Below are 55,733 nucleotides of genomic sequence, written 5' to 3'. Positions count from 1 at the left end.
GGTGAACGGCACGTTGGCTGCTTCGGATGCCTCGTCAACGAAGATGTTGACCATTTCGCCCATGCCGTAGCTGTAGCGTTGTGAACCGACAGCAGCTAGGTCAGCCATGATGAGCGCACCGATCGCGCCGCCCACCTGCGCGTCACTCATCGAGTTGAGGCCGACATAGAGCACGCCACGGCCTTCAATAATCTGGGTCAGGTTCACAATCGAACGCTCATCCTCGCTCTCGCCCGGTCGCGGAGAGAACAAGGGCCCGAGCTCACTCGAGGTCAGCATCGCCAATACCGGCAGCAGGCTCGCGATCATCTTCTGGAAGTGCTCGCGGTTGTGTTCCTGCATCGAGATCAGACCCTCGAGATCCTGATTCGGATGATCTGCACGGATCTGCTCGCGATAGAACTTCACCATTGCCTGCGCTTTCTTCTCGCTCGTGTTGGCCTTCTGCAAGAACGGCGCTGCTTTGGAAACCCACTCCGGTTTGACTTGGGTTGCCCAAGATCCCACCGCCTGGATCACAAGCTCGTCCGGGCCCTGCTCGAGTTGCTGACGGATGGACACCAGCGTGGGGCGCTGATCGATGAGCAACAGACCCTGAACGACGTTGTTCAAGGCCATGTGACCGAACGCAACGAACGGGTCGGCACCTGATTCGGTCGGAATGATCGAGGCGATGCGCCCCGCCAAGTCCGTACCGCGTGAGAAGTTGCGCAGCAGGTTAATCCGCACGGAGTCCTGGGGAAATGCCGGATGAAGGTATTTGAAGCTGCGCCCGTGATACGCACACGCCCGTCGCGTCTCGGCCAGCATGTCCGGGTCGCCTTTCGGGTCGATGATGATGACCGGCTCATTACGCCCGATGCACTGGCTTATCAGTAGGCGGAACATGACGCTCTTGCCCGCGCGCGTCGTGCCCGCGATCAGGGTGTGTCCCTTGAGCGTGTCCAGACTGATGCGCACCGGGGCCTTCTTGTGCTCCAGCCCGTGTAACCACTGAGCGCCGCCAGTCTCGAGCGACGCTTTGGGCAGATAACGTCGCGAATCCTGATTGAGAATTTCCTGGGCGCGCTGGATATGCGCATTGCCCCATTCGAAGCCTTCACCCAGCCAGACCTGATCTGGATTCTTGGTCACCTGCTTGCGAATGTCTTTATGCGTCACGAACTCGATCGCGCTTCCGCCCAGTCGCTTCTGGACTCGACGGTTACGCATCGCCACACGGCCGCGAGACATCGCCATTGCCAGCGCGATCGCAGCGATCACCCATAGAGGCGTCGGCGGCAGCTCAGTGAAACTGGCGAATACGAGCGCGGAGACGCCGCTCAGAAGCCACACGCTCGCTGCCCAGCTTTCGAAGTTGGGGCGAAGGAATGCCTGGTAGGCGTAGAGATCTTTAGCCATTGGGTGCTATCCGTACAGCAAGTTTCATGCTGCCAATCACGCGAACGTCGGGGTGCTTTAAGAGAGCGCTTCTCAGATCAGCCGATGAGACACGGCCTTCGCCGCTATCCGAGACAGCTTTGGCGATGGCGTACTGCGGCACGTAGATCCAGCCGTCTTCAGTCGCGCCCTTGCGGTTCAATACAGTGCCGGGTGTGCGCACCGCTTCGATGAAATCCGTCGCGCAGGCCTGCACAAGATCAGCTGGCTTTTCCTCGTGTGCCGTTTCTTGCGGTGCTTCTACGTCGGCCTTCGCATCATTCGCCGGGTGGCTGTTACCGCGCTTCTTGCGTTTGCGTCGCTTCCCGTTCTTGGTCCGGGTGGCCGAACCTTGCTCAGCCGACGAGGGCTGCTCAGGCGTAGCCCCCCTATCGGCCGTAACAGCTTCTACTTCTGGATCAGCAGGGGCTGACTCAATCGCCGGCGCGTCCTGAGCTTGCACGGCATCCCCTGGCGATGTCGCCTCAAGGAAAATAGCCGAACGACGCGCATCGAGCATGATGCCCTTGCGGCCATTGAAGATTCGCACGATGACCAGCGAACTCATGGGATCAGGCACCACGAGGCCTTCGTCTCCAAGAAGGCGCTGAACCTCGGCCGGCGTCGCAGCCAGCGCGGCGCCCTCCGGGTAGGCAATCACGACATGGCCGTTGTGCATGAACAGGTGATCGGTCCAGTTGGCCTGCGTGTAAATCACACGCAACAAGCCTTCGGCGTAGCCGGCATCGAAATGCACTGGCGTGGGTTTGGCCGGTGTTGGATCGGGCGCTGGTTCAGGCCCGCTTGTAGTCGTAGCCGAGGGCTGATTTTCGACGCCGGACAGATCGGGCTCGTTATCCTCGAGCGCATGATGTTGCGAGGCCCAGTCGTCGTACATCGCCAGAGACTCATCTACGTCGTCACTGGGTTGCGGTGTCGCCGTGGGGCTTTCGCTCTCGTTGACGCGCGGTGTCTCTACCGGCTCCAGCGCGGGCTGTGAATTACGTTTTTTCTCCGCCTTGGCCTTACCTTTCGAGGGTTCCGGCTTGTCCGTTTGACCGGGCTTGTCTGCCGCCTCGGCTTGCGGCGCTCCAGATTTTTTATCGGCTCGCGTGGGTACGATCTGCGCACTGATCGAGGGCGGTGGCGCATCAAGCAACAACTCAGGGCTGCTAAGACGCAACATCATCAGCCGGTGCGGATCGTTGTCACCGAACAGTTCGGGGCGCATCGGCCAGAATCGATAGGTGACCCTCTCGGTTTCGCGCGGGACGGCCAAGGCTCGGTCTATGAGCACGTCCGCCATCGAATCTGGATCACGCGGCACACCCGGAATGCGATCGTCCCGAAGGATGCCGCCTATTTCCTCGGCCGCGGCGTGCCAGACAACGTAAAGTTCGCCATCGAGGAGCCAAAGGCGCGCGCCCTTCTCATTGATGCGCCACTTCCCGCTCTTGACCAGGCGACGCATGGAGTCGACCAGATAGCGCTCGACAGGAACACCCAGCGATACGTCGATCGGATTCTGGAACCGGCGCAGGTCGCGCTCGACCGATGCGCTGTCCGCATGGCGAATCAGTCGCCCAATATGGCCATGATCGGTTTCCATGTGCAGAACCGCCCGCATCATGGCTTTGACGACTTCCGAACCCATGCTGCCCAGGTAGGTTCTGACCTCGGTAGTCAGCACGCGATCCAGCACGAGCGTACTCATCATTTCATGGTCGCCGTGACGATTCGGCTGCCAGTGCAGGAAGTACCTATCGATCTTTCTTTCTGTCGCCCACTCATCGATGGACTGCGAGAAGCAATCCCATTGATGTCCACCTGTGCTATCGGTTACCGACACGTCGCTAGCCGGCTTGCCAATGTCGTGAATTAGACCGGCCATACAGACCGCGAGGCGCCACCGCGGCTCTAACTCGAGGCGTCGCTGGGGCACTTCACGGGCGCCAAAAAGAACGTCCTCGGATGCCCGAGTCGCGAGAAAAGCGACCTCAAGGCCATGGTGTAGTAGCCCGCCCGCGCCGCGATGATGGTGGGCCTCGGAAGCCGGCAGTAGATGGACGAAAGCGGCATAACGCTCGACGACAGGCATCACCAGTTCATCGAACACGCTCTTCTTGAACATGACCGCTTCCTGGAGCTGTTCGAGCAACTCGCCATGCTTATCGAGCAGCTTTGACGCGCGCACAGCCGGTAAACCCTTCGCGAACGGCGGGTAGTGCGGGATCTCTTCTTCTGGGATCGCGGGCTTTCCCATGATCCAATCGAATGTGCGTTTCAGCATGCCGGTGATTGTGGCGACCGACCGAAACGATGTGCGCGGGATAAACGCCGATTTTCGACGTCTTGCGGCCGCGAGTGCGGCGACGCGAAAGCTATCTTTCCTTCGTGTTTTGTCACCTAGAGCGTTCTGCCATGACCCGGCTACTGCCCTCTCTCGCTTGCCTCGGCCTGATGGCCGGCTGCGCAACTGCACCCGAGCCGGCGCCGGCGCCGGTCGGATACGTCGCACCGCCACCGCTGAATTCGATGCGTGAGCCGATCCGACTCACAGCGACCGCGATCGGCGGCGATCTCGGCGGCGCTGCCTATCGCGTGCGTGCTATCGAGGACGTGCTGTGGCGCAACAGCGACCATCTGCTCGCAGCGGGGGACCTTGCGGCGAGTGACCCCCCTTATGATCGACTGGTCGCACAAGTCAACGAGCACAACACGATGCACCCGCGACAGCCGAAATCAGAGGAGGCGCCGATCGCTCAGGCATGGCGTCGCTACTGCGACGCAGGTGTGGGCATGACAGACGCTGACTGGGCGTTCGTTCGTAACAATGGCCTCGAACATGGGGTGCCGGATGCAATCGCCGGCGATTGCGTCTATCCGAAGTGAATAGCCACGCATGCACACTCTGATCTTCAACGGCATGTTGGGCTGCGGCCTGACATTAGCAATGGTCGTTTTAGGCACATCCATCGCGCCGGCGGCGGGTGCCGGCGCGGTCTTTACAGTGGCCAGTTCATATCGATTGATTTGGTGTCGCAAAAATCGCAGGCACAGTGCGTAGCTACTAATCGTGAATGCTAAAAGGCCCTATTTAAGCAGCCGGGCGGTGACCACAGCGCCATCGGTGTAGCTGTAGCCGTAGCCATATCCCCCAGCCAGCCCTGCCAAGACGGAAGAGACACCCCTTTCTCTCCAGCTATAAGCACCGCGGATGATCGGCATGATCGAAATCACTTCGTACCCAGCTTCAGCCATGGTGTTACAGGCGTCCTCGATCGTGCCAATAAAGACTCGATGATCGATGAACGTATCTGATATCTCACCCGTGGGCGTATATTCCATCTGATCCTCGAAGATTGGCTCCTCGACTTCCACTTCCTTCTTTTTGAAAACCCCTTCTGTTCGCGTGACTTTGTGAACGCCAACCTGCTTTTTGACTTTCTTGGATGAGTGTATTTCTCCCATTTGGGTGGAGACATAGAGCGTGCGATAGGTAAGGCGCGGGTCTTCGGTATTGCTCATCGTGATTGTCCTGTGGCGCGTGAGTGCATGTGACCAGGCCAGTTATCGGCCTTGTTCGAACCAAATTAAAAGCACCATAGAGTTCTGCAACTCTCTAAGCCGAAACGATTCAGCTTCGAAAGTAACGCAGTTGGTTCAGGAACGCCGCGCATAAAAAACCCCCAGACGCGTAAGCGCCCAGGGGTCAGGATCATGCAGCTCTTTCGCGGCGGCGCGGGAAACCCGACACGCCCTTACGGAGCAGTACATCATTCCAGTCGATCGATTTAGAACCTTCGGGAACCTCTCCCGGCGGTGACATGATGCAACACGTCTTACCCAACTCCCACATACGGAGTTTGAGCGAGGCAGCTGCCTTCTGTCCGGCGCCTGAGAGATCCTTGTCCGCCCATACGATGATCGTATGGACGTTCTCCGGCGGTTCGAATCGTTCGAGCATTGTTGCCGAGACGCACGACCAGGTGGGAATACCTGTAGCCAGCGTCACCGACAACGCGGTTTCGATGCCCTCTGCGAGTCCAAGCATCCCGTGATGCTCGTTGAGAGGAATCGCCCCGCCGCCAAGCGTTCCGGGCCCGTAGTGCGGCACCATCAGTTTCTTGGCCTTGGGGACATCGGCTTTCTGCCCGTCTTGGGTCAGATAGGTCCGATGAATCGATCCCGCCTCCCCCGTCCGGTCACGCACAAGCGAAACCATCGCGGGGAAATGACCGAGCAGCACATGGTCTTCGTCGTAGTAAGGCAGACCGGGATGAAACCGGATCACCTTGCTATTCGAAAGTGCCATCTGAAGCTGGCCACGAGATGACAGATAACGCCGCAAAGGCTCGGCGCTCGGGTCATGCAAGGACACGCTCGCTTCCCAGACCTGCCGCAGTTTGCGACGAGCCTGGGCCGCGTCATGGGTAGCCTCGTTTTCACGAAACCGCCGCCGACGCACGGGCGGAATATTACGAGAATCACTGCGTTCGATACCGACACAGGCCGCTACCGCTTCCAGCGTTTCTCGAAAACGCCATCCATTGAGGCTCTGAATCAAGGCGAATCCGTCAGCAAACGGCCCACACTGATTACAGATCCCGCCACCGGTCTTGTGGACATCTCGGAACAAACGAAAGCCATCCGTGCCACCGTGCAACGGGCAAGGCCCGTGACGGCCGGGACGCGCGATCGCATCTTCCAAATCAGGAGCCAGGACTTTGAAAATCTCGGCCCAGTTATTTTCAGCAACGCTCGCAACGTGACGAACATCCAGCTTCTGTTTCATAGAACACCTCCGAGTACAAACCCCAAAACCAGGGCCTGCCGAAACACCCGATTGGGCGCTTTGGAAGGCCCTGGAATCGGGCGGGTTTAACCCCGTCGAAAGGCGTCCACGCGCCACCCCGTCCGGGGCGATACGTGTCCGCCCGGAACAGGGTTGGCTTGATGCTGCTTTTGATGACTCGACCAGCTATCGAGACCGGGCTTTACACGCCGGTGACGTGTCATCCACAAAGGGATGAGAGAACACTGTCAGTCTGGCACGCGGCAATGGCTTGCCCTGACCGGAAAGACGCACTTTTCGGCTACTTTCACCCTCTTGTCCCAATGTCGGCGCCCGGCACTCGGAAAAGAGCCCCGGATTACTCCGGGGCGTGGTTTCAAGCCGACTGCGCCATCAGCGGTTGCTCAAGCAACCCGAACAGCGCGTTCGGCAACTCATCGACCGAAAGGATCTTGCGATGCCGCGAGAACAAATGTTCTTTGGCGTTGCTTCCAATCCCGATTCCGATCGTCTCGATGCCCGCCGCCTCCATGCGAGCGATCACGTCCACAGTCGCCGCACGATCGTCCGGGTCACCATCGGTGATCACGAGAGCGATCTTGCGGGGCTGCTTCTGCGCCACCAGCCGGTATGCGACATGCCACAGGGCCTGGGCCATCGGAGTGGATCCATTGGCACCCATCTCGTAGGCATCAATGCAGACCCGCTCACCGAATCGCGTGAGCGTTTTCACCCCGTCGTTTTTCACGGGAAACGCAGCGGTTTCCAGATGCACGCCTGAGATCCCCGCCAAAGCGTCTGCGGTGGCATATACCGCGGCACACGCCGTAGCGATCTCCTGGTTCATCGAACCGGATCGATCGAGCAGCACATGAACCGCCGTGTTGACGGCCTTGCGCTCACTCGAGGACTTGAACACCCGCATGTCTCCACAGCTCAGACGGGCCAGCGAGCGCGAATCCAACCGTCGCCCAGTGCGGCGAGGTGGGTTTCGCTGTTGCTTTGACGCCTGAATCAGACCATCCAGACGTGAGCGCAGCGCGTTGGTCGTCTTGCGGGCTTCCTTGGCGTTGATCACCCCGAACTGACGAATGTAGTCGTCCCTATCCTCGGCCACATTCACTGCCGCCTCGTAAGGGCAATCGCTCGCATGCTCCTCGAGCATGTCTGCGACCTGCTGAGCGACATCAGCCATGAGGTCTTGCTCGGTAGCCGACAGCGCACGCTCGACCGCTTCCTCGATGTCGTCCTGACCACCGTGTCCGCTGCCCTGCTCTGCGCTGTTCTGACTCGACGATGGGTTCTCGTCCGCTTGATCGTCGCCCGAATCATCGGCCGCCGACTGCTGCGTACTCGAACCTTGGTCGTCTTCGTCACCGTCACCCGAGGCATCGCTCTGATCCGAACCCGAAGTATCGGATTGCGAATCGTCGCTTTGCCCAGACTGCTGGCTGTCATCCTGCTGGCCTTGAGAGGAATCCGACGCCTGTTGCGGGGCATCTTGCGAATTGCCGGTGTCCGGCTCTTCTTCCTCCTCGGGTTCCTGCATGGATTCGAGAATACGACTCACGAGCGTCTTGATCTCGTGTGTCGATGCCGCGTTTTCTGCGTGCCAGGCGATCGCCGAGATCCGTGTGGCCTTTCCCTTGGAAAAGACTTTGTGGAACAACGATTCGCTATGGTCAGCCAGATTCTTGAGCGCACTCTGTTCGAGCACGTCATGGCGCATCCGATGCAGTAGATACATCTGCAAGACAGCACCCGGATGGGCATCGTCTGGCAGACGTTCGAACATGCCATCAGCCACCAGCGTCGATACCAAGCGGTCCAGATTGCCGACGCAGCCTGGGAAACGCTTGCCTATCCGACGCTCGATACGAATATCCTCGAGGATATTCTGCAAAGCGCGTTCGAGAGGTGAACCCTCAAGCCCGCCTTCAGTGAAGCGCACGTGCGCCGCTTCATGGTCGATATAACCACGAACCAGCACCGCGGCCTTTTCATCGTCGGCCGGCAGCGCCGGCAGATAGATCGTCTGACCATCGGTACACGCCTGACTTCCGCCAATCGCGACACGAACGCCGTACTTGTCACCCAGAATTTTCGCCACGATCGGCAGCGACTTCGTGAGATTGCTCATCTACATACCCTCCAAAGACACGCCCCCCGCACGGGGGCGTGTTCACTTGCATGAACACAGCCCGCGTGCGGCGGGAGATAAGGCTTAGAAGAACCAGCCGGCAACGGCCGCGGTCTGGGGTTCGTCTTCGGTCTCCTCGGCGGAGTCCTCGGCTTCCCTTTCCACGAACGGAACCACGTTGGTGCTTTCGGCCTGGGGGGTATCCGGCGCCGACGCGTTCGCATCGGGTTCGGACGGCTGAGTCTCAGGCTCGACCTGGGACTCATCCTCATCGGTGGACGCGACCTCAGCCTGCTGGGCATCGGCGTCGTCGTCTTCTGAAGCCACGCTCGTTACCGTGTCGGTAACGGACTCGGCTTCATCGCCTTCCTCATCGTCATCCTGATCGACCGGCGTTTGTGCCAGACGCGACGCCCCAAGCTCCTTGAGCTTTTCGGAGTCGGCCAGCACGTAGACCGTGGCCTGAATGTCATTGAGGGTCTTGCCTTCGATCGGGCCGGTCTTCGGCACGCTCTCCAGCGTCTCGTCGATCCATTCGACGACCGGGGCAACCCGGGCATCGAGGAAGGACAGTCCATCGAGCTTGTCGCGAATACGACGAATCGGGCGCAGGGCCCGCCGCGTGATCTCGCTACGCCCTTTGAACGTCTGTTCCAGCGCCACACCCGCTTCGGTGGCGACCTCCTGGAACAGCTTGGCCGGCAGGCTATCCAGCTTGCGCTGCATGCCTGTTTCCTCGGGACCGGCTTCATACGGCGCCAGCGGCTGTACCCGAAAGACCTGGAAGTCGAAACGCAACTGACGCTCGACTACAGACAACGGGCTTACCGCACGCCGGATGACCTCAGCCCACTGAGAGTGAGACCGTACCCAGCCTTCGATCGACTGGTCATAACGCTGAAGAAAGTCCTGCCTCGCGACGTTGAACTCCCTCTCGTTTTGCTTGACCTTGCCAATCAGCTCATCGAAACGACGCTCCGGAATCGCGTAGCCTCCCAGAAAGCGAATCCCCACTTCCTGACAGTCACGCTCGACACGACGCTTGATCTTCTCGAACACGGAAACGTCCTTGGGATCGCAGATACGCTTCGACCCCAGAGACGCCAGATCGGACGGCGGCAGCTGATCGCCAGAGATCTTCTTGAGATCCTCACGACGCAGACGCTTACGGCCCGACCACAGGTGGATTTCAGGATGAATGACCACCACTTCTTCAAGTACACGAGTTTCCACAACTACTACCTCCTGGGGCCCGCGCAGCCCGGATCTAAAGAAAGACCCAGGGCGCGAAACCTGGGTGAAAACACCCAGAGGACGCAGCTGCCCCATAGGGACAGATGGCATCCCTATGGGTGAACTTTGGCGCTGCTTTTGTGACTCGATCAGCTATCGAGACCCGGCTTTACACGCGGGTAACGTGTCGTCCGAAAAGGACGAGATAACACCTTCGAGTCTGCGCGTTGGTGCTGTCGGTGGCGGGCCGCAAAGCGTGTCTTTTCGACACTTTCTGCTCGTCCCGCAGGGCCTGACACCCTTGTCGAATACCCGCGCGCGAGTATTGGACAAGGGCGCCGGATTAACCGGCGCCCCTTCGCTTTTGTCGCTCCCTCCCTAGAGCTCGATGTGTTGGATCTGACAGGCCAGCTCGACGGCCTGGCGCCAACCTGAGCCTTCGGGGAAGAACTCCATACAGGCCCGAATATCACGCTGGCGATCGGCATTGCGTCGTGCAGGACGAACGAAGCGCGTCGCCGTGTGATAGAGCCGTTTACTGATAGGAAACATAGCCAGCTGTTGCGTGCTCAAGGCATAACCTCCGTGCACGAAACTGACCAGGGAACCCCCGCGCCGGGGAGGAAAACTCCCCGGTCGGGATCGTGATGACACCGCCGCCGTACCGGCAGTGTCGTGAACTGACCTGGTACGGCAGGTATGTCTATCTGGGCGTCAGAAGAACCACTCCTCGGTATCGCTCGACGCGAGATCGAGAGCGCGGCGCATGGACACCAGCCCGAGGTCAGGCAAGATCTTGTTGATCCGCGGTTCAACGTCTTCGAGCCAATAACGGTCGATGAACGCCACAGGATCGAGGCTGTTGCCCTGCTCGTCGGCCATGGTCACCAGGTCTTGCTGGGCAAGCGCACAGGCGTAGATAAGCATGGGCAACGACAGCTGCTGATCACTCGACAGGGTTTGTGGCCTGGCACCCCAGAACGCCGGGATATCCAGACCGAACTCACCCGTAACGATCGAAGCAATCGATCGTTCACGATCAAGCGGCTGTGCCGTCGAAGACGGTTGGCTCGCATCACGAAATGCTCGAGTGGGCATGATGTGGACATCCGGCCACTCCCCGTTTCGGATGGGCGCCTTGACCGGCTTGAACACGTTGTCGGCCGGGGGCGTTTCTTCCACGTAGCCTTTCGCCCATTTCTGGGCTACACGATGCTGGAGCTCAAGCTCTGCATCGTCCTGCGTGAAACTGCCCTGCCCTACGACGACCTTGCGTAGCTTTCCGTCGAGACGGCCGTGTCGAATAACGACACGGCCTCCCGCGCGATCAGCCTCGCCCTCCCAGACCAATACGGTCTGGTCGGGCTTTTCAAGGATCATTCGCACCACACTCATGACATCGCACCATCGCCAAGGTGACGCTGGACGATCTCGTGCAACGCTTCACGGGTCTCGGGCGATGCCTTGTAGGCCAACGCGCGATCCAGTGCATGCGACACGGGATTGATGCCCTGACGACTCAGACCGCGAAACATCGCGATCATCTGTGCCCAACGCACGAGTGTCCGCGTGGACATCGTGACATCGAGCGGCGGCGCGTCACCGCGACCATCACCCATGAAGGCCTCACGGATGGTGTTGGCGATTTCCACCAACGGGCCACGAACCACCTGCGGCAACCCCGGTGCAGTCTTTTCGAGGATCAGCTCCTCGTCAGACTGTTCGGGATAGCCCACTTCCATGATCCAGAAGCGATCCATAAACGCCATATTCTGACGCATGGTGCCCTGATACATGCCGTTTCGATCGCCACCGCCAGCAGTATTGCCGGTAGCCACGAAACGAAACCCATCGGCCGGCTTGACCAGCTCGCCACCGTTCTCGGGGATCACCAGAGGGTCGCCCTCCAGAATCCCGTTCAAACCAGCAGCCGTAGCCGGATCAAGCAGATCGATCTCATCGAGCAAGAACAGCTGCCCGTATCGCATGGCCGTGGTCAACGGCCCGTCCACGAACATCATGTCGCCATCGACGAGAGTGTGATGCCCGATGAGTTCTGGGGCTTCCAGACGCGAGTGCGCCGTCACCCGCTGGACCGAGAGGTTCAAACGGGCCGCGACCTGGGAGACGAGGCTCGACTTACCGGAACCCGTGGGGCCGGTGATGTAGAGCGGTTCGTCCGAGAACTGCAACCAGGCCAGAACATCGGATACCACCGACTTGCGGAACTTGTAGTTGGTATCCAGAGCCGGCGTGAACGCGCTGGCTTGTGCCTTACCCAAGACCTCAATCCCGTCTGGGGCATCGATGTCGAAGGTGTGGCGAACGGAAAAACGCTGAGTCGTCATAACAGTCTCCTGAACAGATTGAACCCGGACAGAAGACGCACGCCCCCACCGGGGAATACGTCCCCGACGGGAAAGGCTTGGAATGCTGCGCTTGTGAATCGGTCAGCTACCGATACCCGGCTTTACACGCGGGCAGCGTGTCGTCCGAAAAGGACGAGGAGAACCTTGAGCTTAGAAGCGCACGATCAGGAAGCGGGGCGGGATAAACGCCGATAAAGCGTAGTTTCGCCGCCCTGCCCCCTGCGTGCCTCTGTATCCGTTACTCGTCTAGAAGAACCAGCCCGGATCGTTCTCGTCAGCGGGCACGAGCTCCATCACTGCATCAATGCCAGCTTGTGCACGCATCGATGACTGGATGGTTTCGTGTCCGTCTGGATCATGCAGCTCGGCATGAAGGTGGACATAACCCTCGCGGAGTTTCTTTTCGGCCCTCCACTCCAACTCGAGTTCGAGCGTGGCCTTACTGATCCACGCTTTGCCGATGACAGTCTGACGCGGGGCACGAGCCCCCGCACTGTACTCCAGCACAACCTCACTTCGACGATGATCGACGATTCCGCGCCAGTATTTCTTGTGACCGTCGGGATAGTTATAGATCAGCGAAACGCTATCCATTGCTCTACATCCATTGATCATCTACCCGAAGACATATGTCCTTTGAGATCTACGCCTCACGAGCAAAATGAACCCAGGCATGGCGCCTGGGCTATGGCTTTAGGGTTTAGAAGAACCAGCCGCCGGCTGAGTTGCCGGTCTTGAGCGCTGCCATCACATCCACGGATCGTGACGGCGGCTCGGGCTCAGGCTTCAGGGGCGTAGACGAACCCTGTCGAGAGATGTCGTCGTAGTATCCCTCTCTACGCTTTTTGGACGCCCGTTCGAGGATCTCGAGTTCAGGCGTCGGCTCCGAAAAACGTTCCTTCGGTATCTCGATTGTGCGGGGTCTAGCCCCTACTTTGCCGTGTTCGATTACAACGCGGCCGGTCGCTGCATCACAACGACCGCTCCAGAATTTCTGAGTGCCGTTTGTGTTGTCGAAAAGAAGATGGGTCTCTGACATATGAATTGCTCCTGATGGCTTAGTGGCCCTTGGAGACATATGCCCCCTAACGGGAACATCTGTCCCGTTCGGGTATTGCTTGCTGTGCTTGGTACGCGGTCAGCTGCCGTGGCCAGGTTTTACACGCCGGCAACGTGGCGTTCGTGACGAACGCATGAAGACCAAACTGTAGCCCGACCACCTGGATATACCCACGGCGCAAAACGCTCATTTCAGCGACTTTTGGGGCGTGAGATTTTTCTCACCTCCGAGGCGTGTAATTCCTCTCACCTCGGCTGATAACCGTCAGCGTGGAATTTCTCTCACCTCTGGGACCGTGGAATTGTTCTCACCTAGCGGCGGGTGTGGAATTTCTCTCACCTTTAGGCCGAGGTCGATTCCAGGGGCTGAGGCGAGGCGTGTAATTCCTCTCACCTTTCAGATGGTGTGGAATTTCTCTCACTTTCAATCTCTGAAGGCAGAACGGCGATCGCAGGATCAGCTTTCGGCAATAATTTCAGTTACTTAGACACGGATCAGTACGCAGGAAAGACGTTTGTTGTCGGATGAGTCGATCGACACTGCTTGGCCAAACCAGCAGGTCACGATAGGCGTGGTATTTCTCTCACTCACGCGTGGGATTCCTATCACCTGCGCGTGGATTTTCTCTCACCTGTAAACGACGGCGTGGAATAGCTCTCACCCAAGCGTGGAGTTTTTATCACTTGCCGATCGCGATCGTGTAATTGTTCTCACCGAAGCGTGGAAATCTTCTCACCTGAATTCGCGTATGTTCCTGTTTTTACTGTGGTTTCCAGACCCTATAGTATATATATGATGTTTAAGCGATAGCTGTAATACAGCTAGCTTGCTGCCGATTGTCATCCGCGACCAAGAAGAATAAGAGGGCACGCGCGTAGACATAAGAGCCTGTTTATCGAAAAGAGATACGGAGGTGAGATTTTTCGTTCCCCAAACCATTGCTGTTCTGTGTTAGACGTGTAACATCTCGCTTAGGTGATATTCGAGTAAGAGATCTTCTCACCATGCCGACACAAATAACCCTACCTGGGATCGAGAAGGCGACAATCCTTCGAAAGCACGTCGGGGCGGTACATTCGGCGGCGCCATTAACGGCCAAGGAGAGAATCGCGGTAAACGTCTTGCTTGCTCACGCCATGTCGATGCAATCAGGGGGTGAGAAATTCGGTGACGTATATCGACAGCATTCGATCGACAAAAATCAGTTTGCGAAACTTGTAACTGGCTCGCGGCAGAGCACCAAGAATCTCCGACGGATTCTAAATGGATTGCTTAAAAAGACCGTTGAGTGGAACTACATCGACGAAAATCTTCGTCAGCGCCTCGGTGGATCGACTTGGCTCGCGGGGTACGAATTCATCGACGACATAATCAAGTATTCGTACTCGGTTGAAATTGTCGAGAGCATTCTAGACCCCGAGGTATTTGCGCGGATCAACTATTCGGTTCAGCACCAGCTCAGCAGAAAGCAGAGCCTGGCGCTGTATGAAAACTGCGCGCGATACAGAGACCTGGGGCGAACGAGGGCATGGTCACTGGACACGTTCAGAGCACTGATGGGGGTGAAGGGGCGATATCCCGAGTTCAAAACGCTGAATCGAGATGTCGTAAAACCATCAGTCAAAGAGATCAACGAGACGACTGAGATATTCATCGAGCCTGTTCTGAAAAAACACGGGCATGAAGTTCTGGCAATCCAGTTCATCGTTGAAGAAAACACGCAATACAACGGGCCACCGATGCCGCCACTACTGGGGCCCGATGTCGACGACGCGGTTATCGCAGATCGACTACAGGCATACGAGGCATTACTCGCGTTCGGCATAGATCGGGGCACAGCACTATCCATGCTGGATCAATACGACGATCAATATGTTTTCGATAATTTGCTTGTCGTTTCCGAACGTATTCGTAACGGCAAAAATGAAGTGCATAAGCCAGCCGCTTATGCGGTCAATGCGTTGAAGCAGGACTACCGGCCCCGGGACATTGACTACGACGCGATCAACGCGATGTCTGGGAGTGGTGAGTCAAAAGGGGAGAAGAACAAGATTGCCGAACGGCGAAAGAGGGCTCGCGAGAAGCTAGCGGAGTTCAGCAGCAATATATTTCCCGCCTGGCGTTTCCAGGAGTGGAAAAACAACGTCACGAGCAACGAGTATCAAGAAACCTGGAATCAGTTTTACGAAAAAGTGCTGAAGGTGACCCCGTTGCTGATGAAGCGATATGCGGAAGATCCGGATGCGGCGATGGTGAAAGCTCACTTTAGGACTTACGTGCGTAACAACGTCCTGCCAGAACCGACGAAGGATGAAGAGAATCGATGTGCGCTGGAGCAGGGCATCGCGATATTAGACCTGAGAGAAGAGTCGGAGTTGAAGGTCTAGCAGGCATATGCCCACCGTGAGAACGATGTTCTACGTGGAACATTACAGGCGCTAGTTCCGCGCGGGACTTTTTTTAAAGTTGCTAAAAGCGCAGCAATAACAGTGTTTTACGCAGCGGTATTTTTGCCTAAAAATACCTTAAAAATACGGGAAGGATGCTCGTGATCAGACTCTCATTACCGCAGCGAAAGGGGGGCGTTGGTAAGACCACGCTCGTTCGTATTCTCGCCGAGTGGTTCTCACGCAATCATCGAGTCCTCATCGTTGACTTCGATGATCAGTGCTCGCTCAGCTCGCTTTATCTGCCGATGAATCGCGTTTCATCAGGACGGCACAAGCGCCCGCCGCGCAATCCCGACTTCAACCCTGCTGATGCAGCTTTCTCCGACTGGAACGGGCGTTCTTCGTCTGCGGATATCTTTTATCCAGACCGTGTGATCTATCAGTACGCTCTTGAGGAGCTGCCGAACGGCCGACTAGATCTACTGCCGGCTGACAGTCGTGAGCTTCTGAGCGTACGCGAAGCTCGCGATATAAAGGTCCGCGAAAGCATCGAAGGAACCATCGCTAAATTCTTCAGCGACGAAATGCTGAGCGATGAATACGACATGGTGATCTTCGATACCGGTCCTTCCGAGTCGCCACTAATGCGGGGCGTGATCAAGGCGTCGACCCATACACTGATACCGGTCGAACTTGAGCAGCAATGTGTCGACGGCCTCGATGCCGTGATTGGCATGGTGGTGGAAGAGCAGCGCGAGCGTGCATCAGACAATCCGCTCGAGCTCTTGGGCTTGCAGGTCAACAAGTACCAGAAGGCTCGAAGCCTCCATAACGGGTTATTGAAACAGCTCAAGGACTCCAAGGGCCTGGCTCCACACCTGAACCAAACACTGATACCGAATCGCACGGCGTATGCAGAGCGAGACGTGCGCGGACTACTGCCGCGGTCGGTGTTTGCGCTACGACCAAGTGACCCGGCTCGAAAAATTATCGAGCCATGGTGCATAGCCCTCGAACAGAGACTTTTCCCGGAGAACGACAATGCCGCTTAGAGGAAAACCCGACGCACCCTTGAAGGGCAAAGCTGAAACGATCAGCCAGTCCGATTCAGGCCTCAATGAAACTGGCGATCACTTGGCGAAGGATTGGGATGCGAAAGCGACCCTTGTATATGTGCCGATCGACGACATCAGGCCATCGCCAAACAACGCGCGCAAGCTCGATATAACTCTTGAAATGCTTTCGAATCCTGAAAGCATCGATGACCCAGCGATGCGCGAAGAGGCGGAGTACATCAACGATTTGGCGCTGACCATTCGCGATCACGGTCAGCTTCAGCCGGGTCTTGGTTTCCGTGTGGGGTCGGGCCTCATTGAACTGATGGCTGGCGAACGTCGCTGGTGGGCATGTCAGCTCGCCGGGCTCGACGAAATGCAGATCATGGTCTACCCGGAAAAACCCAGTGGTAACGCGACCCGGCACCTTATCGAGAACGTGCATCGTCGCAACTTGACCGCCTCTGCGATGCTTCGTGGCTTGCTCAACATCATGGATGAGCGTGAAGCGGCCGGCTCGCCCATCCTCAGCGGTGTCGAGCTGCAAGAGACTGTACGCATTCCCAAAACGCAAGCCTATCGCTGGTGGTCTGTCATAACAGGGCCATCTGATCTGCGCGATGCGGTGCTGCGCGACCAGGTACCGAATATCACCATCGCAGAGCAGCTGAGCAAGCTGCACGGACACGAACGCAAACAGCGCATCGAGTCTCAAGACTTCGAGGGCATGATGCCGCAGCGACGTACGGCTGCACGTACCGCGCAGGCCCATGTCGAGCCTGCGCCCGCGCCGAAACGCAAGAAGGGGCGTCCTCCCTCTCACGTGAACATGGGGCGCGCGCACAGCGGCGAGGTAGTCAAAACGCTCGTGTCGCGCATCGATCCGGAAGGCGATTACTCACGGATCGATTGGAGTGACTTCAACCAGGCCGGGAAGGTCTGGCGTAATTTGCTCAACCGAATGCACGACGAGCAGCAATAAAAAAGGGCGCCCCGAGAGGCGCCCTTTTCGTAGATCGAACGTCCTGAGCGTTCAATCGATCAGACCAGATTTGCCACCGCTTTCTGCTGTGGCCGTTCCAGTCCTTCCCAGTCGCCATGAAGGCACAGTCCGGCGAAGTCGCACATGCCACAAGGCGTGTTGTGAGCCATGCGACCACGACGCGGAAAGCGTCCTTTGACGACATCCTCATCCATCCAACGGATCTTCTGCTTGTACTCGAGAATGTCCTCGGGCTTACGCGCGGGAACGAACTCGATGGGCTGGATCTCCGGGCCTTTGCTGCGACTCTTGCCTGTTGAAACCTTGCGCTTGAGCAAGTTCATAAAGCCGATCTTCGCAACGGACTCGATACCCAGTTCCTCTTTGTGATCTTCGACGAGGTGCTGATACCCCGTCAGCTGATCTGCTTGCCAGGTCACATCGGGAACACTCGCCGGCGTTTTCACATCGACCAGATGAATATCACCTTCGCCATCCATCGCGGCGATATCGAGTTGCCCGCTGAGATAGACAGACGGTGCAATCTCGGTTCTGAATCGGCGTTCGATGACCGGTCCCTGAGCATCGAGCAAGGGCACCAGACCCGTGTTCTGCCATGCTTCAGGGAACTGATCACATAGCGCCGCGCCGGTGGCCTCGAGATCGTCCGGACCAAAGCGTGAGGTGTAGTGAACCTCCGCCTTCTCGATGCCGGCATGCCACTCCTCGCGAAACTTCGTTGCCGGATCGGTGACGCTGCCATCCAGGTATCCGGTGACCGCGGTGTGAACCGACGTACCGAAAACAAGATTAGAAGACACGCCAGCAGAGCGGATGCCTTCGACGTACTGATAGTAGAAAGACCGCGGGCAATCCTCGAACTTGAGAACACCTGATGGTCTATAGGTTCTAGCGCTCATCACTGCTCCTCGCAGACGCACCTCCCCCGCCCGGGAGGTGCATGAAACACCCCACGGGCGGTGGGTAGGTAGGCCTAGCTCTGGATCAGCCGCTTGAGCGCGGCCTTGGCTTCGGCAGGGGTCGAATACTCGGGAACATCTACACCCTTGAGAGCGCATTGATGTTCAATCTGACGAACCAATGCCTGCGGGATCGTATTTCCACTGGCCGATGGCGGCGTCTGGGACGTGGATTCCACGGGCGGCTCGACGTTGGCCGGTGCCGGCTCCTTGTTGCCCTTGATCGGGACAACCGAAGCAGACGCTGGCTGGGGTGGCTGAGAAGCAGTCTGTACCGATGTCGGTCTGAAGCCCTGACCACGCTGGTCACGATCCTCGTCGTCATCGAGCACGTCGCCGCCGAAACCCAGCGAAGCCAACAGACGCTGACGCGCTGCGGTTTCACCTTTCTCCCAGTCCTTGTAATCCTGGATCAGCACCAGTGCCGATCCCGAACTGATGATCTTGTCATCCGGATTCAGGAGCTGGGCCCTAAAGATCATCGTATTGCCGGCGATCGCCGGCAGTCCGATATCGGTCGGGTTGTGACCGCCGGAAATGGCGGCCTGGTAAAGACCGTTGAGGCCTGGCTTGGCTTCAATGGGATCGAGATAGTCGATCCGTACCTGGTAACCCTCCGACGGCGGGTAAGCCGCGAGAAATTCAGGAAGACGCGCCGAGAGCTTGCGGTACTGGATCGCTTCGCCCTCGTCATTGAAACCGAGAAGAACTGTCTGATTGCTGGCTGTCATGGTGTGACTCCATTGCTAAATGAAGGCACACCAGCCCCGAGGGGCTGATGCGCCCCTCGGGGGATGATGGGTATATAATCCCCTAAAATAACAGTACCTTAGAGGCTGCTAGAAGGGGATGTCGTCTTCGTCGTCTTGGTCGAAACCACCCGCGAACGCCGGTTGGCGTTGTTGTTGCGGTGCCTGCTGACGAGACTGCTGCGGCGCACGCTGACCGCGGGTTTGCGGTGCGCTTTGCTGCTGATCGCTGCCAGAACCTGACGACGAACGATTGTCGAGCATCTGCATATCGTTGGCGATGATTTCAGTGGTGTACTGATCGTTGCCTTCCTTGTCCTGCCATTTCCGGGTCTGAATACGACCCTCAATGTAGATCTTGGAACCTTTACGCAGATACTCGCCCGCGACTTCGGCCAGACGGGCGAAGAACACGACGCGATGCCATTCGGTACGTTCCTGCATCTGACCCGTGGATTTGTCTTTCCACGAATCCGAAGTTGCGAGGTTGACGTTGGTGACGGCACTACCGCCGGCGGTGTACCGGGTCTCCGGGTCAGCACCGAGGTTGCCGATGAGAATGGCTTTGTTGATGCCTCTGGATTTGGACATGGTGTGAAACTCCTTACGTTTCATAGGGTTTAATACCCATCGGTCACCATGCCCCGAACGGGGAATAGTGCCCCGTTGGGTGGCTGGGTTGCTGTGCTTATTACACGGTCAGCTGCCGTGACCAGGTTTAACGCGATGGCGGCGCGTCGTCCGAGACGGACGAGAGAACAGCCTTGATTCTAGGCACTAGGCGCGACTTCGTAGCCGCCGCAAAACGTCGATTTCCACGCTTTTCGGAAGCTTCCAGTCTCCATGGCCTGCGTCGCCGTTTGCCCAGCCATAAAAAAAGGTTCATCGCACTTTACCGGGAAAGGCGGCTTTGATCTTGAGGAAGAAGTAGTCGGCGTTGCGGAAGCCATAGGCTTGGCGCTTGATGACCTTGATGCGGTTATTCATGCCCTCGAGCACGCTGGTGTTCATCGGATGCACGGCGCTGGCGATAATGCCTTCGACATAGGCTGACAGGCGTTTGGCAAACTGTTGCAGGGCCGCGATGCCCGAGTCCATGGCCATGGCGTACCACTGTGCCCACCGGGCTTGGGCAGTCGTTATGCTCGGTGCGAACCACAGCTCCTTAAGCTGAGCTTTGAGCACATAGACCGTCATCAACGGCACGTTGGCCGCCAGCAGCTCATCGAGCGCGCTGGCCTGATCGGGCTTGAGATTGTCGCGATTGCGTAGCAGCAGCCAGCGGCTGCGTTTGACTACTCGCCGTGCCGGTTTGTCGTGGCGCAAGACATTGGCTTGATCCACGCGCACACGGTCGACGACCTCGCGACCGTACTTTGCAATGACATGGAACAGGTCATAGATCACGTGTGCGTTCGGGCAGTGCGCGCGCACCTCCAGGTCGTAAGCCGTATTCATGTCCATGGCGACCGCCTCGATCCGCGGGCAGGCATCGCCCAGCCATTCAAAGAACGGCTGGATCGCCTCACGTGAGCGTCCTTCACCGATCCATAGCACTTGCTGCGTGTCGGCACAGGCCACGACCGTGGCATAGCGATGTCCCTTGTAGAGGGCGAACTCATCCATCATCAACCGGCGCAGCCGAGATCGGTCGGGCTCGACCCCATCCCGGCGCAGGCGCGCATGATCGATCGCCCGGACGGTGTGCCAGTGCAGACCCAGCAGGGCCGCGACCTGGCTGATCGGCCACAGCTGTGTCATCGCTTCGACATAGGACACCATCGCCGCCGTCATCCGGCGACGCCCGGACAGCCACGGGATCGATTCGGTGCGTATGCCGCAGTCGACACAGCGCACACGTCGAACCGGCACCTGAAGCCAGACGCGGCGGTCGAACAGGTCGCGCTCACGCACGCGCCGTACGCTGACATCGTGTACCGCGAGTGTGCGCTGGCGGCAGCCGCTACAACACGGCGCGATCGTCGGCTCGGGCGCGAGCCGCAGTGTCAGCGCGTCATCCGTCGCGGACTCAATATAGGCCAGTGAAAAGCCTTCCCAGAACACGGAAAGCAGATTAGCCTCGGACATGGCGGTGGCCTTTCTTGGTTGCCTGGAATGTGTGGTAGCAATCCAAGCTTAAGCCACGCGGTCACCGCCGCCTTTCACGCTTATCTGCGAAGAACCAAAAAAAAGCCCGGCGCGATCGGCCGGGCTCTTCCAAGCGAAAACAGGCGAATGATGGCTACGGTGTCAGAACGATCTTTTCGTGAACCGAGCCGTTTCGATTATTCGGCAGCTCGATTCTGGTTTCTCAGGCGTGCCACGCGCCGTGAATGCGACGGATGAGAACCCACGAGATCTGCGAGTGCGATCCCACCGCTGAGCGCCAGTCGCTCAAGCAGCGCGATACCTGGTTCTGGACCGACCAGCTGCGTTGCATAGGCATCGGCACGGAATTCGGCGTGGCGATTCCAGGGTCGGCTCAACAAGACCAACAGTGTGCGCAATAGGCGTTCTGTCGTGCGTGTGAGCCCCAATGCGATCGTCGCGATCAGCCAGCCAGGTAGAACGAAAATGTAGAGGATCGGGGTACGGGCCATGGTGCGAAGACAGAGATTGATCGTTGCCATGCGCAGACGATCGAGCAACCCCATACAACGCGACCCGGCGATCCAGAAGCCACTACCTGCCGCGTCACCGCGCGCGAGATGGCCCAGCTCATGTGCGAAGACCCAACGGATCTGGTCGACCGGTAACTGGGAGAGCAACCCGTGTGTGAGCACGACCGCACGCCGGCCTCCGGGGGCACTATAGGCCCAGGCATTGATACTCGCGCTGTTCAACAGCCACAGCGACGGCATGGGCTGTTGGTGTTGGCTGGCTAGTTCCTCGAGGGCTTTATATAACGGCGTGCTGGCCGCAATACGAGAGATCGGCCCCTTGGCTCGAAGCTGCCAGCGCAGCGGTGTGAGCGCGTGCAAGACAAGCATCAGCAAGAACAGGATCACGCAAGGCGCAATGCTCAACCGAAACACGGACGCCATCGCCGCGGCGTCGGGCAGCGGGATGTGGTCATAGTCTCTCGCGCTTTGTCCGAACGCCTCCAGCATCGCCCAGACGGGATCGAAGACCAACGCCGGCAATGGCAGCTCGGGCGGCAACCATACGAGCAATCCATAGGTCGCCGCGAGCGGCAGTCCGACCACGACAACACAGCCGGCCGCCCAGATGCTCAGAGGTATCGCGATAGCGATGACGCGATTCATGAGTTGGCCTGGTCGAGAACGGACTCGAACCAGCTCATCAGGTCGAGCTGGGCGAATAGATCGCTTGCCGTCGAACCGACGCCAGCAAGCATGCCGGATGCGTTGTCGAGATCCACGCCATTACGAAAGATGTAGTACGCCCCGCCTGCCAGCGCAAGCATGATGACAAGCCGGATGCTGCGGGCAAAAACACAGCCGGCGATCAGTCCGACAATGACGAGCGTGAGGGAGAACGAGTCGATTTCAGGCATGGGCGGAATTCCGGTTGAGGGGTCTGCCAATGCTCTGTCGAACTGGGAGGTGCGCGTGTGAGTAAAGTCTATGTTTCAAGCACTTTACGCGCTTGCCGATCTGGTCTTCAGGGGTAATGTTTTGCCACCAACCCATAAGGATCGCAGACCCGCAGATGACCGAGAGTGATGTTCTTCCCGCAGTTAAGCGTCGCATCTGCGCGCTCAACGAATATAGACAATTTCTGTTTCTTGCCTTTGGCCTGGCTGGTGGTGCCGCCATTGCTCTTGGCACGGGTGCGCCGGCCGCCGGCGGCGTCCTTGCGCTGCTGGCTCTGCTGGCCTACCTGGCACGCTATCAGATCGGTCTGTTCGTCGATGGCTTCGAACGTGATCTGGCCTATCTGCGATCCGGCGACACGACACGGGCACAGGCTTTGCTGAGCACGCTGAGCGACAAGACGCATTGGCCGCTCTGGCAGATCATCAAGCCCTATAGGCACACATGAAAAAGCCCGCCGGGCGTCAGCCGGGCGGGCTTGTGAGGGCTTCGTGGGCGCCGTGTCGTTATGCGCTCTTTGCCAGCCACGCCTTCGATACGGTCACATGCAGATACCAAGCGGTGTGCAGCCAGGCGAGGACCGCCAGCACCGGGGCCATCTCGCTGGTGAACACCGCCACGATCATCGGGATCAGCAATCCGAACGTAACCGCCGCGTCGTAACGCTCACGCGCTCGGATCACGAGCATCTTGCGTAGCGCACCCACCGGCTGATCACGACAGAGCATCATCATTTGCGGTAGATGCACGCAGGCGCGCATATGGCTTGCCCAGGCCATCATCGCTGCGCCGGCCGTGGCGTGGATCACGAGGTCATCGGTATAGGCGCTCCCCGGCAGAGTGGGCCCCTCGAGACCGAATGCGATGCTGAATACGAGATCGATCGAGGCCAGGAGCGCGACGCCGAACACGACGTTCTTGCCGACCTCGGCACGCACGAATGACCAACGCTGTGCCAGACGGCTGCGTCCATTCTTGTTCTGTCGCCGGCCTTCGGTATGGATCAGCAACATGCTGGCCACCACGATCGCGACATAGCTCATCGCGGCGAGCAGATACATCGCCAACAGCCCACCGATGCCCTGCGGCACGAACCATAGGGTCATGGCATAGACCGGCCCGACCACGACAGCGAAAACAGCCAGCAGCAGAAAGGATTCAGGTGCGCGCACGGCAGCGCGCGTGAGCGCTGTCGTATGGCTCGCCAGTACCGAGGCCAGCCCCGCGCTGTGCGGCGGCAGTTGATGGGTTTTCGTGGTCATTGTCTTGGCCCTGTCATGGATTGTCATCAGGCGATCGCTGCCTGTCGGGTGTTCTGCGCGGCCGGTGGCGGCTTGCGCTCGATGCTCTGGTGAAACGGCGGCAGCGAGTCGAGCAGCTGCTTGCCATAGCGTTTGGTCACGATGCGCCGGTCCAGCAGCGTGATGCGCCCCTGATCGGTCTCGCAGCGAATCAACCGGCCACAGGCTTGTATCAGCTTGAGCGAGGCATCGGGCACGGCCATGGTCATAAACGGGTTCTTGCCGTGCTTCTCCAGCCACTCGGCGCGCGTCGCCTCGATCGGCGAGGTCGGCGGCGCGAACGGCAGCTTGGCGATGATGACGTGCTCGCAGGCGGAACCGGCCAGATCCACGCCCTCGGCCATGCTCGCCAGTCCGAAGATGACACTGGCGTTGCCGGCGGCGACTGTCTTGCGGTGGCGTGCCACGAGCGTGTCGCGGCTGAGCTTGCCCTGACAGAGCACACGCTTTTTCTGCGGCGCCGGCAGGCTCTTGTAGACGGCGTTGAGCTGGTACCACGAAGCGAACAGCACCAGCGTTCCGCTCGAACAGTGCGCCAGCAGCGACGGCATCATCGCCTTGATCTCCTCGGTGTGCTCGCGCGCCTGGCCGCCGTCGTGCTTCATCCACGGCACGCGCAGTTCGGCGATCCGCGGATAGTCGAATGGCGAAAGCAGACGCAGATACCGGGTACCGTCGCTGCCGCTCAAGCCGGCCTTGGCCCGGAAGCGCGACCAGCGGTTGAGCGAGGTCAGCGTCGCCGAGGTGATCACCGCACCCGCGCACTTGTCCCAGAGCATCGTGCGCAGCATGGGCGCGGCCGTGACCGGTGCGGCCTCGAGCCAGAGTTCGTTGTTGTCGTGCTCGGCCCAGCGCGCGATCGGCGGTGCATCATCGGGTTGCTCGGTCTTGAGCAGACGAAGCAATCGCAGATCATTCTCCAGCAGGCCAGCGAGCTTGCCCATCTCAGGGGCCAGTACGCGGGCGATATGCTGAGCGCCTGCACTGCCTTCCTTATCGTCGAGTTCTTCGGCCATGTCGTTGGCCACTTCCCAGAGCACGGCCATCTCGCCGTGCAGCGCGTTGGCCGCTTCACGAACCGGCGCCGGCAGCTTGCCGTGCGGCGCGCGATAGCGAAACAACTCGTCCCGATCCTGGGTGAACGCCAGCGTGGCATAGGCATCGCTGAGTGCCTGGAGTGCCGATTCAGCGTCCTTGGCCGGTTCGCGGATATCCGGGCGGTGGATATGGGCCGGCAGCTTCGGCAGAAGACGCTGGAGCGATCGCACATGCTCACGCATGGCACCGATCGAGCTACGCGCCGAGCCGTGCTCTACGGCCTTCTCCGGCAGGTGATGGCCTTCATCGAAGATGTAGAACGTGTCCTTGGGATCGGGCAGCACCATGCCGCCGCCGAGAAAGACATCCGAGAGCACCAGATCGTGGTTGGCCACGATCACGTCGGCATCGCGCATGGCCGCACGCGAGCGATGAAACGGGCACAGGCCCATCGGCGCGCACTGGTTCGGGCCCGTGCAGCTGTGTGGCGTGCTCGAAATCGCACCCCATAGGCGCGAGTCGATTTCCTCATCGAGCTCGTCCTTGCAGCCATCCCATTCGCCGGTGGTGAGCTGGAGCTGGAGATCGGCGAGCAGCGCGGTCTGGTCTTCACTTGGCGTGAAGCCGCCCGTGTTATCCGGCAGGTCCGCGTCAGGGCCGAACATATCGGCATGCCCGCTACCCTGGGCGAGCGCGGTCTCCAGCCGGAAGGGACAGGCGTAGCGCGAGCGGCCCTTGGCGAGCACCGCGGTGAACTTCAGCCCGGAATACTTGGCCAGCGCCGGCAGCTCGTTTCGCATGAGCTGGCTTTGCAGTGAGGTGGTGGCCGTGGCCACGATCAGGGACTTTTCCCGGGCCTGGGCAGCCGGGATCGCGGGCAGCAGATAGCCGAGCGTCTTGCCGGTACCGGTCTGGCCCTCGATCGCGATCAAGGGCGACGCGGTGCCGCCCAGTAGCGTGTAGGCGATCTCGTCGATCATCTGGCACTGGCCTTCGCGCTCTCGAAAGCCGGGCATGGTGCGCACGACCTGAGCGTGCGCGTCATGGATCTCGGCGAGCGGCGTTTCGATGGATTCGTTGTCGGTCTTGTCGTCCATTGCCATGTCCTTTGAATTAGGGGCTGCCCGCCGGACGGCTTCGGCGAAAGGTGCGAAGCCGCCCGGCGTCAGCGAGGCGTGCCGATGACGAGGCAACCCGGTCAGATCTCGCAGGCGGAGGTGCTGTGTTAGAGCGAACCCACTCTCTGACTGCTGGCGGTTATTCGGGATATGAACCGGGACACCCTCCAGCTTGTCCCACCCCGGTTAGCGGCTGGGGCCGGCCTGTTGTTGCGTTGATGGGATCCATTCTCCACGGCCGCTGGATTGTGCAAGCCCCGTAAAACGCGCATTTGTGCACGCGCTGATGAAAAAACCGATGAGGTGGGTACAGATGCAACCGGGTGCCCGTCGCGCCGGGCCTGGACATCACGAGATGCTGGTCGTGTCTGGACGCGGTGACAGCGCCCTGTTCTGCGCGGACGGCAGACGCTCTATCGCGGGCGCGTCTCAACCTCGGCATGGGACAGGCCGAGCTGGTGAACGACACGGATGGCCGCATCGACCGTCTTGAAGGTGCGGTAGGCACCGGCGCCGGTTTCCACCACGGCGCATTCGTCGCCGCCGAAGCGGATCACGATGATGTAGTCGTCGGCGTAGATCGGATCGCGGTTGACCTGGGCGCGGATCTTGCCGCGATAGAACGCGATCGCAGTACGCAGATCGGAGAGCTTCATCGGGTCGGTCCCTGGTCGTAATTCCCGCGCGGAACTCGCTCGGGCGATCGGCGCAAAGCCTTATGTGGCGGGCGTTTCAGGCGTTCGCATTTTTGAATAAAAATGCTTAAAAATTTTCTCAGATCAGCTCGCGTTGGGGCTTTGCGGCGTTGCCGTGACCGCCGTACAGGCGCAGGTGCTCGGTGGCCTGGCGCAGATAGTCCGCCGCGGTGGCCATGGCGCACAGATCAGCGAAGGCCATGGGCTCGAGCGCGCCGCGCACACGCCCCGTGTCGTTGCCGGCCGCGCCCTTGAGTGCCTGCTTGAGCAGGGCTTCAGGCACGGGATCGTAAGTCTCGGGGGATTTCCAGGCCATGAGGGCTGCAACATCGCGTGCGCGAAGATCAGTGGCGATATCGCGTAGCAAGATCGCCCCAGTCTCGAGAGACTGCTGATCCTCGCGCGTCTGGCGACGCACGAACTCGTAGCAGGCGGCGTGTTCGGCCCGAGCCATGCCGGCGATGACCTCGGCCATGGGGGTGTCGTTGTTCATGTAGGCAGCGTGCGAGAAAAATCGATGCGTATTGTGGGCCAGACCGGGTGCTGCCTGCGAGCCGTCATGCGGCGGCTGTGGCCTGTGCGATCACCCGATCGACCTCCTCGCGCGTGACCACGACACGGCGGTTGTCCTCGCGCGTAAGAAACATCGGTTCGCCCTTGTGCGGTCCGGACTTCTTCGGCCGGGTCTTGCAGCCCGTGATCACTAGCCCGCCCTCGACAAGCTCCATGATATAGGGTGCCCATTCGGGGCCCATCCCGGTTTTCTCGCGCGCTACTTGGGCAGTTGCTTTGATTCGATCCATGCCGTGCTGATCCTTCAGTCGGTTTGAGTTAGCGAGCTAAGCGGCGCGCATCGTGGTGCTGTAATTGGCGGGTTGATCGGTAGGCTGGCGATCGCTTTGGCGTGCCACTTCGATGACCAGATGCTGCTACCCAGCACACGCAGCAGCTCGTTGGTGCCCAGTGCGCAACCGTCGTCCTCGCGCACGATGGCGTACTCCATGAGCGCTATGCCCGGTCGATTGGTCAGATCAGGCACTGGGGGATGGTAGAGACACAATCCGGGCAGGTGATGGTTCTTCTCGCCGTGGCAGACCCAGTTGATGAGCACGCTCAATTCGTTACCCAGCGGCGTCGTGCCCTCGAGTCGTGTGTAGCCGCGGACATCGGCGACGACGTACACGCCGTCGTTGGCGAACGCGTCGGGCTGTTGACCGTCGATCGGTTCGTGGACACTCTCGACGTGACTCCAGACGGTGAGTTCGATTTCCTTGCGGGTCAGTTCAAGCGGGCTGTGCATGGTCAGGTTCCTGGTAAGGCGCATCCCTGTCCGGTTGATCCGCGATCGCCGCGCCGCTGGCTTTCCAGTCGGCGTCGCACAATGCCTTGCACGCTGCGGCTTTCTTGCGAGACCCCAACGGCGTGCCCGGCGATGTATTACAGCGCCACGCGGTGTAGATCCATTCGCCGCTACAAAACGCAGCCGAGACCGTGTATCGCCCGTTTCGGGATGCTTGGTAATACTTCTCAGCAGGTAGCCATTCCATGCACTTACAGCCGCGTTCGGGTTCTTCATTACCGTAGAACGCCGGAGGTACTGCATAGGGGCGTAAACCGCTGCGTTTCGTCACTTTTCGCCTGTTGCGAAGGGAGGACGATGCAAACGTAGAACAGGTCGGGGAATCCGCAAGCTCGATTGGGTGCAGGGCTTCAGGCCCTGATTTGTGGCAGGTTGTCCGGAACGCTCAGCCCTATGCGGCTGGAATCAAGGAGGCACGATGCAACTTGTAGACAGGGAGAATTCTCTCGAGAGATTTCACGCGCGCATGGAAAGCGCCATGGTTGATGACGCGACCGCTCGCCTGCTCGAAGATCTCGATGATCTCGAAGCCTATGCGCGCACGCCAAAGGCCGTGATCGACCTTGTGCCGACAGCGAGGGAAAGACTGATCAAGCACCTGGGATCGCGCCGCCGCACAATCACGTCGGGACGGCAGTGCGTGTCATCGGACCCAGTGATGACGGTCGTGAACAAACTCGACGCTATGGCTGGGCAGCCCGTACGGCAATCGCGCGCTCAGGGGTCTACAGCTGACCAGGTAAAGCGCTTGCTAGATGATCTGTATTCGAAGGTGATTCAAGGGCACGAGTTTGGTGCGACAGACTCATTTACCGACCTACCGATCACGCGTGCTGTATCGAACGAACCCGATGACTACCCTTGCAAACCCTTCATGTGTGTCAGGGACTTCGAACGAAAAATGCGCGATCTGATCGATTCGGAGTTAACGCGCTTGTACGGACCGGATCGGGAAAAGGAGCAGTCGCGGCCAGGGCATTGGTACCGGAAATGGCGCATAAAGCGAGACCGAGAGATTTGCCGGGATAGTTCCTCGTCAGAACGCCTTATCGATTACTCCGACTTCGGCCAACTCGGCGACCTCATCGTAGACGACGAGTTATGGAACGAGTGCTTCGGCGCTTATTTCGCGAGTAAGGCTTCAGTGAAAGAAGCGGTCAGGCATCTGACCCCTATCCGCCACATCCTGGCGCACAGTCGAGACATCACGCGCAAACAGGCGCTGAGGGCGCTTTTCGAAACGCAGCGCCTTCTGCGAGAAATCGATTCAAGACGGTTGCACTAGCACGCCGCGCTGAGCCGCTTGGCAGCCTCGTCCAGCAGTTCGAGACGGACACTGCGGCCATAGAGCAGCTCGTCGCTGCCCGTCTGCTTGTCGGCGTTCGCCGCCAGACTGCCGTAACCGCGAAGCGCGAGATCACGCTCGGCAATCTCGAAGCCGTCGCAGGTATCGAGCAGCACCTGGAGCCTTTCCTGCGCTTCGGGCTTGAGTTCGCTGCGCGGATACATCGAGAACGTGCCGAACCCACCCTGGCGTGCGGCGCGTCCTCGAATCTGATGCAGCTGTGTCAGACCCAGACGTTGCGGATCGATGACGACGACATGGCGCAGCCCGTCGATGCTGATGCCGACCTCGACCACGGTGGTCGCTACCAGTAGATCAGCTTCGCGCTTCTTGAGGGCCTCAACCGCGGCGTTTTTATCTTCGTCGCTCAGCTTTGCATGAACCAGCCGCACCCGGCCGGGGCGTATGTCCTGCCACATCTGATACGCGCGCTCGGCGGAATCGCGGCCTTCGCCCTCCTTGAGCGGGTAGACCACGAGAACCTGATCGCCGGCGTCGAGGCTGGCCGTGATATCGGCCATCAATGCGCGCTGTTCGTGACGGGCCCACAGGCGGCTGGTGATCGTCTTCTGTGCATGCGGCTGGGTCAGACGTGACACATCGAGTGCGCCGTAGCGAATCAGCGCCATCGAGCGTGGGATGCAGGTGCCGGAGACTTCGAGCAGATGACAGCCGTGAGCGGTCATCTTCTCGCGCTGGTCACGGCTGAACTTCTGCTGTTCGTCCACGATCATCAGGCTCGGCGGGGTCTCGCTTTCGCGATACAACAGCGCGGTCGTGCCGACGCGGATGGCAGCGGTGCGCGACCGGACTGGGGCATCGCCGGCGACGAGTTCGATGTCGAGGTCAGGCCACCACCGATGCAGCTCTGCATGGATCTGTGCCGCCAGAGGCAGCGTCGGCGCCAGGATGACGACATGGCCATCGTGATCGGCACAGGCGGCAGCTGCGAGTCCGTACACGACGGTCTTGCCGGTACCGACATCGCCCGAGAGCACACGACGCATCGGTTGGGCATGTCCCAGATCCAACTGGATCTCGTATGCCGCTTGCCGCTGTTCCTGGGTCAGACCGTACGGCAGGGACGCGACACGCGTTCGCACCCTCGCCCAATTCATACGGAACACCTGTGCCTGGTTCTGGTGATCACGCGCACTCGCCGCACGCGCGACCGCCTGCATCGCCGCGATCTGTTCCAAGACTTGCTGGGCCTTCTCGCCCTGGCGGATGTCGCGTGGCTGATGTGCCGCGCGAATGACCTCGGCCATCTGGTTCGGTTTCAGACCCAGCGGCTCGAGCGCACGTTGCGCGCCGCCGTAGGCGTCGAGTTCGGACAACAGCCGCGTTGCGGCCTCATCGACCACCGAGTCGAGCAGTGCCAGCACGCGATCGCGCACGGTCTCCGGCTTGATCACGCGAGGCTTGCCCGGATAGACGGGACACAAACGCCCGATCCAGTCGCGCTCGATGAGCGTGGCGTTGTTGAGATACCACTGGCGGCGGATGTTGACCGCCATGCCCTGCACGGCGACCGCGGTACCGGCGGTCAGACGTCGAGCCAGCTCGCGATGGTCGCCGAACAGGGTGAACGTGACACTGATTCCGTCATTGCCGATCACGCTGGCCTGAAGGCGCGGCGTGCCGTTGAGAAACCCGGTCGTGGCATCCCGCTCGAGCACCCCTGAGATCACCACCTCGGTGTGCTCTCGCAGATTCGCATATCGGGTCAGCGGCGATGTGAAATCCTGCCAGCGCGAGGGCAGCAGCAGTGCCGCCTGCCAGGGCTCGGACGGACCCAGCGCTGACAGGCGCCCCAGTTTCGGTTGTTCGGCCACCACATCACTCATGGCGGTCAGTCTGCCCTGCTCCGGCCAGTGCGCAAGGGCTGATAAGTCAGCCTATCCGCACTTTATCGTCACCTGAGCGCGATCGACTTATCCACACATTCAGGGGGTAAGTTCGTGCCTTGTCACGTCATGACTTTGAGATGACAGCGCTTGTCCGGTTTGGTTACAAAATAACCAGCCGCGACGAACTCAGGCACCGGCGCTCAGACGCACTTCGGATGTGAATTCATCGTGACGCCAGTGCCGGTGCAAACGACAGTGACTCACCGCAGTCTCGAGCGCTTTTTCAACCCGCTCGCGCGTGGCTTCGCCGTCGTAGAGCGCCTCGTGCAGATGATCGTGACTCGGGAGCATGCCGGTCATGCGCTCGGCCGGCCCCGCATGCAATGTGACAGTAATGCGCCAGCATCGGGTGCGGCCATCGACAACGGCCGTGCGCATGGCCGCGACCTCGAATCGGGCGATATCGCAGAGGGTTTCGCCATCGACAGTCAGGCCCGGGCCGAGATGGAATGGCAGATCCGGCTCGTAGATGTGATCGGCCAGCAGCACCGGCAGGCCGTCGGCGGCGTCGAATGCGATCGTGTTTCGCTCGTGGGCGCCTGTGTAGTTGAATTGCCCGCGGTAGCGGGGCGTCTTAATCATCATTGGCGGCATCTCGGTTGTGTGTGACGACATCGAGCATCACCACCAGCTCGGCAGGGGTGACCTCGACCGATTTGGTGTTGCCGCGTAGCGCGTCGATACGGCTGCGACTCGTCGGCAGGCCGGCGGCGGTCATCGCCTCGGCGATCTCACGCGGGCCCCAGCCCTGTTCGCGTAGCAGCAGCAAAAGCTTTTTCACCACGTCATGCCAGCCTGCTTTCGGCGTGTCGGTATCCGGCCAGTCACGCGGTAGCCGCGACATCGGATGCGTGCGCGCAAGCAGCTGCTCGTCTTTGTAAATCCGGGCGTCGCTGCGTGGGTCTGCCGAACTGCGATCACGAGACACACGATGCCAGGCGGTCTGGGCCATAGGTGGCCAGTGGGTTTCGCAGTAAAGCTGGTCGTTGAACCGGATCTGATATAGCGGCTGACTCATCGCCACCCCCCTGCCCTGACGGCGGCGGTGGGCATATGCGCGCTGTGCTGCTGGCCCGATGTGTACCGTGTGACCATAGGCTCCTCCTCGTATTCTGAAAGCGATCTCGCGGGGCACGGGGGTGGGTGAGTCGCATTCGTTATACAACGAGATCAGCGCAGATCAAGGGTTAGGTTCTGATTTTGCGCGATTTTCACGAAATGCACTTTGCACTGTCCTGAACAGACGCTGTTCGCCATCTGTCGCGGTAATGCCGGGTTCCATTGCGCCGCAATGGCTAAGCGATCTCGCGCGTGAAACGCAATTTCAGATGCGCTGTTTCGCTTGTGCGCGAGCGAATATGCGAGCTACCAATCCGGCTGCGCATAACTGAATCCCTCAACCGACTGCCACTGCGGTTGGGCGTGGTGGTAGTGCCAGGTGCCTGCCGCGATGCTGAGCACCGCGACGGCCAGTGCAATCCAGCCGGCCCGTGCACGATTCGGGGCATAGCGCCCGGGATTATTGCGGGCGTCGAGGGCGCACAAGACGACAACGATACTGCTTGGCACCCAAAAGAGCATGACCCAGCCGTTGCTCAGGACAGCGCCGGCGGCGGAGATGAAATCAGCAATATTTTTCACGGTCTCGAACATGCGCTTGGGTCTCGTCAGGGGGGATGAGACTCAGCGTTGCATGACATCCATAAAACGCAACCGGGGTCGCGCCTTGATCTAGCTGTAGTGGGACTCGAGCAGCTTGATCACCCAGTTGGGTGTGGCTCTTGCGCGCTTGGACGCCTGCCCGGCCGTCCAGCCCCTGACCGTCCAGTAGCTCACGCGATCGCCATGCAGCGCGCTCAATAGATCGGCCAGCTCCTGCACGGTGACACCCAGACGATCACGGTAGGCATTGAGGGCGTCGCGGCGGCGTTGATCGGCCTGGCGCTCCTGGTCGTTTGCGAACTGCAAGGTCGCATACGCTTGTCCGGGTGCTTGATGCAGGCCGCTGCGGGGCGTCGATGTCATGGCAGGTGCGGGGTCGGCGGGCGTATTGATTGCCCTGTTGGTTCGTAACGCGGGGCTAGGCCACGGTGGCGTTGGTCACCGCATCGTAGCCCATGAGCGACCATTCGAGCGGGTTGATATGCAGCGGACTGACACTGCCCTCGCGCACGTCGATAAACAGGCCGTGGCGGTCGATGGTGCCCGTGCGGAACAGCGGCCAGACCAGCGTGGCGAAGGCGTTGGTCACGAGCGCGGCATTGATGCCGAAGGCCTGCGAGCGGATCGCCGCTTCCACCGAGCAGCTTGGCCCATCGTTCGGATCGTCCTGCATTTCGGGGAACAGATCGATCACATGCGGCAGACGCAGCGCATCGCGCGCGAAGTCTTGTGCGGCATCCAGATGGCCGAGGATCGCTTGTCCGGTGTGTTCGCCGTTGCCGAAGTCCAGCCAGAGCGAGCGGTTGTTCGAGAAGGCGATTCTGTGGCCCTGCTGCGCGCCGTAGGCCGCGATCTGGTGGCGTACGGCCGCCGAGTCGGTCGCCGAGATGAGCCAGCGTGCGACCCCGGCCTCCGGCGTCCAGTGCAGCGGGACGCCCTCCCACGATGTGCCATAGAACATATTGATGCGGCTGATGAGTGAGGCGGCCTTGTTCTGGCCGATCTCCATCGCCGAGTAGCGTTGCCGCCCCACGTTCGATGCCGAAACCGTGTCGCCGTCATAGAGGGTGACTTGCAAGCCGCGATGCCCGAGCGCCTTGAGCGTCGCGTGCAGACGACAGAGCTGGTCGAGCACCTCGCCGCCCGTGCCGCCGGCGCCGAGTACGGTGATCTCGACGGCTTGATGGGGGTTCATCAGCCATTCCGGGGCGTAGAAGGTCTGACGTGTGCCGGTGGGCATGATGCGGGCTGTGCTGTTTTGGTCGGTCATGGCGTTGTGCTTGTTGTGGTCAGTCGGCGAGCCAGTGCTCGGGTTCGATTTCGAGGAAATGGCCGTTGATGGTCACGCGGGCCGCTATCTTTAGGCGCTTGCGGTCGGTGCAGTGACCGAACACGCTCGACAGGTGTACGCCCTGCTCGTCCGAGGCGTCATCGGTGCGAGAGAAGTACGCTTCCAGTGTGCCGTGGGAGTGCATATCCACAACTACTGCCGCGTCGTCATAGCTGTCGCGTCGGTAGGTGACGTGTCCAGGCGAAGCAGATTCAACATCGACCGATTGCAGCGCATAGCCGTCGCCGGTACGAACGATCGCCCCGGCCCACTCGTTGGGGTTCTCGGCGATGGCGCGGTCGGCGGCTTCGCGTACCAGCGCACGCGGCACGCGCGCATCATCGAAGGTCACGCCTTCGGACAACTCGCCGAACGGGCTGAGCTTGCGGATACGCGACACCCGGATCAGCGCCGAGAAGCCGCACCCGCGCCCTAGAACGAACAGGCCGTCATTGGCGATCAGATAGCAGTGCGCGCCTTCTTTGAGCGCGGGTAGCTCGCCGCTGTGTGCAGCCGGATAGACCGGCGTGGCGCGCGCGAGCGCACGGTCGAGGACGCTTTGGGCATAGGTATTCATCGGTTGCTCCCGGTCTTGAGGAAATCGGCCACGGTCTTGTTCAGCGGCAGGAGATGGCGGGCGGGGAAGCGTTTCAGGCGGCGCTTCTCCACGCTGCGGTAGAAGGCCAGATGCGTGCTGTTGCAGGCGGACTGTCTATCGCTGTTGAGATGGCGATAGCGCAGGTGATTGCCGCCATTGCAGTGCGAGAAGTTGGACTTGAACACCGCCGTCTCGAAGATGGCCATCGTTTCCAGCGAGGCGCGCGCGGGCCGCTCGGCATTGCCAAAGCACAGGCCGTTGCGGGCGTCGTGATTCATCAGCGGCGCGTGATAGAGCGGCGTGTCGGCGTCGGGGCGCGCATCGCTATCGAGCGCGGCCAGCCACAACCGATTGCCACGGGCAAGAAACAGCAGCGACGGCCACGAGACCTGCATCGATACAGGGCCTTCGGCGTCGGTGGCGAAGAACATGGGGCGGCGCTTGCCGGGCACATGCCACGCGATCATGTCCGCGCCGTGGGCGATCACGCGCGCGGGCAGGAACTGTTCGCTGGCGTGGCGCGCCGCACTTTCGTCGAGCATGGCCACGATCTGGGCGATACGTTCCGGGCCAATGATCTCGCCCGATCCCATACGCAGTTGTCCGCTGGCCTGATAGAGCTTGTGCTGGGCGACCAGCATGGATACGTCGCCGCCGTTGCTGATCTGGGACAGGATCAGCGCGGTGTGCGGCGCGATAGAGGTCACGCCGCAGTCAGCGGGTGTCGGGGTCACGGCTTCAAGCATGATCGTTTTCCTGATGGTGGTAGTGGTCGCACAGCCCGTATTCGGGCATGACCTCGAAAGCCAGCGCCTGGGCGTAGCAGGCGCCGAGGGTGTCGCGCAGCAGCGGCCACGCGGCGTTGTCGTCAAGGGACAAACTCACGCTCGGGCCTTCGTCGCTCTGCATCATCATTTGCCCGTGTTCATCGGTGAACGCGTGTTCGTCCTCGTTGGTCACGAGTATCAGCAGCGGCATGATTCCGCCCTGATCGAAAGGGGTGTTCGGTCGGTCTGTGATCGGGCGAAGGCGCTCGCTCAGGCGAGCTATCGCACGGGCATAGCCGATCAGCTGATGATCGTGTCCGCCCTGCTCTGCCGCATCGGCGAGCCGCTGGAGCGCGGCCGGGTCAGCCTTGGGCACCGCGATCTCGGCGCTGGGATCGAGACGGGGCCATATCCGGTTGAGTTCGGCGACCTGCTCGTCGGCATCTTCACCCATGCTTCGCGCTTCTTGGCGAACCTGCGCGGTGGCCTCGTCCAACGAGGGCACACCTTCGATGTGCCATTCCTCGGTGAGCGAGGACAGCGTATTGCTGTGGCCGCACAGGTACTGCAACAGCCAGAACTCGTCATAGGTCATGCACTCGCGGGCGTGGCCGCATAGCGGCGCCAGCCGGGTAAGCGCCCAGATCGCGGCATCGGCCAGATCGCGCAGTTCGCTGGGCAGATCGTCGCTGAAAAAGGCGGTGCATTCGCCCAGCCGCAGCATGTGGGCATGTTCGATGTTCAGGCAGACGCCGCCCTCGTAGTCGCTCTCGGTCTTGAGGATCAGATCGAGACCGTTGTGCTTCGGCGCGCGCAGTCCGGCATTGTCGAGATGCGACAGGGCGCACTGCATGGCCTCGCGGCACAGACGATCCAACAGGTCGGCGGCAAGTGTGGTGGCGCGCGTGACGCCTTGCACGGTTGCCGTGATGCCCTCGATCTGAACATCGCTGATCTGGCCTTGCGCATGGCCATAGCGCAGTACGGCCGCGACTTCGTTGATCGCATCGCCGGGCGCGGTCAGGCTTTCGGCGATACGGTCGTAGACGGACAGTGCATCGCTGTCGATCGTCGGTATCGGCAGCATCGCCAGCGCCTGTGTCGCGCTGTTCAGGGTGTAGGCATGTCCCGTCATACCGGCGGCAACTCCTTGGCATTGAGCACGCCCGCGCCGGGGCGTGCTTCGGTCTGATGCGAGGTGCGAGCGAGAGCGTTACCGAGCAGTTTTGCGGCCATATCGCTGCCGCGCAGCGCGATGCCCGGCTGGCCGCGTCGGGCCGAGCTTTTACCCTCGGCCCATGCTTTCAACAGTGATTGCGCCCTGTTGCTCATGGCATCAGCCCTTGGTCTTGGCCTGCGGCTTGACGATCTCGTAGACGAGGCGCTCGCCGTCGATCACGGGTTCGGCCAGCGATGCGCTCTTGAGCACGGGAAAGGCCGTCTCGTAGAGGCTCATGGCGATCTCGGGGCTTTCCTGCGGTGCCGGGTCGTCGAGTTCGGTCGCGCCGAGCTTGAACACGCGGGTCAGGGTCTGGGTGATAGCGGTCATGGTTCGACTTCCTGCTTAGAACAGACTGGAGGGGTTGCTTGCCGGTGCCGTGTCGGCTTTGGGCGTGGCTTCGGCCTGCGGCTCGGTGGTGCTATCTGCTTTGGTGGTGGTCGCAGTGGTATCGGTGTTCGTGGCCTTGGCGGGGGCGGCGGTCTTGGCCTTCTTGCTTGCAGCGGCCTGCGCCGCGCTCTTGGCGGCTTCCTTGGTCGCGCTCGTGAGGTCGTCGTAGGCATCGCGCAACTGCTGGCGGGCATCGACGTTGGCCTGCACATGGCGCGTGAAGCTCTCGGCCACATCGGCATGGGCGCCACGAAACAGCACGGGCCGGCAGAGCGCGGCGCGGGCTTTCAGGGCGTCCTCATCGGTCACGAGGTCGGCGTCGTCGTTGAGCGCGGGCTGTATGAGCAGTTCCACGCTGTCGTCGGTCTTGCGCGTGTAGCGCACGGTCACGGATTCCCCGGCGTGGGTCATTCGGGTGAGAAGGTCGAGCATCAGATTCTCCGGCGTTGTCTTGGGTACGGGTACAAAGTACCCCTAGAGAGAGGAACCGCAAGCCCCTTATTTCAGGCGGCTGCGGCCTCGTTCTTGGCGTTCGGATCGAAGGTCAGTTCGTAGCCGGTCATGCCGAACAGGTCGTTCCATTCGGCGCCACAGTCCGAACACGACACGGGCTGCCAAGCGGTCAGCGTGTCCACTTCGAGGCTGTCACCCGTGATCTCGTGGGAACGGCAGAGCGGGCACTGCTGACCACCTACGTCCATGTACTGGGCGGGCATCATCGGCATGACCTCGCTATCGGCGTGGCTCGCGATCTCGGCCTGGAGTTCGTCATCGCCCACGGTCGTGATCTGGCCGCTCTGGGGATCGAAGCGATAGATCATCAGCCCTTTCCAGTTGCCGGATTCGTAGGCATCGCTGATCGCCTCGCCGAAGCCGGGATCGGTCACGGGCAGTTCGATGTGCATCTCGGCACGGATGGCGTCGTAGGCGTCACGCACCGTGGTGTGGTGCGTCATCGCTTCGTTGTAGTCGCGGTTGTAGTGGACGAAATACTGAATCGACATGATGAATACTCCTGGGGGTGAACCCCGCCTTATGCGGCGGGGTTGGGGGTGAAACCGGCCTGCTTGTAGACGCTGGCCGGGACAAAGCCGGTGAAGTCGAAGCCGCCGGACTCCGGCAGCACTTTGGCGACGATCTGATCGACCTTGCCCTTCATCAGCTTGGCGAACGCCCCGACGTTGTGGCCGGTCTGGGCGTCGTACCACGCATCGAATCCGGCCTCGCGCAACAGCGCCTCCATGCCGGATTTGGTGTGCGCGCGCAGGAAGGCTTCATCGAGCTTGAAGCTCTGGGTCAGGTCGGGCTGGCGATGGGCGACGGTGGCCTTCGCCATGTCCTGCCAGTTGACCTGATGGGACATGGCGCTGGTGTGCTCGCCGAGTAGATGTGCCAGTAGCGCCGTGCGGGCCAGATCACGGCGTTGCGGCGTCGCTGCGAGCAGCCCGGCATAGAGCTTGGCGGAGGTGGCCATCGTCGTGTTGCTGTCGCCCGTGAACTCGTTCATCAGTTCCCGGATCGTGCCTTGACTGGTGGTGTCGGCCATCTGGAACAGCCCGAACACAGCCATCGCATGGCTGATCGTGGTGTCGGCTTTCTGTTCGCGGATCGCTTGCTCGCGCACGAACGCATCGGCCTTCTCGGTGACTGCCTTGGGCGTGCCTGCGGTGTCCTTGGGCTTGGCCTTGGGTTTGGTGGCGTGCGTGGTCTGTACCGCGACACCGGAACCGCCAGAGGTCGGGGTGGTGGTGTCTGCACTGCTGGCAGGCGCTGCGTTTTGCTCTGCGGCTTGCTTCTGCGCATCGGCAAATGCGGCGATCATCTTCTTGTTGCAGGCGCGCTTGAAGCACACGCCTTCGGTGACGGCCCCTTCCCTGCCCGGTTCGGTCGAGACGACCGCGCCGTAGAACTGGCAGGACTTGCAGGCGGCGAACTGATCGGGGCCAACGCCGCTGGCACCGCTCTCGAACAACATGGTGCGGCCGGTTTCGTCGCGCTCGGCGTCGGTATGAACGGCGGGGAAGTTGATGCGCTGTTCGGTGACGACCGTTGCAACGTGCTCGGTGTTCTTCTGTGTCCAGCACTCGTGGTTGCTGCACCGTCCGGCACCGACCGAGAAATCGAACAGGCTGGCCTGCGTGGAGGAATTGAACGGACACCCCTGACAGCCGCTGGTATCGAAGCGCGCGCGGGCCAGTTCACGGGTGAATTGACCGATCTTGCCCTTGAGGTCGGCGACGCTGATCTCGTCGGCGATGATCTTTTCCAGTGTGCCTTGTTGGGTCGCCTTGGGCAGCGTGGACAGCAGTTCGGCATGGCCGATCTTGATCTGGCTGCGCTCTAGCGCATCAAGCACTTCGTCACAGGCGTGCAGGAGCATCAACCGTGCATCGACACGAGAACGCTTCCAGCCGAGCAGCTTCGCGGCTTCGTCGCGGTCGCCTTCGGACAGGCTCACGGCGCGCTTGGCCAGCCGCGCTTCCTCGGCCACGGAAATGTCCTCACGGGCGCCGTTCTCGGCGGTTGCTGCCGCGAGTGCGGCCTCGTCGGTCATCTGGCGCACCTGCGCCGGGATCGAGGTCAGGCCCGCGCGTTGTGCGGCACGGAACCGGCGCTCTCCGGCAACGAGGTGGTATCGCGCGCCCTCGCCTGTCGGTCGCACGAGGATGGACTGCAACACGCCCTGCGTGCGCACGCTCTCGGTCAGTTCTTTGAGGGCGTCGTCGTTGAAAAAGCGACGCGGGTTGAAGTCGGCCTGCACCTCGATCTGGCTGATCGGGAGGTTCAGGGTGCTGACGGTGTGTTCTGCGATCTCCATTGGTCATTGCTCCGGTGGGTGACGGGTACAAAGTACCCCGCCCCGAATGATCCGCAAGAGCATTTCTCTATCGCCTCGAATGGTTGTCGGTGACCCCCTTTAAGGGGTGCAACTCCAACTCATCGAGGTATCCACATGGACAAACTGAGCACTGTGCAACTGCTGGGATTCGCCCTGTCGCTGACCAGCCCTGCCCTGCGCCGCCGCGCGCGCCTGCTGGTGGTGATCCGCTTCTCGGCATGGCTCGTGGTGCGGCTTTCCCGTGACCTGAATCTGCCTATGACGGTCAGCCCGTGGTGGCACGGCGCGCTGGTTGATGCCCGGCGCCGGGTGAGCGGTCGTTCCCGGCATCGGGACGCAGCCAACCTGCTGGCGAATGCAGTGCTAGCCGAGCGGGTCTTTGCCCGAAACCCGTTGCTGTGGGATTGGCCGTTCGCCCGTGACGAGGACACAGGACGCGGTGAATGATCCGGTGAGGACGGCTGAGTGTCGGGTGCGTGGGCCGCCGGGCTTGTTCCAGGCTTGGGTGAGTCGTCGGGTGACAGTTCTGTAGGAACAATCAGATTGGCTATCGGCGGCTTTTGGTGTTGCCGATCCAGTGCCAAGGGCGGAAGTCTGCTGGCGGCTTCATATCGGCCTCGAAGAATTGTCGCCCTGTGTGGGCCAAGATGCCGAGTGATTCTAGTTCTCGAAACCAATACCAGAGGTTCCGTGATCGTTGTGCTACCGCATCCTCGTCCGCAGAGCAGCCCAGCAATTCGGTGTAGTAGTCCGACCGCGCAAGGTGTTTAACGGATACGAAATCCGACCGTCCAGAAAACAAGCTGGCGATGTTGATATGCCAGATGGCGCTTTTCCAGACATGAAAGGTTGTGTTCCACGCAGGCGCGAATTTACCAACCGATGGTGGGCCTTCGACCTTCATCCATTTCCCGGTAATTGATTCGAGTTGCTGCTTGGGGGTGAGCTGAGAAAACGCTAAGCGCCATCGGCGCTTTTGCTCAGCTTGGCTTCGCTCCGCCGCGATTTTTGCATCGCGTTTTTCTTCGACCCTTTCCAGTAGCTTCGCCTCCCATTTTTCAATGCCCACCCAATAGGGTTTGAGTGTGGAGACGAAGTTGGAATCAAGGTTCTCCACATCAATCGGAATGATGAGTGTCGGGCCAGACCATGCACGGTGCGTTCCGCTTGGTTTGGCAATGACAAACTTAATGGAGGCGTTGGTGCGGCCGTTGACCTTACCGCTGCATGCGCACGACGCTTCGGCACGCTCCCAGTCGTTATTCAAGCGTGAAAAGCGTGGCCTTTGCTTCGCCTCTACCGGCTGGTGCCGCTCGTAGTATTCGCCCTGTCGGGGTGGGCGCGTGATATACGCGATGCTCGACAACGTGGGCCAAGGAAACGTTGGCGATGACAGCAAGTTGTTATCGCAGATATATGCAATGGCAGCATCGAAACGCGCATCGAATTTCTCGTTGGCACGATGTATTTCCGCTAGTAACTCGACATCGACTTCATCTCGTGCCGCTGCTGCTGCGTTCGAGTACAACCAACGCCTCGGCGCATTTTCGAGAACTCGTTGTTGCAGAAGCTCGGGGCCTATATCCCAGCGTTCGCTTGAAAGGTCGATCTCAAGAGCGTCGTGAGCAAGTTCGCGGTACTTGGTTTCAGCCTCCTCGTCTTTCTGATTAGTAACGTAAATTTCAACAGCCAACGGGTGTGAGCTGCTCACGCGCACCACGGCGTCAGCAATGAGATCGTCAGCGAGGCGCGCTTCTAGCGATACGCTGTTGAGCGGAATACGTTGAGCAGCTACGTACCAATCGCGCCTGTGAATTTGCCCTGTGATGTCCTCGCGTATCAGCTCACCTCGTGACTCCGAGGTGTCGAGTGACAAGCCGTTAGTGCTCGCATCGACAAGGATTTGCTTCGCGGCTTTATGGAGTACGCTTTCGCCGAGGCAGTCGGTCGTCACTGCATGTTGAAAGTGGGCGGCCTTTATCCGACCTTTGTGTGCGATCAAAGGATTCGCGCAGTCTAGACAGAAGCATCGACAGGCAAGGCCGCTTGGGACCGTGCCAATGTGTTGAAGCACGCCGGATTCGCTGATGCCCCATGCGAACTTCGCACTACTCGCCATAGACATTTACAAGCCAGAAGTCTGATCGGATATTCAGCCAGTTGATCGATCTTATGTCGACCTTCTGGGTCGGTAGCTATGGCGATGAACTGCCAGAGGCAGAAGGCATGGCGGCACTGGCGCTACTACGCGGCGTGCTCACCATGAAACGCCTGCCACCGTGTCCTTAGCGCAGCTATCGAGATACGACTGGGTGCTTGCAGCAGCAGGCCGCGCCCTGCGAGATCAGCATATGCAGCGTCGGTGACAGACTCGGCAAACTCCAGGCGTAGTGTCTGCGGGTCGATGCTCATAAGCCCGGCGTCGAACAGCCGATGAATGTCAGTGCGAAGCAGGAGTCCGTTCTCGACGGTGTTTGTCGCGCGCCCGCCGTAGGGTGCGATATGGGCTGCTTCTATGACGGCCGCGGTGGTCACCCCGGTCACCATGCACCGCAGGCCGTAGTGCTCGATCAGGCGAGCACGGAACCCTGCTTGATCTTCGCGAACGGTCTGGCGCACTCGGGCGACACGCCGGAAATCTGCGCCGGTCGGCTGAGGCTCAGGGTGATGCGCGGTCTCCAGCCCACTCTCGTGCGTCTCTGCCATCGCGCGGATGACCTCGATGCCCATCAGGCTGGCGGGGTCTCGTGCGGCACTGTCGATCCCAAGCGAGAGGCGTATCCGGGCAAGCAGCCGCGCTGCGTCGTATTGCGAGCTGATTTTCTTGTCTCGTTTCGACCAGAGCGTTTGTAGTTCGTCGATCGACCAGCTGGAGAGCGCGACAGTCAGCTCGTTGGGATCCATTGCTCTCTGTGATTCTTTCTTCGAGAGATTGGTTCTCAGGAGGTGCTGATCAAACTCGTCGCTGAATCGTTCATCCTCGTCCACCGTAAAAAGCGGGCCGACTGAGATGTGCCCGAGCTTCTCCTGGTGAGCTTCGATGATGGGTTTTGCGCGGCGCCGTTTCTCGGCTTGCTCTTTTCTGTGCTTCGCCCTCGCCTGTTGTTCTTGCAGCGCGGCTTGGCTCTTCTTGCGCGCGTATCGCTGTTGGTTCTCTCGTTTCGATCTGGCCATCCCGTTTTTATCCCATGTCCCTGTTCCATCCTCTTGGAAATAGTGTGCATGATGCGCACCACTGAAACTGCCAGAGATAGATGCGGGCGTGAGGATGTCAGCGCCGGGCCTGGGCTTCGAGGCGCGGCATGGGAATGGGCCTCGCGTCGTAGCTGAGCCACGGCTGCCCCTGTCGGTGAGCGACAGGCAGTGCGGTTCGATGCCGGCCTGTTCGGGCATCTACCGCACGGCATCGCGCTGTCTGTTCAGAACGCTGTTATTGCCCCATGCGTCGGGTGCGCCCTGCTGCCGACAAAGACAGTACAGGGCGTCCGATCAGGTTATGCCGAAACGACGCTATCCGCCGTGGGCGCTTCTACCAACGTGCTGGGCACTCGAACGACCGGCCCCATGTTCGATGCGACCAGCGCGCGCATGGAAGCAATCAGGCGCGTTGATCCGGTGAAGCGCTGCTGGCGCTTGCGCACTTGATAGGAATGCGGGCCGTACTTGTGGCCTCCTCGCACGGTGAGCTTATCCCATCGGACGAGTACGCCATCACCCAGATCATCAGACAGCATGGCGTACCAAGTGCCGCTGCTATGCCGGCGGGTGGCAATACAGTAGTCATCGATGAGCGGCCCTGCGTGAGCGTGGTTGCGGCTCGGAGAGAAAAGCTCGCGCACAGGGGCAGGCGATTCGAGCGTGCTCTGTAGCCAGACGCGGCCCTGTTCGTCGTGCTCGATGTCCAGGTTGTCGCCCACGGCAGCGGCTACCGCCCAGTCGAGTGCCGACCCATCCAGTTCGTTTACTTCCATCTCGATCATGCTCGCACCTGCGGCGTTCATTGCGTGGACATCAAAGCTCGCACGCGCGCTCGCTTCTGCAAGGGGCCGTTTCTGCTGCGCCTTTCGATGCCAGGTCTACTGCTCGGGCATGGGAAACGGCTTCGCGGCATAGCTGACATAGAGCGGATGCCCAGGCTGGCCATTGTCCGTAAGCAACAGGCAGTGGGGCTGCACGCCTGCCCTTTCGAGCATCTGCCGCACGGTATCGCAGCGTCCGTTCAGAACACCGTGGTTGCCCCAGCCGCACACGACCAGATCAGCCTCGCTGGCCAGCTCGATGATGGCCGCGTCGTTGTCGGGGCCGACCGGATCGGGGTGCGAATAAAGCCCGGCCGGGTCAGTCGAGCGCAGCGCGAAGATGTTCGCAACGGACATGGCGCCGAAGCCTGCCGTGATCGCGCGTCGGTGACAGCGCTCAACTGTCGGGTCATTGTCGATCTCGTCGGCAGTGCTCGGGTTGAGCATGAGCCAGCACATCGTCGGCCCATCACCCCAGCGCCGGCGCAGCGTGTAGCGCCAAGTGCCGCAGCGCGAGAAGTCCGCTTCGGAGTCGGTAAGCAGATCGATCTGTCTCATGCGTGCTTCATCGGTCAGTCGCTCGTGTCTGCCGCGCTCGCATCCATCTGTGCGAGCAACCGCCGGGCAGCCTGCACACTGGGGTTGTCCGGGTGGCCCTGCGCTGTGCGCTCCAGGCGCTCGCGGCGGGTGGGTTTGCGGATCTCGCCGCTCGCGATCATCGCTGCGTAGTCGTCACGCGCCTGCGATCGACGGACAGCCCACTCTTGGTCGCGCTGTTGCTGTGCGTCGAGCTGACGCTGGCGTTGGCGACGAGATTGCCGGGAATGGGCCTTGTGGAGCGCCGCCTCGCCGAGATCGGTCATGGCGGCATGCCGCTTGATGGCGAATGCCTCGAAGTCGAGCACGCGGGGCGCGGGGGCGGTCAGGTTGAGTTCGGTCTGGGTCATCGGTCGCGCCGGTCGGTGGAGATGCCGATAGATTTCCACGGGGGCGTGGATCCGCAAGCGGGCGGCGACGGCGAGCCAATGTTGGAGTCGAACGCTGTACTCGTGCGTTCGAATACGGGGCGATATCGGTGATTTATCAGCCCAGGTGAGTCGGGACGCGATGTGCTCGTCTTGGGTCTTTCTTTATCGGGTCTCGGTCGTGACTTTCATTGCGGGGTACGGCAGCCGCGCACCAGCAGCTGTACTTGCCGGCCCCGGTACTCATTCGCTGTAAGGTTGTAGGCCAGCTCGATATGGTCATTGGCCTCAATCGGCAAATCGTCTGCGGCATCAGCCACTGCGTTGAACCAGACGCCGTTCACCGCGCCTCGAGTCTGATCAGTGGGCCGTAACGTGAGCTTGAGGTGTGTGCCGTCGCCTATGGCTTTAACTGCCAGGACATGGAATCGGCCTTGGAACACGGGCTGCTCGAATCCACGCCCGAAGGGTTCTAGCCGGCTGATGGCGTCGATGGTGTCGAGCGTCATCTCATGGGCTTGGAGTACACCGTCGGTGTCGATGCGTGGGCCGAGTTGATCCGGGCTGAGTTGTTCTCGTGCTGCTTGATCGTAGCTGTCGCGGAATGACTCGATACTCTCGCGTGCGATGGTCAGGCCCCCTGCCCCTTCGTGCCCGCCAAAGGCCACGAACATCTCGGGTACTCGGTCAGCACAGAACTGTAGGGCTTGCTCGACATGGAAGCCGGGGATGCCGCGCGCCGATCCGGTCACCAGGTCGTGCTGGCCGAACTTGGGAGACAGGCAGACCACGGGCTGACCGTAGGTTTCAACCAGACGGCTGGCGACGATGCCGTGAACGCCGGCGTGGCCCTCGGGCAGCCAGATCACGATCGCGGTGGCGCCGGCGGCCACCTGCTCGGCTGCGAGTTCTATTGCCTGACTTTTCATCTTCTTTTCGATGGCCTTGCGTGCGTCGTTCTCCTGCTCCAGCAATGCGGCATAGCCACGCGCGGCACTGTCGTTTTCGGACAGCAGAAATGCGACGCCTGCCATGGCTTCGTCGAGTCTGCCTCGGGCGTTAATGCGCGGGCCAACGGTGAAGGCGAGATCAGTCGCTGTGATCAGAGCCTGTCCGGGTAAGCGTGGGCATATCGCGCGCCAGCACGGTCGGCTCTGCCGGTTGATCCGTGCCAGGCCCGAGCCAACGATCGCTCGATTGTTATGGCTGCCCAGGGATACGCAGTCGGCCACGGTGCCGACAGCAACGTAGTCGAGAAGCTGCGCCATCGGCGGCGCGCGGTCGTCGAGATGACCGATGCCGTGGAGTTCGTTTCTGACAGCGCAGGCGAGTAGCCACGCGACCATGCAGCCTGCGATCGCTGGATCAGGATAGGTGCAGTCCTCGCGCTTGGGCGAGATGCAGGCGTAGGCGCTCGCCGGCGGACCAGAACGGGGCAGCTCGTGGTGATCCGTGACGATCACGTCGATGCCCTGTTCGGCCAGTCGCGCGATCTGAGGCTCATCGGCTGATCCATTGTCGGCCGTGATCACGAGCGTCGGCCGCGGCTCCGTAGCCAGGATTCGTTCGGCCACGGTCGCTGATAACCCGTAGCCGTCTCGGAGTCGGTGGCCGATGAAGCCCGTCAGGCGATCGGTGGGATGCCCGAAGTGATCGACCAGGGCCGCCCGTAGAACGGCGTGGCTGGTCACACCGTCAACATCGTGATCGGTCTCGAGTGCGATGTGCTCGCCAGTCAGGATGGCTGAGGCAATTCTCGTCGCTGCCTTCTCGATGTCGGGCAAGCCGTTGTAGTGATCGAGCATGCCCAGGTGCGGCTGTACGGCGGCGTCGATCCCTTGCGTCTTCGCCGAGAGCACGCGGCCAGCCAGCAACCGCGCCAGCAACACTGGGTAGCCTGCCTGGATTGCAGTGTCGTAGCAGAGGCGGTCGAGTGGCCTGTCGAGGAAGCGCGGCGTAGGTTGCGTTGTCATGGGCCGGACCTAATGCAGTACGGCCGCATGATCGGTTTCGAGTGGCCTTTGAATCATCCGCTCCTGTCGGTCGCTTTTCAGTCGCTGCTCGCTGTCCAGCTCCTCGAGGCGGAGGCGGCGAGCCACCGCGGCCTGTGCCGGCAGCAGCGGTTCGAAGCCGTGACCCATGCTGGTCGGCGCATCGGACTGGCCGAGTGTCTGAAGGTGGTGCCACGGATCTTCGAGGAACGTCTCGAAGCAAGGCGCCTCGGGGACAGAATCGAGACGGCAGGCGTCATAGACCTCGCGCCAGAAGTCAGGGGTTCGGTTTGTATCGGGGTCGGCCATCGTTCGGCTCTCTGTGGGGAATGTTCGTTCGATTCTCCACAGACCGCTGAATCGTCAAGAGGCCAATTCTTCCTCGGGGTGCTCGGCCGCTGCTTTCCGAGCCTCGACCACGTATCGCCGAATCTTGCCCAGCATCTGGCTCTGGCGCCTGATCGATTCGAACTCGACTTCGAAGCGCATGGCCAAATCGATCTCCCAGTCCTTAGCTCGGATGCGTCGGAAGGCAGCTGGCGTGTAACGCATCGACCGACCTCTGGAGATGTACTCCAGCGACGGCGCTCCGCTCGCGCTGCCATTCGAGGCTTTGCGGCGTTGCCAGTATTTAGCCCTGAACCATTCGATCTGCACAGATCCCTTACGCAGACGTGCCCGTACGCCAACGAACCCCCACTCCTCTTTCGGTCGCTCCTTATGGACGCGATGGTGTTCGATCCAGAATTCGTCAGCCAGAGCCACTGCACGCTCATAGAGATATTGCGCCCCAGCCAATGCCCCCTCGTAAGCCTGATCGAGCCCTTGGGTCAGTTGATTCTCGGTGTCGTTCACGTTTTCTGCCTCGATTACTTCGCTTTTCATTACCCACTTCTCTATCCAGCGGGGCGTTGGCCCAAAAACCCACCCCGCGCGCGCACGCGCGGAAGAAAGGGTATTTGGGGCCGAAAACCCTTTAAGAATTGACCTGCCCGAACGTGTTCCCGGGACGATCTTCTGGCTGTTTCTCCAGCCCCTTTCTGCCTATTACCCAAATACTTAAAGGGTGTTTGGGCCTGAAAACCTCTCGCGAATAAAGGGTCACTGGGGTCAACAACCGTCTTCTTAATGGTGTGTCTGGCAGAAGGAGTGTCGCGTACAGACACGAGGCTGAGCGCGCGATAAACGTCGATATCGGTGACTTTTCGCTTGGTGCGTCACGCGATGAGCGGGGTCTTGTGCGCCATGTCCCTTTAAGAATTTGGGTTCTAGGGTGTGAAACCCACTGTGCTGCTGCGAGCACGAGAATAAAGGGTTATTGGCCGCTGATACCCACTTCTTAAAGTGCCAAAGCCTGGCTGCGTGATCGCTGAAAAAACAGGCTTGCAGATCTTCGCGCCTGCCATAGCGTGATCCCTGTGACCGCGATGAGCGCGGTTCGAAAAACGTCAAAAACTGAAACTTTGCGGCAGTTCAGCTTTGGATTTGCCCACCTATAGTTTCGCCAATGCTGCCTCGGCCCCAGTTGGGCACCTATTGGGCCCCAGTTGGGGCCCTGCGGAGTTTCTCCGGGCGTGAGTCGCCCTCGCTGGGCCCCAGTTGGGCCCCAGTTGGGCACCGGGAGGGGCCGAAGCGATGAAACGGATCACAAACAGAATGGGAATCGCGCCGGAATGAGCAACGTAGTCGTCGGACTGGATATTGGGTATTCGAACGTAGGGGTCGTAAGCGGCCCGCCTGGGCGGCCACAGGCGTATTGCATGCCCGCCGGGGCTGGCTCAATCAAGCTCCTGCCGAAATCGCTACGTGGAACCCTGGATACGGGCTACATGGTCACAACGGCACAGGGCGACGCGTGGGTTGCAGGTGTCGAACCCGATCGTCTTCAGGGCTGGAGCCGTGATCTGCACGAAGACTATCCCTCATCCGACACCTACCGAGCGTTGTTTCATGCCGCGCTGCTACGCGCAGGTCACCGCACGATTGGGCATCTGATCACTGGCTTGCCGGTCACACAGTACCTGGATACCGAGAGGCGCGATCGATTGGCGGAAGCCCTGAAAGGCACACATCGCATCTCCGATGAATTTGAAGTGACCGTAGAAAACGTCTCAGTCCTGCCCCAGCCGGCCGGCGGGTATATGGACTACGCAACAACCACGGCAGATATCGAGCTCGTGGAAGCTGGCCGCATCCTGATCATCGATCCCGGCTTCTACTCGGTGGATTGGGTGGCGATTCAGGGCGGCGAGATTCGACATGCCGCGTCGGGGTCGAGCGTGAAGGCGATGTCGGTGCTATTGGCTGCCGCTGACGATCTCCTAAATGAGCGTTACGGCCGTCGCTTCGGTGTGCAGCGAATCGAGCAAGCGATTCGTGAGGGCCGAGGTAATGTCCTGCTGGCAGGGGAAAAAGTTGCACTTGGCCCTGTAATTCGCCAAGCAGCTGCCGATACGACGACAGGCGCTTTGAGGGAGCTGCGCCAGTCGCTGCGTGGTGACACGACTGGCTTTGATCTCCTTCTGCTGGTGGGCGGCGGCGCCATCTATTACGAGGAGGCAGCACGAGAGGTATTTCCCGATACACGCGTGCACAAGATTCAAGACCCTGTGAATGCGAACGCGCGTGGGTTCTGGACTCTAGGCACCTGATCAGCGCGAGCGATGCAGATCAAAGTCAGTGTTCCGGAGCATCACACGGAACTCATCGCTGAGCTGGGTCGCTACGCCCCGCGCGATCGCGCCGGGCGTCTGCGGCTACTGGCAGAAATTGGCTTGCGTGCGAGCCTGTCACAAGAAGCGGAACCGGGGCTGACCGCTGCACAAGAGCAAGGCCCAAACGAGGGGGCTTTGCCCCACATAAAGAGTCGTCTACTGAGTGGTTTTTAGACGGCGACAAGGGATTTAGCCGTGCTTTTCATTGTGCACGGTACATTCATACAAGGGAATAAGGGACCGGGATGAGTACAAAAACAGTCAGTGTTCGCGCACGCGATATACAGGAGATCAATCGGCTGTACTGGCAAAGCCTGCGTGAGCTGGCACTCGAGAACGCCGCAGAGGCCGCATTGCGCTTCGGCGTTTCTCAGGACGTGGCCGAGCGCATTCGCGAATGCTCTCTGGGCGACCTCAGCACTCTCGCTAGTGCCTCGTTGATGCAATTCCGTGCGAAGAAGCTCGACCTCGCGATCTTCGATGACATGACCGATCCCGACGCCCGCCTGCGTCAGCTCGCGAGGGGCCTGTAGTGAATCGTCACACCGAACACCTGGCTCAAGACCGTGCAATCACGATGCTGAGCCAAGACTTGCGCCCGTGCATCGTTGTCCTCGAGACCGGCATTACCAAGCCGAAGGCTAGAGAACTGTATCGAGAGATACATGGGGTCCGGCCGCGGTCAGGACAGATGCGTGATGCTGACAGCATCGTTCGTACCCGTCGTGAGTTTTCGGCAGCGAGCTGCATCATGTCGTTCTACTGCGCGCTCGCACCGAACTACGCATCGCGCGTGGATCCCGAAGCCGTCATGGCGGCCCATCGAATCTATCTTGAAGATAATCCCCCCGCCAGTCACCGGATCACGCTCAACGAGGTCTGGGTTTTAGCTCGGGCACTTCGTTCAGCTGAGGCCCGTCTCGTGCCCTGTTCCAAGTGTTCTGCCAAGTATCTTGAAGTCGCTCGCCAGCACTACGCGCCGGCTTGCCCGCACTGTTGACTGACCAAGTGATGAGGCAACCGGGCCGGCAGCATTTGCAACGCGAGGGCGGTCTAAGCCGCGTCGTGTGATGCTCAGCAAACAACAAGCCGCGGTCGTAGACCATGCTGTAGCCGGTAACGAGTCATTACTCGTGCCGGCCGGCGCCGGCTGTGGCAAGACCTCGACGCTGTGTGCCGTCGCTCGAGCTTTGAATGACATAGGGCAGCGGGTTGTTTATCTGGCCTATAACCGGGCCCTAAAGGAAGAAGCGAAGCGGAAATTCGGCTCAACAGCCGACGTTTTTACCGCCCACGGCATTGCGTATCGCGAACTCAATATCAATGCCGTGGCCCGACAACGGCAGCTTGGGCGTATCTATCCGAGACACGTCATCGATTTGTTTGGGCTCCAAGATGATGTGGGCGGTCTGTCTGCATACGCCTATGCCCATGCGGTTGTGGCGACGCTCAATGCCTATGAGCAATCGGGCGATCCGATTGTTACCTCTGCGTGCGTTCCGTCGCGTGTGCGTACCCAGCTGGATTCCGATGAACTGATCGGGATGGTGGTAGACCATGCGCAGGATCTGTTCCATAGCGCGGCGCCGGGGGAGAAAACTCGTCTGCCCCTGCCCCACGATCTCTATCAGAAATACTGGCAGGTCATTGGTACGCCAGGTCTGGAGCGATATGACGTCGTGTTGCTCGATGAGGCGCAGGACTCGAATGCCGTGGTGCTGGCTGCACTGGCCGGTCGGCGTGTCATTTATGTCGGCGACACGCACCAACAGATCTATTCGTTTCGGGGCGCGGTCGATGCGATGCAGAAGATCAACGCCCGAGAGTTGCCCCTGACGCACTCGTTTCGCTTCGGTCCGGTCATCGCCGACCTCGCCAATGCAATTCTGAGCGAAAAGAAGAAGACCAAGCTGCGTTATCCGCTGCAAGGCTACCCGCGCTTGATCACGAGCATTGTCGATCGGCCGCCAGCCGCCCCTTGCACCCGGATATATCGAACCAATTACCAGCTGATTGCTGACTCGTTTGTGCTCAGGGATAGCGGCCTCAAGGTGCTGCTTAATGGCGACATGAGTGAGCTGGCACGTCAGCTAGAGTCCGTCGACGCCCTGGCCGGCGGTGAACGCCGACTTGTGAAAGATCCTCTGATAAGGGGCTTCAAGACCTATTCTTCGCTGGTCGCAGCATCGAAAGGCAACGGCCCGTTCGCGCGTGAGCTTCGTCAGATCGTTCGGATACTGACCGACTTCGCGCCGCGCTATGCCGAGCTTCTGGCCATGCTCAAGCAACGCAACGGCAACGACACGCAGGATGCCAATGCCGTTGTACTCACGACCGCCCACAAGGCGAAGGGCGCGGAGTGGCCTAACGTCGTAGTTATGGGCGACTTCGACCAGACGCTCAACGCTGAGAATCAGTACAGCCTGGGTGTGCGCGCACGCGAAGAGGAGCTGAACCTGCTCTATGTGGCGGTTACGCGCGCCACCGAAGCACTGAACATCCAGGGCGAATATCTCTCCAACATCGCCATTCAGGCTGGCCTGATGAAGCGCGCTCGCAACGCTGCGGTGTCATAGACGCCACCGCTTGCAGAATACCGGGTTCGGGCGAAGATGATCTTGTCCTTCAATGCGATGCGTTTGGTATCCGCATTAACAGAAACAGATCATGACTTCGCTCACCCTACTCTCCCATCCTCGCGACTTCGTTCGACAGCGCTGGCGCGTGCTGCTCTGGGGCGTGACCGCACTGCCTGTGCTTATCGTTTACGTGGGCTTCCAGGAGCCCCTCATGCTCCTGGTGCTTGGCGGTTTGTCGCTGAGTTGGATGAGCGTGTCGGTCGAGCGTCGCGTGGGCTATCGCGGCGAAATGACCGTTGTGCGCCGGATCTCCGGGGTGCTGCCGGAGGGCTATGCACTGTTCAACCAGCTGGCGGTACCGAACCCTCGCTCGCGCACGGGCGCGACCGAGATCGATGCGATCGTGCTCGGGCCGACCGGTATTACCGTGATCGAGGTCAAGAGCAATCGCGGCACCGTGATCGCCGGCAGCGACCTAGACCGATACTGGCCGGTACGCAAGGTGGGCCGTAAGGGCACTGTGTACTACGCCCAGATGCGCAATCCGGTTCGCCAGGCCACGAGACAGGCGTGCGCACTACGGCATTACCTGAAATCGCGCGGCATCAACGTCTGGGTGGATGCGCTAGTGGTCGCGGGTAGCCGCAAGACACAGTGGCGGACAGACCATATCCATCGTGTACCACTTCTGCCATTGAAGACGCGGCGTATCGAGAATGCCCTGCTCGGTTCGAATGCTCGTGCGCTTGACGATTCAGTTGTCCTCCGTGCCGCTGAGCTGCTTAGCCAGCTCAAAGCGGCGTAACAGCCCCACAGCCCAAACCAAGAACCCCAAGAGGTAGTTATGGATCCATATACATCACTCGCCACATTTTTAGGGGCCGGCGTGCTCGTGATAGGAGCGATCGCAGTTTTGGGGGCGCTTCTTGTCGGCGGCAAACCCGATAGGCGTCTGTCAGAGCATTCGCCTTCAAACTTCCCCTATCGCTCGGCCGGCCCTTTGTTCTCTCCAGCCGAGCGTTCCTTCCTTGGGGTGCTCGAGAGTGTCGTTGACGATCAGCATCGGGTCTTCGGAAAGGTTCGCGTTGCCGATCTGATCAAGGTAAACAAGACGTCCGATCGCAAGGCCTGGGCTGCTGCCTTCAGTCGGATCAAGGCAAAGCACTTCGACTTCGTATTGGTGAAGCGCAGCGACCTATCGGTTGTCTGCGTTATCGAACTGGATGATAAGAGCCATCAGTCCAGCAAGGCCCAGGCGCGTGACGTGTTCATCGATGGTGCCTGTAAGGCTGCCGGTTTACCGCTTGTGCGAGTGCCTGCCCGGGCCTCCTACACGCGCGATGATGTCCGGTCTAGGTTGGCCGCGGCCGTGACGGATAAAGCCGTGAAAAGCGATGAGGATGATGTGACCACAATCGCTAATGCGCCGCGTGAGTCGAACATGCAGGCCGACGTGCGGTAAAGAGGAAGGGAAAGGAAAGACCACCCACCGAAGAATCGGTGGGTGGGTTGCCGGACTAGATCCGACGCCAGGATGGCGTGTCGTAGACACTCCAGTCCGGTGTTGCTACCAGCTCGGGCGGGTATTGCACGGCCGGTGGCTCGCTCGGCGCACTCTTAGGCTTGGCCTTGAGCTTTGATGCCGCGCACGAGATGGCTTGCTTGAGCTTGCCGAATTGCATAATGCGATTACGGGACAGACTCGAGCCAGCGTTCTTCATGCGGTAATCGATGACCTTGAGCGTGAAGAACAGGACAAAAAAGACGATAACTTCCATGGTGTACTCCGAATGTCGGCTGAGAATGGCCGTGAGACGGAGTACCCCCACGGGGATATTCCACCCCAGGGGCCGTTTGGATGCTGTTCTTGTTACACGTCCAGCTAACGTGATGTCCGTTAAGGACTAGGCGAATCCGTGCGCACGCAACGGACTACAAACTCTTGAGCACAAGGCAATCAAGAGGATGATTACAGCCAGTGTTGCATGGCGCGGCGGCGCGATCGGCGCGCAGAAGCACCGATTTCGATCACTTTTCTGGCGGAATCTCGCGGCCGTGGGAAAATAGAGGTCTAGCGAGGAGCCGATGATGATCACCAACCTACGATTGACCTTGAGCAAGCCGCATTGGCGGTACAAGTTTCTCTGGCTTGTACTCAGCCTTGTCGTTGCGGGCGCTGCTTACGGCCTCGACAGCACGGATACAGCGGCGTTGGCGATGTTGTCGGCTATTGCCGCAGGTTTGTCGATGGTCTGGTATGCCCTGCTTGTCGCTGCGGGGGCACCAGCGCGGGATACGGGCGGCGTGGTGAATAGTCAGCAGGCGGATTCATCCGAGAAGCGACGTGTATGGCTGTTCTCGGTTGTCGGCTGGCCGGCGGTTAGTAGTGTCGCAGCGCTGGTTCTGGCGGCGCCTTTGTACGCCACTGGCATCGTTTCAGCAGCCGTTCTGGCTGTACTGGCGATCATGCGTGTGACGGATATCTCACGCGAGTCTTGCACGTGGCCCATCGCGCGGCACGCCTCGCATCAGCACAGTGGTGGCGGGAATCAGCCGTGGTTGATTCCTCTCAGTGAGACTGACGCCGACGCCGGCTCATTCGAAATGGGTATTCTTCAATCTCATCAGGATACAGTCTCGTCTGATGAGTAAGATGAGGGGCGATCTACGATCGCCCCATGTCCTGACCAAACGTGCCGCCGGCGTTGCCCGTATCACTTTCGTCTACGACGATCGTTTCGAGCATTACCTGACGCAACTGCTCTTCTTCTGCGGCACGCGCTGATGCCTCGCGTGTGCTCGTGCCGCCTTGGTTGGCGCCGAAGGCATCGCTATACCAATCCGAACTATTTTGTGGCGCGGTCCCTGTAGTGTTTGATGACTCTGATTCTGGCTGTCCATCAATTGGGTGGGCTTGTTCTGACAGGCCCAAGGTTTCGTTTTCGTAGGACTCGGTGGGCTTGTTGTCGGTCCAATTCGTGTCGTATGAGTTCGCGGGTTCCCCGTTGTCCGCAGCGACGTATGCGCCAGGGGCGTCGCTCATGCCGTTGCTGTGATCAGCGCCGGCAACGGCCTCAGCGATATTGGTGGCTGGTTCCAATGCCGGCGGTTCGGACTGTGTCTCGGCAGTTTCGCTTGGCTCCGACAGACTGGATGCGGCGCTT

General features: G+C 60.2%; 61 protein-coding genes (1 of these 61 running past the window's edge). 14 read left to right on the top strand and 47 right to left on the bottom strand.

What is annotated here, in order from left to right; translation table 11 throughout:
* A protein-coding gene (gene traD / locus T5B8_RS16865) for a conjugative transfer system coupling protein TraD (RefSeq protein ID WP_353160400.1) crosses the window boundary here: on the bottom strand, positions 1–1,401 show its 5' portion. It extends 414 nt beyond the left edge of the window; the window shows 1,401 of its 1,815 coding nt (coding positions 1–1,401); it begins with the start codon at positions 1,399–1,401; its stop codon lies off the left edge, out of view.
* A complete protein-coding gene (gene mobH, locus T5B8_RS16860; RefSeq protein ID WP_353160402.1) occupies positions 1,394–3,709 on the bottom strand; it encodes a MobH family relaxase in 2,316 nt (771 codons plus the stop codon). Before mobH ends, traD begins: the two co-directional genes overlap by 8 nt.
* Before the next feature lie 131 nt (positions 3,710–3,840).
* On the opposite strand from mobH, the gene T5B8_RS16855 reads away from it, so the two are divergent.
* On the top strand, positions 3,841–4,311 hold the full coding sequence (locus T5B8_RS16855) for a hypothetical protein (protein ID WP_353160404.1): 471 nt from the start codon (positions 3,841–3,843) through the stop codon (positions 4,309–4,311).
* A gap of 201 nt (positions 4,312–4,512) precedes the next feature.
* Here T5B8_RS16855 and T5B8_RS16850 read toward each other — a convergent pair whose 3' ends face one another.
* The 9 genes from T5B8_RS16850 to T5B8_RS16810 form a co-directional block, all read right to left on the bottom strand.
* Positions 4,513–4,947 (bottom strand): hypothetical protein, encoded by a 435-nt coding sequence (locus T5B8_RS16850; protein ID WP_353160407.1) that lies wholly within the window; start codon positions 4,945–4,947, stop codon positions 4,513–4,515.
* Positions 4,948–5,137: 190 nt separating this feature from the next.
* Positions 5,138–6,214, bottom strand: coding sequence for a DUF7146 domain-containing protein (locus T5B8_RS16845; protein ID WP_353160410.1), 1,077 nt, complete (start codon positions 6,212–6,214; stop codon positions 5,138–5,140).
* Between the two features lie 376 nt (positions 6,215–6,590).
* On the bottom strand, positions 6,591–8,354 hold the full coding sequence (locus tag T5B8_RS16840) for a VWA domain-containing protein (RefSeq protein WP_353160412.1): 1,764 nt from the start codon (positions 8,352–8,354) through the stop codon (positions 6,591–6,593).
* Between the two features lie 84 nt (positions 8,355–8,438).
* Positions 8,439–9,587 (bottom strand): DUF3150 domain-containing protein, encoded by a 1,149-nt coding sequence (locus T5B8_RS16835; protein WP_353160415.1) that lies wholly within the window; start codon positions 9,585–9,587, stop codon positions 8,439–8,441.
* A 378-nt stretch (positions 9,588–9,965) separates the two neighbouring features.
* Entirely contained in the window at positions 9,966–10,160 is a 195-nt protein-coding gene (locus T5B8_RS16830) for a hypothetical protein (protein ID WP_353160417.1), read from the bottom strand.
* A gap of 141 nt (positions 10,161–10,301) precedes the next feature.
* Positions 10,302–10,982, bottom strand: a complete 681-nt coding sequence (locus T5B8_RS16825; RefSeq protein ID WP_353160419.1) for a hypothetical protein — start codon at positions 10,980–10,982, stop codon at positions 10,302–10,304.
* Entirely contained in the window at positions 10,979–11,935 is a 957-nt protein-coding gene (locus tag T5B8_RS16820; protein WP_353160422.1) for a CbbQ/NirQ/NorQ/GpvN family protein, read from the bottom strand. The genes T5B8_RS16825 and T5B8_RS16820 overlap by 4 nt, the downstream gene beginning before the upstream one ends.
* 267 nt (positions 11,936–12,202) lie before the next feature.
* A complete protein-coding gene (locus tag T5B8_RS16815; RefSeq protein ID WP_353160424.1) occupies positions 12,203–12,550 on the bottom strand; it encodes a hypothetical protein in 348 nt (115 codons plus the stop codon).
* Positions 12,551–12,656: 106 nt separating this feature from the next.
* Complete coding sequence (locus T5B8_RS16810; RefSeq protein WP_353160426.1) at positions 12,657–12,995, bottom strand: hypothetical protein; 339 nt, start codon at positions 12,993–12,995, stop codon at positions 12,657–12,659.
* Positions 12,996–14,020: 1,025 nt separating this feature from the next.
* Between T5B8_RS16810 and T5B8_RS16805 the strand changes: the two genes are divergently transcribed.
* From T5B8_RS16805 to T5B8_RS16795, 3 genes are all read left to right on the top strand, one after another.
* Complete coding sequence (locus T5B8_RS16805) at positions 14,021–15,403, top strand: replication initiation protein (protein WP_353160428.1); 1,383 nt, start codon at positions 14,021–14,023, stop codon at positions 15,401–15,403.
* A 161-nt stretch (positions 15,404–15,564) separates the two neighbouring features.
* Positions 15,565–16,458 carry a ParA family protein gene (locus T5B8_RS16800; RefSeq protein WP_353160431.1) on the top strand — a complete coding sequence of 298 codons (894 nt, stop codon included), beginning with the start codon at positions 15,565–15,567 and terminating at the stop codon, positions 16,456–16,458.
* A complete protein-coding gene (locus T5B8_RS16795) occupies positions 16,448–17,443 on the top strand; it encodes a ParB/RepB/Spo0J family partition protein (protein ID WP_353180541.1) in 996 nt (331 codons plus the stop codon). Before T5B8_RS16800 ends, T5B8_RS16795 begins: the two co-directional genes overlap by 11 nt.
* A 59-nt stretch (positions 17,444–17,502) precedes the next feature.
* On the opposite strand, the gene T5B8_RS16790 is transcribed toward T5B8_RS16795, so the two are convergent.
* From T5B8_RS16790 to T5B8_RS16765, 6 genes are all read right to left on the bottom strand, one after another.
* Positions 17,503–18,363 (bottom strand): RecB family exonuclease, encoded by an 861-nt coding sequence (locus tag T5B8_RS16790; RefSeq protein ID WP_353160437.1) that lies wholly within the window; start codon positions 18,361–18,363, stop codon positions 17,503–17,505.
* A 74-nt stretch (positions 18,364–18,437) separates the two neighbouring features.
* Positions 18,438–19,154: a hypothetical protein gene (locus tag T5B8_RS16785; protein ID WP_353160440.1), complete on the bottom strand. Its 717-nt coding sequence runs from the start codon at positions 19,152–19,154 to the stop codon at positions 18,438–18,440.
* Between the two features lie 108 nt (positions 19,155–19,262).
* Positions 19,263–19,787, bottom strand: a complete 525-nt coding sequence (ssb, locus tag T5B8_RS16780; RefSeq protein ID WP_353180540.1) for a single-stranded DNA-binding protein — start codon at positions 19,785–19,787, stop codon at positions 19,263–19,265.
* A 267-nt stretch (positions 19,788–20,054) separates the two neighbouring features.
* Positions 20,055–21,260 carry an ISL3 family transposase gene (locus T5B8_RS16775; protein ID WP_353160444.1) on the bottom strand — a complete coding sequence of 402 codons (1,206 nt, stop codon included), beginning with the start codon at positions 21,258–21,260 and terminating at the stop codon, positions 20,055–20,057.
* Between the two features lie 197 nt (positions 21,261–21,457).
* On the bottom strand, positions 21,458–22,378 hold the full coding sequence (locus T5B8_RS16770) for a M48 family metallopeptidase (protein WP_353180539.1): 921 nt from the start codon (positions 22,376–22,378) through the stop codon (positions 21,458–21,460).
* 56 nt (positions 22,379–22,434) lie between these two features.
* Positions 22,435–22,689 carry a hypothetical protein gene (locus T5B8_RS16765; RefSeq protein WP_353160449.1) on the bottom strand — a complete coding sequence of 85 codons (255 nt, stop codon included), beginning with the start codon at positions 22,687–22,689 and terminating at the stop codon, positions 22,435–22,437.
* Positions 22,690–22,844: 155 nt separating this feature from the next.
* Here T5B8_RS16765 and T5B8_RS16760 point away from each other — a divergent pair, with 155 nt between their 5' ends.
* Complete coding sequence (locus T5B8_RS16760) at positions 22,845–23,177, top strand: hypothetical protein (RefSeq protein ID WP_353180538.1); 333 nt, start codon at positions 22,845–22,847, stop codon at positions 23,175–23,177.
* 58 nt (positions 23,178–23,235) lie between these two features.
* On the opposite strand, the gene T5B8_RS16755 is transcribed toward T5B8_RS16760, so the two are convergent.
* The 6 genes from T5B8_RS16755 to T5B8_RS16730 all read right to left on the bottom strand — a co-directional run bounded on the left by T5B8_RS16755 (position 23,236) and on the right by T5B8_RS16730 (position 28,181).
* On the bottom strand, positions 23,236–23,991 hold the full coding sequence (locus T5B8_RS16755; RefSeq protein WP_353160453.1) for a hypothetical protein: 756 nt from the start codon (positions 23,989–23,991) through the stop codon (positions 23,236–23,238).
* 26 nt (positions 23,992–24,017) lie between these two features.
* Positions 24,018–26,165: an ATP-dependent DNA helicase DinG gene (gene dinG / locus T5B8_RS16750; protein ID WP_353160455.1), complete on the bottom strand. Its 2,148-nt coding sequence runs from the start codon at positions 26,163–26,165 to the stop codon at positions 24,018–24,020.
* Positions 26,166–26,599: 434 nt separating this feature from the next.
* Positions 26,600–26,842 (bottom strand): hypothetical protein, encoded by a 243-nt coding sequence (locus T5B8_RS16745; protein WP_353160457.1) that lies wholly within the window; start codon positions 26,840–26,842, stop codon positions 26,600–26,602.
* Between the two features lie 118 nt (positions 26,843–26,960).
* Complete coding sequence (locus tag T5B8_RS16740) at positions 26,961–27,374, bottom strand: hypothetical protein (RefSeq protein WP_353160459.1); 414 nt, start codon at positions 27,372–27,374, stop codon at positions 26,961–26,963.
* Positions 27,375–27,438: 64 nt separating this feature from the next.
* Positions 27,439–27,684, bottom strand: coding sequence for a hypothetical protein (locus T5B8_RS16735; protein WP_353160461.1), 246 nt, complete (start codon positions 27,682–27,684; stop codon positions 27,439–27,441).
* Positions 27,685–27,698: 14 nt separating this feature from the next.
* Positions 27,699–28,181, bottom strand: a complete 483-nt coding sequence (locus T5B8_RS16730; RefSeq protein WP_353160463.1) for a hypothetical protein — start codon at positions 28,179–28,181, stop codon at positions 27,699–27,701.
* A 478-nt stretch (positions 28,182–28,659) separates the two neighbouring features.
* Between T5B8_RS16730 and T5B8_RS16725 the strand changes: the two genes are divergently transcribed.
* The gene (locus tag T5B8_RS16725; RefSeq protein ID WP_353160466.1) at positions 28,660–29,526 is read left to right on the top strand and encodes a Swt1 family HEPN domain-containing protein; all 867 of its coding nucleotides are present in this window, start codon (positions 28,660–28,662) and stop codon (positions 29,524–29,526) included.
* Here the strand turns inward: T5B8_RS16725 and T5B8_RS16720 are convergent.
* The 14 genes from T5B8_RS16720 to T5B8_RS16655 all read right to left on the bottom strand — a co-directional run bounded on the left by T5B8_RS16720 (position 29,523) and on the right by T5B8_RS16655 (position 40,280).
* A complete protein-coding gene (locus T5B8_RS16720; RefSeq protein ID WP_353160468.1) occupies positions 29,523–31,433 on the bottom strand; it encodes a helicase-related protein in 1,911 nt (636 codons plus the stop codon). The genes T5B8_RS16725 and T5B8_RS16720 overlap by 4 nt on opposite strands.
* 189 nt (positions 31,434–31,622) lie before the next feature.
* On the bottom strand, positions 31,623–32,078 hold the full coding sequence (locus T5B8_RS16715) for a hypothetical protein (RefSeq protein WP_353180537.1): 456 nt from the start codon (positions 32,076–32,078) through the stop codon (positions 31,623–31,625).
* Positions 32,071–32,514 (bottom strand): hypothetical protein, encoded by a 444-nt coding sequence (locus T5B8_RS16710; RefSeq protein WP_353160472.1) that lies wholly within the window; start codon positions 32,512–32,514, stop codon positions 32,071–32,073. Before T5B8_RS16710 ends, T5B8_RS16715 begins: the two co-directional genes overlap by 8 nt.
* Before the next feature lie 347 nt (positions 32,515–32,861).
* On the bottom strand, positions 32,862–33,149 hold the full coding sequence (locus tag T5B8_RS16705; protein WP_353160474.1) for a hypothetical protein: 288 nt from the start codon (positions 33,147–33,149) through the stop codon (positions 32,862–32,864).
* Positions 33,150–33,227: 78 nt separating this feature from the next.
* On the bottom strand, positions 33,228–33,521 hold the full coding sequence (locus tag T5B8_RS16700; protein WP_353160477.1) for a hypothetical protein: 294 nt from the start codon (positions 33,519–33,521) through the stop codon (positions 33,228–33,230).
* Positions 33,522–33,576: 55 nt separating this feature from the next.
* Entirely contained in the window at positions 33,577–34,428 is an 852-nt protein-coding gene (locus T5B8_RS16695) for a PRTRC system ThiF family protein (protein WP_353160478.1), read from the bottom strand.
* A gap of 19 nt (positions 34,429–34,447) precedes the next feature.
* On the bottom strand, positions 34,448–35,065 hold the full coding sequence (locus tag T5B8_RS16690; protein ID WP_353160480.1) for a PRTRC system protein A: 618 nt from the start codon (positions 35,063–35,065) through the stop codon (positions 34,448–34,450).
* Positions 35,062–35,832 carry a PRTRC system protein B gene (locus T5B8_RS16685; protein WP_353160482.1) on the bottom strand — a complete coding sequence of 257 codons (771 nt, stop codon included), beginning with the start codon at positions 35,830–35,832 and terminating at the stop codon, positions 35,062–35,064. The genes T5B8_RS16690 and T5B8_RS16685 overlap by 4 nt, the downstream gene beginning before the upstream one ends.
* On the bottom strand, positions 35,825–36,988 hold the full coding sequence (locus tag T5B8_RS16680; RefSeq protein ID WP_353160484.1) for a hypothetical protein: 1,164 nt from the start codon (positions 36,986–36,988) through the stop codon (positions 35,825–35,827). Before T5B8_RS16680 ends, T5B8_RS16685 begins: the two co-directional genes overlap by 8 nt.
* Entirely contained in the window at positions 36,985–37,185 is a 201-nt protein-coding gene (locus T5B8_RS16675; protein ID WP_353160486.1) for a hypothetical protein, read from the bottom strand. The genes T5B8_RS16680 and T5B8_RS16675 overlap by 4 nt, the downstream gene beginning before the upstream one ends.
* Positions 37,186–37,189: 4 nt before the next feature.
* Complete coding sequence (locus T5B8_RS16670; RefSeq protein ID WP_353160489.1) at positions 37,190–37,402, bottom strand: PRTRC system protein C; 213 nt, start codon at positions 37,400–37,402, stop codon at positions 37,190–37,192.
* 15 nt (positions 37,403–37,417) lie between these two features.
* Positions 37,418–37,894, bottom strand: a complete 477-nt coding sequence (locus tag T5B8_RS16665; RefSeq protein WP_353160490.1) for a hypothetical protein — start codon at positions 37,892–37,894, stop codon at positions 37,418–37,420.
* A 71-nt stretch (positions 37,895–37,965) separates the two neighbouring features.
* Positions 37,966–38,466, bottom strand: coding sequence for a hypothetical protein (locus T5B8_RS16660; RefSeq protein ID WP_353160493.1), 501 nt, complete (start codon positions 38,464–38,466; stop codon positions 37,966–37,968).
* A gap of 29 nt (positions 38,467–38,495) precedes the next feature.
* Positions 38,496–40,280 (bottom strand): PRTRC system ParB family protein, encoded by a 1,785-nt coding sequence (locus tag T5B8_RS16655; RefSeq protein ID WP_353160496.1) that lies wholly within the window; start codon positions 40,278–40,280, stop codon positions 38,496–38,498.
* A 135-nt stretch (positions 40,281–40,415) separates the two neighbouring features.
* On the opposite strand from T5B8_RS16655, the gene T5B8_RS16650 reads away from it, so the two are divergent.
* Positions 40,416–40,748 (top strand): hypothetical protein, encoded by a 333-nt coding sequence (locus T5B8_RS16650; protein WP_353160497.1) that lies wholly within the window; start codon positions 40,416–40,418, stop codon positions 40,746–40,748.
* Positions 40,749–40,848: 100 nt separating this feature from the next.
* On the opposite strand, the gene T5B8_RS16645 is transcribed toward T5B8_RS16650, so the two are convergent.
* The 8 genes from T5B8_RS16645 to mobI all read right to left on the bottom strand — a co-directional run bounded on the left by T5B8_RS16645 (position 40,849) and on the right by mobI (position 48,161).
* Complete coding sequence (locus T5B8_RS16645; protein ID WP_491731577.1) at positions 40,849–42,303, bottom strand: hypothetical protein; 1,455 nt, start codon at positions 42,301–42,303, stop codon at positions 40,849–40,851.
* A gap of 242 nt (positions 42,304–42,545) precedes the next feature.
* Complete coding sequence (locus T5B8_RS16640; protein WP_353160502.1) at positions 42,546–43,475, bottom strand: HNH endonuclease; 930 nt, start codon at positions 43,473–43,475, stop codon at positions 42,546–42,548.
* Between the two features lie 320 nt (positions 43,476–43,795).
* Positions 43,796–44,281 (bottom strand): phage protein NinX family protein, encoded by a 486-nt coding sequence (locus T5B8_RS16635; protein WP_353160504.1) that lies wholly within the window; start codon positions 44,279–44,281, stop codon positions 43,796–43,798.
* Positions 44,282–44,377: 96 nt separating this feature from the next.
* Positions 44,378–44,878, bottom strand: a complete 501-nt coding sequence (locus T5B8_RS16630; RefSeq protein WP_353160506.1) for a DUF1643 domain-containing protein — start codon at positions 44,876–44,878, stop codon at positions 44,378–44,380.
* 14 nt (positions 44,879–44,892) lie between these two features.
* On the bottom strand, positions 44,893–45,267 hold the full coding sequence (locus tag T5B8_RS16625; RefSeq protein WP_353160509.1) for a hypothetical protein: 375 nt from the start codon (positions 45,265–45,267) through the stop codon (positions 44,893–44,895).
* Positions 45,268–45,473: 206 nt separating this feature from the next.
* A complete protein-coding gene (gene recJ, locus T5B8_RS16620; protein WP_353160512.1) occupies positions 45,474–47,258 on the bottom strand; it encodes a single-stranded-DNA-specific exonuclease RecJ in 1,785 nt (594 codons plus the stop codon).
* Positions 47,259–47,267: 9 nt separating this feature from the next.
* Entirely contained in the window at positions 47,268–47,585 is a 318-nt protein-coding gene (locus T5B8_RS16615) for a hypothetical protein (protein ID WP_353160514.1), read from the bottom strand.
* Positions 47,586–47,639: 54 nt separating this feature from the next.
* Entirely contained in the window at positions 47,640–48,161 is a 522-nt protein-coding gene (gene mobI / locus T5B8_RS16610) for a conjugative transfer protein MobI(A/C) (RefSeq protein WP_353160516.1), read from the bottom strand.
* Between the two features lie 788 nt (positions 48,162–48,949).
* Between mobI and T5B8_RS16605 the strand changes: the two genes are divergently transcribed.
* From T5B8_RS16605 to T5B8_RS16580, 6 genes are all read left to right on the top strand, one after another.
* Positions 48,950–49,927, top strand: a complete 978-nt coding sequence (locus tag T5B8_RS16605; protein ID WP_353160519.1) for a ParM/StbA family protein — start codon at positions 48,950–48,952, stop codon at positions 49,925–49,927.
* Between the two features lie 308 nt (positions 49,928–50,235).
* Entirely contained in the window at positions 50,236–50,523 is a 288-nt protein-coding gene (locus T5B8_RS16600; protein WP_353160522.1) for a flagellar transcriptional regulator FlhD, read from the top strand.
* Positions 50,523–50,990 carry a FlhC family transcriptional regulator gene (locus tag T5B8_RS16595; RefSeq protein WP_353160525.1) on the top strand — a complete coding sequence of 156 codons (468 nt, stop codon included), beginning with the start codon at positions 50,523–50,525 and terminating at the stop codon, positions 50,988–50,990. The genes T5B8_RS16600 and T5B8_RS16595 overlap by 1 nt, the downstream gene beginning before the upstream one ends.
* A gap of 70 nt (positions 50,991–51,060) precedes the next feature.
* Positions 51,061–52,566 carry a UvrD-helicase domain-containing protein gene (locus T5B8_RS16590; RefSeq protein WP_353160528.1) on the top strand — a complete coding sequence of 502 codons (1,506 nt, stop codon included), beginning with the start codon at positions 51,061–51,063 and terminating at the stop codon, positions 52,564–52,566.
* Positions 52,567–52,657: 91 nt separating this feature from the next.
* The gene (locus T5B8_RS16585) at positions 52,658–53,374 is read left to right on the top strand and encodes a nuclease-related domain-containing protein (protein ID WP_353160530.1); all 717 of its coding nucleotides are present in this window, start codon (positions 52,658–52,660) and stop codon (positions 53,372–53,374) included.
* A 39-nt stretch (positions 53,375–53,413) separates the two neighbouring features.
* On the top strand, positions 53,414–54,031 hold the full coding sequence (locus T5B8_RS16580) for a DUF2726 domain-containing protein (RefSeq protein WP_353160531.1): 618 nt from the start codon (positions 53,414–53,416) through the stop codon (positions 54,029–54,031).
* 55 nt (positions 54,032–54,086) lie between these two features.
* On the opposite strand, the gene T5B8_RS16575 is transcribed toward T5B8_RS16580, so the two are convergent.
* A complete protein-coding gene (locus T5B8_RS16575; protein WP_353160534.1) occupies positions 54,087–54,347 on the bottom strand; it encodes a hypothetical protein in 261 nt (86 codons plus the stop codon).
* A 307-nt stretch (positions 54,348–54,654) separates the two neighbouring features.
* Here T5B8_RS16575 and T5B8_RS16570 point away from each other — a divergent pair, with 307 nt between their 5' ends.
* Positions 54,655–55,221, top strand: a complete 567-nt coding sequence (locus T5B8_RS16570) for a hypothetical protein (protein WP_353160536.1) — start codon at positions 54,655–54,657, stop codon at positions 55,219–55,221.
* 13 nt (positions 55,222–55,234) lie between these two features.
* Here T5B8_RS16570 and T5B8_RS16565 read toward each other — a convergent pair.
* Positions 55,235–55,733: hypothetical protein (locus T5B8_RS16565; protein WP_353180535.1), on the bottom strand; the 499-nt coding region annotated here is incomplete at its 5' end.

The organism is Salinisphaera sp. T5B8 (genome assembly GCF_040361255.1).
Classification (GTDB): domain Bacteria; phylum Pseudomonadota; class Gammaproteobacteria; order Nevskiales; family Salinisphaeraceae; genus Salinisphaera.
The sequence above is the reverse complement of the archived record's forward strand: the minus strand, read 5'-3'. Positions and strand labels throughout refer to the sequence as shown.

Coding starts and splice junctions, on each gene's coding strand:
- T5B8_RS16845 (WP_353160410.1), bottom strand. CDS start 6,214: ATGAAACAGAAGCTGGATGTTCGTCACGTTGCGAGCGTTGCTGAAAAT.
- T5B8_RS16730 (WP_353160463.1), bottom strand. CDS start 28,181: ATGCACAGCCCGCTTGAACTGACCCGCAAGGAAATCGAACTCACCGTC.
- T5B8_RS16690 (WP_353160480.1), bottom strand. CDS start 35,065: ATGAATACCTATGCCCAAAGCGTCCTCGACCGTGCGCTCGCGCGCGCC.
- T5B8_RS16590 (WP_353160528.1), top strand. CDS start 51,061: ATGCTCAGCAAACAACAAGCCGCGGTCGTAGACCATGCTGTAGCCGGT.
- mobH (WP_353160402.1), bottom strand. CDS start 3,709: ATGCTGAAACGCACATTCGATTGGATCATGGGAAAGCCCGCGATCCCA.
- T5B8_RS16685 (WP_353160482.1), bottom strand. CDS start 35,832: ATGCTTGAAGCCGTGACCCCGACACCCGCTGACTGCGGCGTGACCTCT.
- T5B8_RS16735 (WP_353160461.1), bottom strand. CDS start 27,684: ATGGATCGAATCAAAGCAACTGCCCAAGTAGCGCGCGAGAAAACCGGG.
- T5B8_RS16570 (WP_353160536.1), top strand. CDS start 54,655: ATGATGATCACCAACCTACGATTGACCTTGAGCAAGCCGCATTGGCGG.
- T5B8_RS16600 (WP_353160522.1), top strand. CDS start 50,236: ATGAGTACAAAAACAGTCAGTGTTCGCGCACGCGATATACAGGAGATC.
- T5B8_RS16805 (WP_353160428.1), top strand. CDS start 14,021: ATGCCGACACAAATAACCCTACCTGGGATCGAGAAGGCGACAATCCTT.
- T5B8_RS16755 (WP_353160453.1), bottom strand. CDS start 23,991: ATGACCACGAAAACCCATCAACTGCCGCCGCACAGCGCGGGGCTGGCC.
- recJ (WP_353160512.1), bottom strand. CDS start 47,258: ATGACAACGCAACCTACGCCGCGCTTCCTCGACAGGCCACTCGACCGC.
- T5B8_RS16765 (WP_353160449.1), bottom strand. CDS start 22,689: ATGCCTGAAATCGACTCGTTCTCCCTCACGCTCGTCATTGTCGGACTG.
- T5B8_RS16650 (WP_353160497.1), top strand. CDS start 40,416: ATGGACAAACTGAGCACTGTGCAACTGCTGGGATTCGCCCTGTCGCTG.
- T5B8_RS16790 (WP_353160437.1), bottom strand. CDS start 18,363: ATGAGCGCTAGAACCTATAGACCATCAGGTGTTCTCAAGTTCGAGGAT.
- T5B8_RS16670 (WP_353160489.1), bottom strand. CDS start 37,402: ATGACCGCTATCACCCAGACCCTGACCCGCGTGTTCAAGCTCGGCGCG.
- T5B8_RS16795 (WP_353180541.1), top strand. CDS start 16,448: ATGCCGCTTAGAGGAAAACCCGACGCACCCTTGAAGGGCAAAGCTGAA.
- T5B8_RS16850 (WP_353160407.1), bottom strand. CDS start 4,947: ATGAGCAATACCGAAGACCCGCGCCTTACCTATCGCACGCTCTATGTC.
- T5B8_RS16625 (WP_353160509.1), bottom strand. CDS start 45,267: ATGACCCAGACCGAACTCAACCTGACCGCCCCCGCGCCCCGCGTGCTC.
- T5B8_RS16785 (WP_353160440.1), bottom strand. CDS start 19,154: ATGACAGCCAGCAATCAGACAGTTCTTCTCGGTTTCAATGACGAGGGC.
- T5B8_RS16720 (WP_353160468.1), bottom strand. CDS start 31,433: ATGAGTGATGTGGTGGCCGAACAACCGAAACTGGGGCGCCTGTCAGCG.
- T5B8_RS16825 (WP_353160419.1), bottom strand. CDS start 10,982: ATGAGTGTGGTGCGAATGATCCTTGAAAAGCCCGACCAGACCGTATTG.
- T5B8_RS16775 (WP_353160444.1), bottom strand. CDS start 21,260: ATGTCCGAGGCTAATCTGCTTTCCGTGTTCTGGGAAGGCTTTTCACTG.
- T5B8_RS16635 (WP_353160504.1), bottom strand. CDS start 44,281: ATGATCGAGATGGAAGTAAACGAACTGGATGGGTCGGCACTCGACTGG.
- T5B8_RS16695 (WP_353160478.1), bottom strand. CDS start 34,428: ATGACCGACCAAAACAGCACAGCCCGCATCATGCCCACCGGCACACGT.
- T5B8_RS16760 (WP_353180538.1), top strand. CDS start 22,845: ATGACCGAGAGTGATGTTCTTCCCGCAGTTAAGCGTCGCATCTGCGCG.
- T5B8_RS16810 (WP_353160426.1), bottom strand. CDS start 12,995: ATGTCAGAGACCCATCTTCTTTTCGACAACACAAACGGCACTCAGAAA.
- T5B8_RS16580 (WP_353160531.1), top strand. CDS start 53,414: ATGGATCCATATACATCACTCGCCACATTTTTAGGGGCCGGCGTGCTC.
- T5B8_RS16660 (WP_353160493.1), bottom strand. CDS start 38,466: ATGTCGATTCAGTATTTCGTCCACTACAACCGCGACTACAACGAAGCG.
- T5B8_RS16815 (WP_353160424.1), bottom strand. CDS start 12,550: ATGGATAGCGTTTCGCTGATCTATAACTATCCCGACGGTCACAAGAAA.
- T5B8_RS16585 (WP_353160530.1), top strand. CDS start 52,658: ATGACTTCGCTCACCCTACTCTCCCATCCTCGCGACTTCGTTCGACAG.
- mobI (WP_353160516.1), bottom strand. CDS start 48,161: ATGAAAAGCGAAGTAATCGAGGCAGAAAACGTGAACGACACCGAGAAT.
- T5B8_RS16680 (WP_353160484.1), bottom strand. CDS start 36,988: ATGACGGGACATGCCTACACCCTGAACAGCGCGACACAGGCGCTGGCG.
- T5B8_RS16725 (WP_353160466.1), top strand. CDS start 28,660: ATGCAACTTGTAGACAGGGAGAATTCTCTCGAGAGATTTCACGCGCGC.
- T5B8_RS16675 (WP_353160486.1), bottom strand. CDS start 37,185: ATGAGCAACAGGGCGCAATCACTGTTGAAAGCATGGGCCGAGGGTAAA.
- dinG (WP_353160455.1), bottom strand. CDS start 26,165: ATGGACGACAAGACCGACAACGAATCCATCGAAACGCCGCTCGCCGAG.
- T5B8_RS16820 (WP_353160422.1), bottom strand. CDS start 11,935: ATGACGACTCAGCGTTTTTCCGTTCGCCACACCTTCGACATCGATGCC.
- T5B8_RS16630 (WP_353160506.1), bottom strand. CDS start 44,878: ATGAGACAGATCGATCTGCTTACCGACTCCGAAGCGGACTTCTCGCGC.
- T5B8_RS16715 (WP_353180537.1), bottom strand. CDS start 32,078: ATGATTAAGACGCCCCGCTACCGCGGGCAATTCAACTACACAGGCGCC.
- T5B8_RS16705 (WP_353160474.1), bottom strand. CDS start 33,149: ATGTTCGAGACCGTGAAAAATATTGCTGATTTCATCTCCGCCGCCGGC.
- T5B8_RS16740 (WP_353160459.1), bottom strand. CDS start 27,374: ATGAACAACGACACCCCCATGGCCGAGGTCATCGCCGGCATGGCTCGG.
- T5B8_RS16710 (WP_353160472.1), bottom strand. CDS start 32,514: ATGAGTCAGCCGCTATATCAGATCCGGTTCAACGACCAGCTTTACTGC.
- ssb (WP_353180540.1), bottom strand. CDS start 19,787: ATGAAACGTAAGGAGTTTCACACCATGTCCAAATCCAGAGGCATCAAC.
- T5B8_RS16640 (WP_353160502.1), bottom strand. CDS start 43,475: ATGGCCAGATCGAAACGAGAGAACCAACAGCGATACGCGCGCAAGAAG.
- T5B8_RS16665 (WP_353160490.1), bottom strand. CDS start 37,894: ATGCTCGACCTTCTCACCCGAATGACCCACGCCGGGGAATCCGTGACC.
- T5B8_RS16605 (WP_353160519.1), top strand. CDS start 48,950: ATGAGCAACGTAGTCGTCGGACTGGATATTGGGTATTCGAACGTAGGG.
- T5B8_RS16745 (WP_353160457.1), bottom strand. CDS start 26,842: ATGAAGCTCTCCGATCTGCGTACTGCGATCGCGTTCTATCGCGGCAAG.
- T5B8_RS16855 (WP_353160404.1), top strand. CDS start 3,841: ATGACCCGGCTACTGCCCTCTCTCGCTTGCCTCGGCCTGATGGCCGGC.
- T5B8_RS16840 (WP_353160412.1), bottom strand. CDS start 8,354: ATGAGCAATCTCACGAAGTCGCTGCCGATCGTGGCGAAAATTCTGGGT.
- T5B8_RS16700 (WP_353160477.1), bottom strand. CDS start 33,521: ATGACATCGACGCCCCGCAGCGGCCTGCATCAAGCACCCGGACAAGCG.
- T5B8_RS16575 (WP_353160534.1), bottom strand. CDS start 54,347: ATGGAAGTTATCGTCTTTTTTGTCCTGTTCTTCACGCTCAAGGTCATC.
- T5B8_RS16615 (WP_353160514.1), bottom strand. CDS start 47,585: ATGGCCGACCCCGATACAAACCGAACCCCTGACTTCTGGCGCGAGGTC.
- T5B8_RS16655 (WP_353160496.1), bottom strand. CDS start 40,280: ATGGAGATCGCAGAACACACCGTCAGCACCCTGAACCTCCCGATCAGC.